The following is a 56,136-nucleotide window of genomic DNA, read 5'->3' as shown; positions in this document are numbered from 1 at the left end:
TGCAACAGTACCTGCGGGAGTATCCGGTACGGTAAACGTTACAACAGTGGGTGGTAGCGCAACTACAGCTACTACATTTGTGGTTAATGCACCTGCGGTATTTACATTAAGCGATGACGCCGAGACTATCTGTTCAGGCAACAGCACCGCCCTTGTAACTATCACAGCAGGAGCATCATCTTTTGATACGTATGTATGGTCGCCATCTACAGGTGTATCAGGTACTGCCGCTACAGGTTTTACTTTTAACCCTACAGAAACTACTACGTATACATTAACTGCCACACAATCGGCAGGGCCATGTATGGTTATGGTTGATTATACAGTTACAGTTAATCCGCTACCGGAGCCTGTAACCGTTAACCCATCAGAGTACGAAGCTTGTTTAAATGAAGTTGTAACCCTAACTGCCTCTGGTGGTGAGTCTATCATCCCTGTAGCTTATTGTTCTCCTACTGTAGGTAGCGTAGGCGCGAGCGGAGATTACCTTAACAACTTCTCTTTTGCAAACATTACAAACAACGCCTCTGGCGATACAGCGAGTGATTATACTTATTACAACGCTTTAACAGCAAACGTAACAGGTGGCTCTGCTTATACAGTTTCATTACAATCAGGTAATCCTACATGGTTACAGTATTTCCGTATATGGATAGATTATAACCATGATGGTACATTTAGCGATAGTGAAAGTGTATACAACTCTACAACTGCTGTTAACTCCTCTACAATAGTAACAGGATCGGTAACTATCCCGGCAACTGCTATTAATGGTGTTACACGCATGCGTGTATTATGTTCTTACAACACCCTTTCTTTAGTAAGCAGCGATTGCTCTTGGACAGGTTTTGGTGAGTTTGAAGACTATAACGTAAACATTACAGGTGCAACTAACGCGGTAGATTATGTATGGGCTCCGGTAGCAGGTTTATTTACCGATGCTGCTGCAACTATACCATATACTGCGGGTACATCGGCAATGGTGGTATACGCTAAACCAACAGCAGATGTTACTTACTCTGCAACAGCTTCTACAGATCTTGGATGCCCAACATCAGGAGAGTCTGTAATTACAGTTACTGTTACACCGGCTCCAACGTCTGCCGTAACAGAGGTTCTTTATACTGTTATTACAACAGTTAGTCAGCTAAATGTTACAGGTACTGCGGTACAATGGTATACAACTGCAACAGGCGGTACACCACTTGCAGGCACTACAGAGCTTGTAACAGGTACTTACTATGCATCTCAAACACTTAACGGTTGCGAAAGCCAGGTTAGGCTTGCAATAAACGTTTCAGTTATCCTTCCGGAAATGGATTGGGTTAACCTGCAATGGCCGGATGTTGTTACAACACCACAAGGCACAGCTATTACAGCTTACGCACAAGGTTATGAGCCGGGCGTTACTCCTGGCGCAGGCCCCGGTATAGGCGTACAGGCATGGATAGGTGTTAGCGCATCTAACACCAACCCTAACACATGGACTACCTGGGTACCTATGACGTTTAATACACAGGTTGGTAACAATGATGAGTTTATGGCTCAGATAGGTGGTGCTCTTGCTCCTGGTACTTACTACTATGCAAGCAGGTTTAAATTACTTGACGGACCTTACAAATATGGTGGTTACAACGCTGCCGGTGGTTCTTTCTGGGATGGTACAACTTATGTAAGCGGTGTACTTACTGTAGAGTGTGCTACTGCTGCTCCTGCGGCTATGGCTATGCAGTCTTTCTGTAACTCCGGTACAGTAGCAAACCTTATGGCTACAGGTACTGCGGTACAATGGTATGCTGCTGCTACAGGCGGTACTGCTCTTGCAGGTACAACTGCCCTTGTAGATGGTACTACGTATTATGCATCTCAAACTGTAGGCTGCGAAAGCTTAACCAGGACAGCGGTTATGGCTCATGTAAATGTAACTCCTGCTCCTACAGGTACTGCTGCACAAACTATAGATACAGCAGGATGGGTTTCAGATCTTATGGCTACAGGTACTGCGGTACAATGGTATGCTGCTGCTACAGGCGGTACTGCCCTTGCAGGTACAACTGCCCTTGTAGATGGTACAACTTACTATGCATCTCAAACTGTAGAAGGGTGCGAAAGTGCAACAAGACTTGCGGTTACAGTAACTATTACTGCTGCCCAGCTTGACTTTGTTAACCTGCAATGGCCAGGCGAGGCTACGGTTACAGAAGGTAACGCTGTAACAGTTTATGGCCAGGCTTATGAAGAAGGTGTTACTCCTGGAGCGGGCCCTGGCGCAGGTATATCTGCATGGATAGCTGTTGGATCAGAGAATACAGATCCTTCTACTTGGACAACATGGGTGCCAATGGCATTTAGCTCGCAAGCAGGTAATAATGATGAGTATATGGCTGCTATAGGCGCAGATCTTGCACCGGGCACCTATTACTATAACACACGTTTCCAAATTAACGGAGGTGCATTTACCTACGGAGGTTACAGCGCTGCCGGTGGTGGCGAGTGGAATGGTACTACAAATGTAAATGGTGTACTTACTGTACTTTGTTTTACAACTGCTCCTTATGCAGCTGCTACACAAGTATTTTGTAACAGTGCTACCGTTGCAAGCCTTACAGCTGTAGGCGATAACATACAGTGGTATGATGTTGCAACAGGCGGTATAGCACTTTCTCCGGATACTGTTGTAGAGGATGGTGCAGTTTACTACGCATCTCAATCAGATAATGGTTGCGAAAGCGGAAGGTCTCAAACTACAGCTTATGTATTTGTGGTTCCTGCTGCAACAGGCGAAGCTACACAAGAGGTATCTGTTTATCCTGGTGAAGTTGCAACTATAGAGAACATTATGGTAGTAACCCAGGGTTATGTTATATGGTATGCTTCAGAAGCTGATGCTATGGCCGGTGTTAACCCGCTTCCTGCAGGTTTCGCTATTACGGCTGGCGCTACTTATTATGCAGTAGCAGCTGTAGATGAGTGTACAAGTAACGAGGTATTTGCAGTAACAGTAAGTAGTATCACATTAGGTACAGATCATCTTGATGTGGCAGCTTTCAGCTACTATCCAAACCCTGTAAAAGATGTACTTAACATCTCTTACTCTTCAGATATTACATCGGTAACGGTATTTAATTTACTTGGCCAGCAGGTATTAGGCTTACAGCCATCTGCAACCAATGTAAAAGTTGATATGAACGCATTAGCTGATGGTACTTACGTACTTAACGTAACTGCCGGCAGTACAGTAAAAACAATCAAGGTTGTTAAAAAGCAGTAGTGTAAGTTAATTGATGACCCTTAGGGGACTAAGCCGCCAAATTTTTTTGGCGGCTTTTTTATTTTAAAGAGTAACTTTGTTAAAAAATCAGGATAATGATATTTTCCTTAATAATACCAGTGTACAACAGGCCCGATGAAATTGAAGAACTACTGCAAAGCTTAACCCTGCAGGACTATACCCAACCCTATGAGATAGTTATTATAGAAGATGGCTCTGCAATACCCTGCCACGATGTGGTTGCTAAGTTTAATGCCCAACTTAAAATATCGTATTACTTTAAGCAAAACAGCGGCCCCGGCGATTCGCGCAATTTTGGTATGCAAAGGGCACAGGGCGATTATTTTATAATATTAGATTCTGATTGTATCATTCCACCCCATTACCTGCAAAGCGTGGCAGATAACCTTAAGGCAGGTTATACTGATTGTTTTGGCGGGCCAGACGGTGCATTATCATCGTTTAGCGATGTGCAAAAGGCAATCAATTTTAGCATGACCTCTTTTCTTACCACGGGAGGGGTAAGGGGTAAGTCGGAAAAAATTGAAAAATTCCAGCCGCGTAGTTTTAATATGGGTATTTCTAAAGAAGCGTTTGTGGCTTCAGGTGGCTTTGGCAACATCCATCCCGGCGAAGACCCTGATCTTTCTATCCGTCTATGGAAGCTGGGCTACACCACAAATTTGTTTAAAGATGCTTTTGTGTATCATAAACGCCGTATAGACTGGGATAAATTTTACAAACAGGTAAACAAATTTGGCAAGGCACGCCCTATTTTAGATAAATGGCACCCGGAATATAAAAAGATAACCTTTTTATTTCCAACACTTTTTATGCTGGGCTTTGCGGCTTCTCTTATACTATTGTTAATTAATGTGTATTTCTTTATTTATATTTATACTTTGTACTTTGTAATGGTATTCGTACTTGCGGCATCTCAAAACAAAAGTATAAAAATAGGTTTGCTGGCACTTGTTGCAGTAGCTATTCAGTTTTATGGCTACGGCAGCGGTTACCTTAAAGCGTTTATTAAAATACACCTTATGAGGGTAAAGCCCACAGAGGCATTCCCCGAATTATTTTTTAAAGCATGAAAACAAAAATTATAGGCCTTACCGGCGGTATAGGGAGCGGCAAGAGTACCATTGCCCATTTCTTTGCATCGTTAGGTGTGCCTGTATATATTGCCGATGAGGAGGCTAAAAAGATTTTATACGAGCCCGAAGTAGTTGCCGAGTTACAGGCTGCATTTGGCGATGAAGTATTAACTAACGGCATGCCCGACAAAGCAAAAATTGCTGCCCTTGTGTTTAACAACGCTACAAAATTGCAATTGCTAAATGGTATCATCCACCCCAGGGTAGCAGAGCATTTTAAAGAGTGGGTAGTGCAAAACAGCAACAAGCCTTTTGTGATAAAAGAGACTGCAATACTGTTTGAAAGCGGCAGTTATAAAGACTGCGATGCCGTAATTTTAGTTACCGCACCGCAGGAAGAGCGTATAAAAAGGGTAATGCAGCGCGATAATGTAACCCGAGAGCAGGTATTAGAACGCATTGCCAACCAATGGGATGAACAAAAAAAAGCGCAATTAAGTAATTATATTATAGATAATTATGATTTAGGGCAGGCTAAACAAGAAAGTGTTAAAATCTTTAATTTTCTGAATATAATTGAAAATTGAGGGCACTTGTTAATGTTTGGTTAATAGTTTGATGCTGTAAATGTTAAAATGTTAATTTTGTAGTGATGAATAAAACAAGATTCCGCTTACTGGTGTTTTTTATGAGCTTATCGCTGATAGGCATAATACTGGTACAGCTATATTGGGTTAATTCGTCGCTTAAAAATAACGATGAGCAATTTAAGTACCACATACAGCAGGTACTTGCTAAAGTGGCCGAAAGGCTCGATAATCAGGAAGCTGACGAATTTTATAAAATATACATAAGTTATAAGGATAGTACCGGCAAAACGCCTACACGAACCGACCTGTTGCCGTTGTACGACAATTCGCCTGATAACCGCAGCGAAATGGTAGTGTACTCTGATAAGATTACGCGCGAATATGATGAAGATGATGTGTTCTTTGAAAAAAATAAGTTTGATAATGTTGTAAGAAAAAAAAATACAGCAAAAACAAACAGTAATAAAAGCAGCAATGCTGTAGAGGAAGATGAAGACCGCAGGCTGCGCTTTACCATAGAGAGCTACATGAAGGATTTTAGGGAATATAAGAGCCTTGAAAGCTGGATATCATCAGAAAAACTTAGGAGCATGCTCTCTGCAGAGTTGGTACAAAGTGGTGTTACAACTCCTTTTGAGTTTGGCATTTACAATAGCGGTATGCAAACCAAGATACATTCGGGCCGATTAAGCTACGACCCTGATAATTTTTATGAGCATACAGTTTTTGAAGATGGGCAGGGGTATACTAAGTACAGGTTGCTGGTAAGCTTCCCTGAGAAGAAAGCCTATCTGGTTTCATCTATCTTAGGCATAACATCATTATCACTGGTATTTACACTTATCATCATCATTGCTTATTTAAGTGCAATTAACCAGTTGATTAAACAAAAAAATATATCGGAAATTAAAACCGATTTTATAAATAACATGACCCATGAGTTTAAAACGCCAATAGCTACCATTAATCTGGCGCTGGATGCGATTAAAAACCCAAAAATATTTGATGATAAGGAAAAGGTACAGCGGTACCTGCAAATGATACGGGAAGAGAATAAGAGGATGCACGCACAGGTTGAGAACGTGCTGCAAATATCCAAGCTTGATAAAAAAGAGCTGGAAATTAATAAGGAGCAGGCCGATATTCATGATATTATTGAGGGTGCTATAGAGCACGTTCATTTAATAATAGAGTCGGCAAACGGTACGCTAACAAGGCACTTTAATGCCCAGCGCACAACAGCCTTGTTAAACGATGTACATTTTACGAATGTTCTTGTTAATATTTTAGACAATGCCATCAAATATTCTCCGGATGCGCCCGTTATAGATATATATACAGAGAATGTTAAAGATTTTATTTTAATAAAAATAAGTGACAAAGGTTTGGGTATGAGCAAAGTTACCCAAAAAAGGATCTTTGAGAAGTTTTACAGGGAGCACACCGGCGATATACACAATGTAAAAGGGCACGGTCTTGGATTGGCTTATGTAAAACGTATTATAGAAGATCATAATTGCCACATTTACGTAGAGAGCGAAAAAGGAAAAGGTAGTACCTTTATTATAAAAATGCCACTAATAAATTAAGAATATGGAAGAAGCAAACAAAAAGATACTCTTAGTAGAAGATGATCCCAACTTTGGGGCAGTATTAAAAGATTATCTGTTAATTAATGATTTTGATGTTACACTTGCCAAAAACGGCATGGAAGGGTTTGAGAAGTTTAAAAAAGACAACTACGACCTTTGCATACTGGATGTAATGATGCCTTATAAAGACGGTTATACCCTGGCCAGAGAAATAAGAGAGAAAAATAAAGAAGTGCCTATTATCTTCCTTACAGCAAAATCTATGAAAGAAGATGTGCTTAAAGGTTATAAAGTAGGGGCTGATGATTACCTTAATAAACCATTTGACAGTGAGGTTTTATTAATGAAAATTAAAGCTATTATCCAGAGAAAAGCATCGGAAACTAAAACTGATAACTCTAAATTTGAGTTCCAGATTGGTAAATTCCACCTTAACTCTAAACTGCGTTTCCTTACGTTTGATAACGATGAGCCTATTAAGCTGTCTCCAAAAGAGAATGAATTGCTTAAAATGCTTGCACTGCATGAAAACGACCTTATGCCAAGGGAACTTGCGTTAACCAAAATTTGGAGAGACGATAACTACTTTACATCAAGAAGTATGGACGTTTATATTGCCAAACTAAGAAAGTACCTTAAAAGTGATGAAGATGTAGAGATACTAAACATTCACGGAGAAGGCTTTAGGCTGGTAATAAAAAATAAAGTAGCAGAAGAGAAATAATAAACAGGCAGCTGTTTTTATATACTAATTCTTCCTTTCGTTATAGAATGATAAACCTGTGCGGGCTTTTCATTCGGGCGGCAGGAGGAATTTTTTTGCAAAAATTTTGCACATAAAAGTTTAAAATAAAAGCGGGTTAAACGTTAGATATCCATACGTTTACCCGCTTTTATTTTGTAAGCTCTTTTGCTATTACAACAAATAATAATGAGTGTTTACAGTTCTAACAATGCTACAAAAAGCATGCGTTTAAGGTATATTAAGTTTTTAGCCCCCAAAGCTCAACACGTGCCTTTTTGTTGCTGTCGCCGGCTGTTGAAAGTGTTTTATACTTAAATACAACCTTTTTTACATTGCGCTCACCTGTTCCGGTTAAATCTATGATGCGGCTCTCTCCGGGTGCTTTAATTTCCTTCCCAATGGCAACGCTTTGGTTTTCTCCCTTATCAAAAGAAATATTTATCGATTCAAGGTTTACGGTAGCAGTTGTTACTTTAACCTGTAACGATTTAAAGCGGTTTGCGCCAATAACAAGAATTTCATCGGTCTCGGTTTTGTAATCAACCGTAGTTTCGCCTATTTTGTGCCATCCGCTTTTGTCCGATGCAACAATTTTTGGCTTTTGTGCCCATGCTTGGGGCTGGCTCGCAACGAGCAGTAATACTAAGAGTAACTTTTTCATTTTAGTGTGAATTTAGATTTATACAATTAGGTTTTAATGTGACAATGACTTGTTACACATAATTACCCAAAGTTATTCTCACTTATCATAAAAAAAAGTAAATACGGAGTGAAACTTTTTATAATTAACTGTCTTGTAGTGTTTTGACCTTTTGGGAATTAACTATCGGCTCAATCCCGCAATAATGTTAACTGTTAGTGCTACAATTATGGTATTAAAAATAAAGGATATCAGGCTGTGTAGTAAAACATACCTGCGTATTGTTTTAGATGAAATGGTAACATCTGATACCTGAAACGTCATTCCTATCACAAAAGAAAAGTAAGCAAAGTCTATATAATCGGGTACTTCTGCATTAGGAAAGTCAAGGCCACCATCGCCATTCGCAGTTTTTATAATGCTTGCATCATGATACAGGTGTGCGTAACGTATAGTAAATATGGTGTGCAGTAATATCCACGAAGATGTAATGGCTACAAGTGTTACAATAGTGCTTAACTCTTTATTTAGCGTCGATTCATCACTACTAAACACTAGGAGCAGGCTGCCCACAAAGCTTACGCAAACTGCCGTTACAACAATGCCAAATATTACAGGTATGGCATCATCCTGTTTTTTTACAATTTCCTGCTGCTCCTTTGCTGTTGTTGTAAAAAATAGTAACCACATCATGCTTATCATGCTAATGGCAAAAACATCCCACAAAAAAATTATACGGGTAACATTGTTTACCTGCAACGGCCATATTGCCCCCAATGCACATAAAGCCAAAATTAATGACACTAATAGTTTTTGATAGCCACTGGTTTTGGCTACCCAACGGCTTAACGCATACTTTTTACTCATACCTATATTTCATTCTTTAAATGTACAACTAAAAGTAAAAGCTTTTTAATTGTCAGGGGAAATCAGAGTTCTCTTGAAGTCTGAATTTACTTCAGTTTGGAATTCTTTGACTTATTTAGTATAGGTTTCATCTGTCTGAATCAGAAAAATCTTTGCATGGCCTCAAAAAAGCGGTTTTTTGATGTGTATACTGATATTCTGGGCAGTCTGTTGTTAGTAGGGTATTAATTTTTTTTTCCGAAAAATTAGCGGTGCCATGGAAATACACCGTAATTACGTGTATTAAAAAAATTGAAACACGTCTAAAACTAAAAAAAAAGCCTGCAATCCCTTGGTTTTGCAGGCTTTTATAAGCTTTTGAAAATAAGTTCGCTGTTACGAAAACAGCTAAAAGTGACTACGATGGGATTCGAACCCATACGCCTTGCGGCACCACCCCCTCAAGATGGCAAGTCTACCAGTTTCTCCACGTAGCCCTGTTGCAATAAAAAATTGCACTAAACAAAAAAAGTTAAGCGGTTTGCTTAACTTTTTGTGACCCGACTGGGATTCGAACCCAGGACCCCATCATTAAAAGTGATGTGCTCTACCGGCTGAGCTATCGAGTCGTAGCGTTAAGGGAATGATTATGTATTTTTGTGACCCGACTGGGATTCGAACCCAGGACCCCATCATTAAAAGTGATGTGCTCTACCGGCTGAGCTATCGAGTCATTAATATCATTCCCTCAATGCGGGTGCAAATATACGTATGTATTATTAATTATTCAAAGCGATTTTGCTATAAATTTGACTTTTTTTTTAATTAATTATTCAATGCCTTTATTTATAGGGTATTATTGCATTAAATAATTGTTGCTAAATTTTTAATAAGCCTTTTATTACGCCTGTTTGCGGCAAAATGCATTACTTTATATCAAAATATATACTATCCGGTAATGACAAAAGTTATATTATGCGGCTATATGGCCTCTGGCAAAACCACAATTGCCAAATTACTATCGCAGGCAACCGAGCTGCCTTACATAGATCTTGATGAAATTATAGAAAAAGAAGAGGGTAAAAGCGTTGCACAGATATTTGCCGATGAGGGTGAAATTAAATTCCGCAAGCTGGAACATAAAATGCTTCACGGCCTGGCAGGAGTAGAGGAGAGCTTTATACTGGCCCTTGGTGGTGGTACGCCATCTTATGCCAACAACCACGAAGTGCTGCAAAGGGATGATGTTATATCAGTTTACCTTAAAACAAGCATAGACGAGATTATAAAGCGCATTACGGCTCAGGAAAACCGCAGGCCGCTTGTTGCAAACCTGCATGGTGATGCCTTACACGAATTTGTGGCCATCCATCTTTTTGAGCGCAGCTATTACTACCACAAAGCAAAGCACATTGTAGTAACCGATGGCAAAACACCCACAGACGTAGTAAACCAAATTATGAGCCTGTTTTAATTAAGGCAGGCGTAAGGCTCGTTCCCTTCTAAAACCACCTCTATGTGCTCTAACATAGATGTAGAGAGCGAGAGGCCTTTAAAATCGGCTTTAACGGGGTATTGTTTGTGGTTACGGTCTACCAGTACTGCCGTTTTAAACTTTTTAAGCGGAACTTCGAGAAAATGCTTAACACCATAAATAAGCGTAGTGCCACTGTTTAATACATCATCTACCAAAACTAAGGCCTTATTGGTATATTCTGTAGCAGGGAGCGATGTTTGTACCGGTTCCAACGGCTGCTCTTTATCTATAGTTACCTCGCAAAGGGTAATAGTAAGATCGGATATTTTTTCCAGTTCTGCTGCTATCATTTTAGTAAACAGGTAGCCGTTGCTGGCAATACCTGCAAGTACCACCTCGGTTTCATCCGGAAAAGTTTCGTATATCTGGTAAGCAATACGTCGCGTTTTATATTCTATTTCCTGTTTGGTAAGGATTATGTTTTTCATTGTGTAGTTTTTGTAAAGATAAAAAAATAGGTATTTACACTATAGTGCTATTCCGTATCGGCAACATCATCATCGTCATTAATATCATCTCCATATTCGTCCAGGTCGCGGCGGTCTTTTTTAGTGGGCCTTCCGGTACCTTGGGCGCGGTAATGTTCCTTGCTAAGGCGCAGTAGTTCCAGGTGTTCAAAAGATTCAGGCGGGGTTTCGTCCTTACGGTAAATATCTACCAGTTTAGGGCCTACACGGCTTTGGGGTACATCCAGCACAGTTAACAGGTATTTAATCTGGTCGCGGCGCACGGTTATCTTATCGGTAGGGTAAACCTCACGCGATGGCTTAGCCTGCTGCCCATTTACTGTAATGTGCCCTTTTTGGCACGCCTGTGTGGCAATACTACGGGTTTTGTAGTAGCGTGTACACCACAAATATTTGTCAATTCTCATACTAATAGTTAAAAATCGCTGTTATAAGCAGTACAAAAATAAAGTAAAATTGTATCTTGCACCCCATTAAAAAAAATTAAAATGAAGAGATATTTCGTGGCTTTTGGGCTTTTTGCACTTATAACATTTGCTGCATCGTGCAAAAAAGACGATGGAGACACTGTTGCGCCACCGCGTGATTATGCTGTGCAGTATGCATCTGAAAAAGATAGTATAGAAAAATACCTTAAAAACCACTACATTGTAAGTGTTGATGAAGATTTTAATGTGATACTCGATTCTATAGATAATCCCGGTACACAAACTTCTATCTGGGACCAAACCGAATACCCACTTCAAAGTAAAATTGTAAAGAGTACTAATACCGAAAATTTACCTGACTATACAGTTTATTATATTATGCTAAACCAGGGTGTGGGCGATGCGCCAACGCGCGGTGATAATGTTTTGATATCTTATAGAGGCAACACCCTGAGTGATGTTCAGTTTGATTATCAGCCGTTTCCGCAAACATCATTTTCTTTAGCTACTACTATAGAAGGATGGCAAAATATAATCCCACTATTTAAAGCAGGTACATATGTAGATGTACCAAGTAGCCCTGACCCTGCAAGTTATGAAAACTATGGTGCTGGTTTAATGTTTCTTCCATCAGGATTAGGCTATTACAATGCGCCAACTTCTGCCCTTATACCGTCTTACGGTAGCCTTGTGTTTAGCTTTAAACTATATGCTGTACAATACGTTGACAGCGACAATGATGGCCTGCTAAACAGGTATGAGATGGATAGCAATGGCGATCTTGTAGGTATAGATACTGATGGAGATACCATACCTAACTACCTTGATAACGATGATGATGGCGATGGTTATCTTACCAAAACAGAAATAACGATACCTAATACAAACCCGGTTCAGTATTACGAATTTGGGTCGATACCAACCTGTACTGAAGGCGGATCGCAAAGGCACCTTGATGCCAGCTGCCATTAAGATATAGCTCTAAATGATTTTATAGGAATCCCGAAGTAACATTTGCTTCGGGATTTTTATTTAAACAGGAAATTTCTTATTGGCACGCTCTTTGTGATTACGAAAATCAATAACACAAATTATTTTTAATTACTTTTGAATACTAATAAAATAACCAAATAAAACAATGAGAACAAGTACCTTAAAATCTGCTTTGGCAATAGCCCTTGGAATATCACTTTCTAACTGTTCGGCACCAAAAGTTACACGTGTGGATGATACTACAGTAACCGACCTAAGCGGCCGCTGGAACGAAACCGATTCACGCCTTACTGCTGAGGAAATTACTGCCGAACTTATGAGCCACAGCTGGTATAGCACTTATGCTGCTGAAAATGCAGGTAAAAAACCGGTTATTATCGTTGGGCTTATTACTAACAAATCGCACGAGCAAATTGCTACCGAAACATTTAGTAAAGACATAGAGAAAGCCATTATCAACTCCGGCAGGATGAAACTGGTTCAGGCCGGCAACATGCGCGAAGAGATAAGGGCAGAAAGGGCCGATCAGCAAAACAATGCATCACAATCAACCATGAAAAAATTCGGGTTAGAAAATGGTGCCGACTATATGCTACAGGGTACTATTAACTCTATTGTAGATTCTAACAAAAAAGAAAAAAGCGTTTATTACCAAATAGACCTTGAGCTTACACACATACAAACCAACGATAAGGTTTGGATAGGCGACAAGAAGATCAAAAAAATGATCGACAAGTAAAAAGTAATAATCCTCCCTTTTTTCATACAATATGAAAGCAGCCAAAAGAGCCACTGCCCTTGTTTTTAACGGGGCATGGGCACTGCTATTAATAGGCCTTCAATCCTGCGGCACCTACAATTCTAAAACCTCAGAGATTGAGAACGACCTTGTAAACGGCAATTTTGACCAGGCCATTACCAATATAGATAAAAACAAATTCCTGCTAAAAGACAGGAACAGGCTGTTGTACCTTTTTGAAAAGGGCAAAATGGAGCATCTTAAAGGCAATTATGAGGCAAGCAACACCCTTTTAGAGGATGCTTACATTATGATTGACGATCAGATAAAAACAAGCGTTGGCCAGGCGGTAGCTGCCAAGTTTACCAACCCTATGGCGGAGCCTTACAAAGGCGAGGATTTTGAAAAAGTTACCATTCACTACTACAAAGCGCTTAACTATTGGCATATGGGTATGGTTAACGAGGCACTTGTTGAGGCAAAGCGTATTAATATTAAGTTACTGGAGTTAAACGATAAGTATCCTAACAATAAGAACAAATACAGGGAGGACGCTTTTTCGCAAATACTACAGGGCATACTGTATGAAACTACCGGCGATATCAACGGAGCATTTATAGCCTACCGCAATGCCCAGGAAATTTATGAGCGCAGCAACGGCGAGTATTTTGGCGTTCCATTACCGCAACAGCTAAAGACCGACCTTTTGCGTACTACACGCCAACTTGGTTTTACACAGGAGTATAACGATTATGTAAAGAAATTTGGTACTAAAAGCGATAATACAGCAGCTACACCCGCGGGCGAAGCGGTTATTTTTTGGGAAAATGGCCTCGGCCCTGCTAAAGACCAAATTGTGATAACAGCATCGGGGGCTGGCGGTATTTTTTACGGCAGCTATATGGATGGCGATGTGGTTCAGGATATCCTTATCCCCATACCCAGCAGCCTTAATTTAGGCAGCATCAACGCAATTGCTATACCTAAATACCGCGAACGCAGTGCGTATTACACCAAAGCTTCGGTTGTGGTTGGTAGCAATGAGCAGGCTTTTGAATTGGCTCAGGATTTTTATCCTATTGCCCGCCAATGCCTTAAAGACAGGATGCTGCGCGAAACTATAGACCTCGTGGCCCGTTTTGCAACTAAAAAAGGTGCCGGTGCCTTATTGGGGGCATTAGCCGCAAGCACAACTAAAGACAATAAAGATGGGAGTAACGATTTAGGCGACCTTGTAAAATTTGGCGCCGACCTTGCCGGTGCTGCTACAGAGAAAGCCGACACACGTAACTGGCAGTCGCTGCCGGCAACCATAGGCTATGTACGCGTTCCGCTTAAAGAAGGTGTTAATAAATTTATCATTAAAAAATACGGCGCTAAAGGTATAGATGCTGATACTATAACTATCCAGTCAAGGCGCGGGTTACAGATCATTAATTATTTTGACCTTGGCCGCACACAGGTCTTCCCTGCAAATGGGGCGGTTTCAAGTACTACGATCCCTACTGCCGATGAATATCTTTCGGCAAGCAGTATTGTAAACAATTATTTTAAAGCAATTGGCGGCATGCCAAATATAAATTTAGTTAAAAGTACGTTTGCTACAAGTACCGTAAGAAGTAACGCTCAGGGTGTGGTTACCACAAAAGAGGTTACAAACAAAACAATGGCTAACAATACATCATATACTAAAACCGTTAGTAATGGTAAGAATACCGATGTGGTCATTATTGGTACTGACGGCGGCGCAACGGTTAGCAACAATGCAAAACCTGTAAAGTTGGATCAAGACGAATACCTTAGGCAAAAAAGCTTTATACAGCCCTACCAAAGCTATAATCTGCAAAGTAAAATTGCAGGGACAAGGATTTCCGGGTTTGCTACCATTAATAAAGAAAAAGCATATGCTGTAAGCTTTACAGAGCCGGTAACTAAACTTGCCGTGATAAATTATTACAGCGTGGCTACAGGGCTGCTTTTGGCCAGTAAAACAACTACAACAAAGGGTACCGAACAATATAGCATAACCAGCAATTACACTGATTACCGCGATGTTAAAGGAGTTAAATTTCCGTTTGCAATAAAAACCGTGGGCGATGATTTTACTACCGAAGAACGCATTACGCAGCTTAAAGTTAATGAAGGTGTTACCGATGCCGATTTTAAAATTAATTAGATATGAAAAATATAGTTGTAATATTTGTGCTTTTTACCGGCCTGCAACTTTTTGCCCAAACTGATAACGGCTGGGATGATTGGCAAAAAACCAGTTGTTACAGTAAAATATCCTACAGGCTTAAAGATATGGGTAAGCGCGGCGAGCAGCATGTATGGAACGTTCAGTTTATGAGCGACTATGCCGAGATCATTTCCTTCAACTACAACATTACCGATAAGCTACAGCAATATAACATAACTACGCACAGGAAAGTGCTCAATCCGAAAGAGTTAAGCAACGATGTTGAGGTGTTTACAGAAGACGAAAACATATACCTGGTGGTAGATAAGGTAAGCCTTTCGCCTTACCCTGAATCGTTTGTAGAATGCGACTAATACATAAGCCCAGATTTGGGCTTTTTTTATGTCATAAGAATACCTTTACTAATTTGGATTGTTAACATAAATATTTATATTTTTACAACAATCTAAATTTTAGATGCATGAAAATTGTAAAATATATATTTCTACTGCTTTTGCTGGCTGCTATTGCCATCACGGTTTTTATTGCCACGCAGGAGGGTAAATATAATATTAAGGAAGAAAAAGTAATAAATGTGCCTAAAGGCATATTATACAACTATATAAACGATTACAGGAACTGGGAAAACCTTGGCGTGCTTACCAATGCCGATACTACAGCCCAGTATACCTACTCTCAAAATACCGCCGGTAATGGCGCTGCCATGTCATGGATTAAAAACGGAGCTAAGGGCAGTATACAAACTTTAAATGCAGTGGCTCCCGATTCTATCAGGCAAAAGAGCATTGTAAACGACCTGGATTCTCAAATTGTATGGCATTTTAAAGATACTACAGGAGGCACAAAAGTAAGTGTGAGCGTGCAGGGACATCAAACGTTTACCGAGAAAGCGTATTCACTTATTAATGGTAACACTAATAAGGGAGTAAAATCTTCGTTGGCAAACGGGCTTGAAAACCTTAATGTATTTCTTGTAAAAGAGCTTAAAACATTTAATGTAGCCGTTAAAGGCGTTGTTTATAAAAAGAGTACGTTTTACCTGGGGCATTCGGCTACCGGGCCAATGGCTGATATTAATAAACAAGCCAGTACTGTGTTTAACAGGCTGCTTGCATTTACTAAAGAAAACAAGATAAGTGTTACGGGTGAGCCATTTATTGTTTACAAATCAATGAACAGCGAGCAAAAAACAGCATCATATACATATTGCATACCAATAAAAGACGAGATATTTACTGCGGCGGGTAGTGAGTACGAAGGTGGTAAACTACTTGCTTTCAACGCCCTTAAAACAAGCCTGAAAGGCGACTACTCGCATCTGCCAAAAGCATGGAATGCTGCATACAAACATATAACTGATAATGTACTTCAGGAAAATACATCAGGGCAATATGTAGAGGTATATTCTAAAAATATAGTTCAAAGCCGTAGGCCCTCAACCTGGGTGACCGATTTGTATGTACCTATAGGCGCACCGCAAATTTTACCGGAACAGCCCGAAGTGCTAAATCCGTACATAGCGCCACGCCCATCGGGCCAGGCAGGCTACACAACACCGCGAGCAACTGCAAGGCCGGCTACCGCCACTACACCTGCTAACAGGCCTGCAACTGCTACAGGAACAAGCACTGCTAAACCTACGGGAACAGCAGCGCCATCAACTGCTAAGCCGGCTACACAAAAGCCTGCCGGTACAGGTACAGTTAAATCGGGTACAGGTAGTGCTAAACCCGCTACAACATCAGGAACCACTAAGCCTACTACTGCAAAACCCGCAGCAGCCAAGCCTGCCACACCTAAGCCGGCAACCACACCACCTGCAAACGTAGAAACATTAGAATTGAATTAGTGATTTTTCATGAATATTGATTCTTTGGTTGATTGATTAAATTTTAAATCAATCCTATCTTTGGTTTTTATCTTAAAAGGGTATATAAAAAGCAAAAAAATACCCGGCGGGAGGATCCGGGCATTTTCATTCAATCTAAACTAAACTCAAAATAAATATTTAAGGCCTTAAAAATCATACTTTTTCTCCATACTATAGCGGAGCAATTCGCTTTTGCCCTGTAGGTTAAGTTTTTTAAGTATGTTCTTGCGGTGGGTGTCAACAGTTGTTTTACCTATAAAAAGTACATCGGCAATTTCCTGCGAAGTTTTGCCTTCGCCTACCAGCTTAACAATTTCTTTTTCGCGTTTACTCAGCGGAACATCATTCTCATTATTTTTATGGTGCTGCTTTTTTAGCGAATCATCAAAATAGGTTTCGCCTGTCATTACGCCCCTTATAGCCGAGAGTACTGTTTTAAGCGATGCATTTTTCATGATATAGCCCGATGCTCCTGCTTCCTGCATTTGCACGGCAGCCTCATCCTGTTCAAACATACTAAAAGCAAGTATTTTGCAATACGGGAATTCTTTTTTTAGCAGGCGTGCAGCCGTTATACCATCTATTTTAGGCATACGGATATCAGTGAGTATCACGTCAGGTTGTTTAGAGCGTACAATTTCTATAAGCCGTTCACCATCGTTCGCCTCGCCTACAACGGTAATATCATTTTCATATTCCAGGAATATCTTAATACCGTCTATAAGCGACTGGTGGTCTTCTGCAATTACAACTTTTATCATACCGGTAAATCTATTATAATGGTTGTGCCCTTACCGGGTGTGGCATCTATGGTAAAGGTGCCGCCCAATTGGGTAACTTTTTTTCGTATTGATGTAAGCCCCATGCCATCGGCACCGCTAAGTGTTTTTTGGTCAAAACCTACGCCATTATCTTCTATAATAATATTAATATTATCGTCGTGGTGGGTAAGATGTATGGTAGCTTCGGTTGCATGCGAGTGCTTAATAATATTTGTAGCAAGCTCCTGTACCACCCTAAAAATAGAGATCTCAATAGTATTATCTAACCTGTCTTTAAAGCCGAAGGGTATTACCTGAAGGCTTAGCTTACCAGGAATAGAAATCTTTTCGGCCAGTTTAGTAATGGCCGGAATTAATCCCTCGCTTGCAAATACCCCTGCATTTTTTGCATGGGCAATGCGGCGGACTTTTTGGTAAGCTTCCTCTATAAGCTCATCGGTACGGTCGTAAAGTTTATTTTCTTCGTTCCTTAGCTCATCTTTACGAAGCCTTAGGTTTTCAAAATTTAGCTTTAAGGTTGCAAGCATGCTGCCCAGGTTATCATGCAGGTCGTTAGCAATGCGCTGGCGCTCTTTTTCCTGGCCTTCCAGCATTATGTCTATACTGCTAAGTTCGTAATCTTTAAGGGCTTTATCAAACTTTTGCTGCTCTATTAATTTATCCTGCTCAGATATTTTTTCCCTTTTCCGGGCATTTTTTACAATTAAAAACCCCACAAAAACAGCAATAATGAGCAACGCTACAAACGAGTATATTAAGATGGCCTGCACTTTAAGGTTGTTTTTTAAAACGGTATTTTCAAGGTCCTTCTCGGTAGTTTCATATTTGGTTTGTATCTCGTTTAACGCAATGTTTTGTTGGGTAATATTAATGCTGTCAGTTATCTTTTTGGTTAAAGAGAGGTATTTATAAGCATTTTTATAATCATGCAGCGCTTCGTAATTTGCTGTCATGAGGTCGCTGTTTAAAAAATTAATTTTCATTATCGGGTCAACCGGTAATTTTTCTGCATAATTTAAAATATCAATAGATTTCTGATACTGCCCTTTACGAAAATAAGCTGCAGCCTGATTAGAATAGTTATAATACAGCGCTAAAGGCTCATTCCTATTTTTTAATTCAGGCAGGTTTTTGTTTAAATAATATAGAGCCGAATCCGGCATATCTAAATTCTCGCTATACAGCACCGCTATATTATTACTTATATTAGTCTCCTCTAATTTATCCTTTACTTTTTTATGAATAGCGAGTGCTTTTTTATAATATTTAATAGCAGTACTTATCTCTTCATTTTCAAAGTTAACCATTGCCAGGTGGCTGTAACACCTGGCGTTGAATTTAATATCTTTAGAAGTCTGTACATAGGCCAGTACTTCATCATCATATTTTTTATGTGTATTAAGGTTTTGATCCTGAGATGCAAGTAAAGAACTAATGCTCATACTCATGTTAATAGAGCTTTGCATACTATCAATTGCTATATATTCTTGCTTTGCACGTATGTAATTATCCAGCGCTGCTTCCATCTTATTTACATTTTCCAGACATTTAGCAGATAAATACAAATAAAAGGCGTGATCAGCTCCTTTAAATTCCTCTTCTTTGAGAGCATTAATTTTTGAACAGGTTGCTGCGCTGCCGTTAGTTTCCCTATAGCCTTTCTTTATTTCAAGTAGTTTGGGCGAGTATTGGCAAAATGCATTACTTGAAAATAATAAAAAGCCTAATAATACTCTTATAGATAGCGGCATTGTATGGATGATATTCTTAATTGTTATTAGCCTTAATATTTTAAAGGGAGCTAGGATATAATTTCCCGTATTTGGATTTATTAGGCCCACCGTAATTGCCTTTGTTTGCTATAGATGCATCGTTTACATTATTTTCCTGGCCTGGTATACACCTGTTAATTACCGGAGCCTTGCAGTAGGCGGCATCTTTTGCATATTGTTCGTTACAAGTGTCATCGTGCATTACAACTACATAAACTATTTTAGTATAATCCAACGGTGTGCAATTGCTGTCTACACTAATAAGATTTGTAGCGCTAATATTAAATTCTATTTCTACGCCGGGGTCTTCTGTACAACCACTTAAATCTGGGTTTGGGCCATTAACTATCTTCATAAACAAAAGCACCGTGTTAGGATATTTTTTGCAAGACATATTATAAATTTTATCAGTAATAAATTCATATTGGCCTGTAGTTATTACCGGTAAATATACCCGGTAGTCTACCTGATAAGTATGTTGGTCATAAGTTCCTGTTCCGCTGTAAATTACATTTAGCATAATTGTGTTTGTACTATAGTAGGTTGTTTGCAAAATTGCGGAACTTAAATTAAAAAAAAATCCCCATTAATGGGGATTTTTCGTAGACTATATTTAAGAAAATTTTAAGAAATATTTTTCGTGAGTATCTTTACCACAAATAGCATTGCTATAAAGGTTAAAAAGGCAAGTAATATCCAGTAGCTGCCTTTGTAATACTTTTTGTGCAGCGGTAAATCTTTACGGTAAACATATATCATGGCAATGGTAAAAATTACTATAAAAAATCCTGCAAAGTATAATTGGCCCTGGCTAAACATGTTGAAATATTTTTTGCAAAGCTACAATATTGCAGGCGTATTTTTGGCTACTTTTAGCCCATAAATTTGTAATTATCATGAAAAATCAATTGGATGCTGTTAGGCAATTTCATAGTTCTTTTGGACTGGGCATTAGTGACGTACCTAAAGCAGATCTTGGCGAAGCTGTAAACCTACTGCGCTACAACCTTATGAAGGAAGAGAATGAAGAATACCTTGGGGCGGTACAAAATAACGACCTTGTAGAAGTTGCCGATGCCTTGGGTGATATGCTGTATATTTTATGCGGAACGATTATTGAACACGGCCTGCAATATAAGATAGAGGAGGTTTTTGCCGAGATACAACGCAGCAATATGAGCAAACTTGGCGAAAACGGCCTGCCACTTTACCGTGAAGACGGCAAGGTTATGAAAGGCCCTAACTATTTTAAGCCTGATTTTACAGAAATACTTAAATAGTTTTCAGTCTATGCGTAAATAAAAGTCCCAGTTTCAGTAGCCAGTAAAACTGAAAACTAAAATCGGGACTTATCTATTAGTAGGTTTCTATCTGTAAACTGAGACTGAGACTGAAAACTGTTAAATTTTCACCGTCCACCCAAAAGTATCTTCGGCAAGTTTGTGCTGTATATTAGTAAGCTTGTCTTTAATTTGTAACGCAATAGGGTTTTCCTGCTTAGGTAGTTCGTAATAAGTATCCTGGTAAGCAAAGCCAACAATAGGGTTAATTACAGCGGCTGTACCTGCGCCAAAAATCTCTTTTAACGATCCATCATTAGCGGCTGTAAGCAGTTCTTCTACTAACACAGAGCGAACTTCAAGCTTGATGTTATCGCGCTTAACAAGTTCTAAAATACTTTTACGGGTTACACCATCAAGTATCCTTTCGCTTGTGGGAGCTGTGTATAAAGTATCATTAATTTTAAAGAATACGTTCATGGTACCGGCTTCTTCCAGTTTGGTATGGGTGGCATCATCCGTCCAGATAACCTGCTGGTAGCCTTGTTCGTTTGCAAGTCGGGTAGGGTAAAACTGAGCCGAATAGTTACCTGCGGCTTTAGCAGCCCCAATACCACCATTGGCAGCGCGGCTGTAATGCTCTGCAATGAGTACTTTAACTTCGCCCTGGTAGTACGATTTTGCCGGCGACATAATGATCATAAAACGGTACTGTGCCGATGGCGATGCAATAACACCATGACCGGTAGCTATCATAAAAGGGCGAAGGTATAAAGAGTTGCCTTTACCTTTCTTAACCCACTCTTTATCAAGGTTTATAAGCTGCTTAAGGCCTTCCATAAAAATATGTTCAGGAACCTCAGGCATAGCAAGCCTTACGGCCGATTTATTAAAACGATCCAAATTTTGGTCGGGTCTGAACAGCCAAATAGCATCCTGCTCATCTTTGTAGGCTTTCATACCTTCAAAAATGGCCTGGCCGTAATGAAACACCCTCGATGAAGGATCCATAGGCATGGGCGCATAAGGCGTAATAACCGGTGTTCCCCATTGGCCATCCGTAAAATCGCAGTACAGCATATGATCGGTAAAAACGTTGCCAAAGGCAAGGTTTTCAAAATCAACAGAGGCTATCTTAGATGTTTCGGCTTTTGTAACGGAAAAGGTGTCAGTTGGGTTTTGGCTCATTCTAATTGTGTAGTATTAAAAGTTAGTCGTGTTATTGCAAATTTAATAAAAAATCATCTTTAAGGGGCTTTTAAAATTGGAAATGTGGAAATTAAAAAAGTAAATAACTGAATTAAAGTGGTATAAATAATAAAGATGGCAGGCAGAGTTTAAAAGATTCTGCATAAATTTGTCACATTAATTTTAATTTTCGTTACAAAATGAAAAAATCGCTGATGATAGCAGCGGCATTGCTAACCCTTGCTGCCTGCCAGAAAAAAGAAACCGAAGTTAAAACTGAAAACACCGTAATTGAAGGCCAGGCCGATACTACAAGTGTTGATACCGATGCAGTTAGCGATGCACATGTTCCTGCTGCCGAACCATCTGCCGCTGAGCCTGTTGCTGCCGAGCCTAAAACAGCTGCCACAAAAGCCCCTACTATTGAAGTACAGGCTGCTAAAGAAATAAAAACCGCTTATGCATCGTTTGGAGATAAGATACTTGCCGATAACGCATTAAGCAAAGAGGCGATGCTTAAAAAATACAATACATTAAAATCTGGCGACACGGTAAACGTTAAGTTTAAAACCAAAATTAAAGACGTTTGCAAAAAGAAAGGCTGCTGGATGGCACTGCAATTGCCGGGCGAAAAAGAATCGTTCGTTAAATTTAAAGACTACGCGTTTTTTGTTCCGCTTAATGCAAGTGGGCAGGATGCTGTGGTTAGCGGTAAGGCTTTTGTAAGCGAGGTAAGCGTCGCACAGCTTAGGCACTATGCTAAAGATGGCGGCAAGAGCGAAGCTGAAATTGCAAAAATTACTGAGCCTGAAATTACCTATGGCTTTTTAGCCGATGGGGTTCTTATAAGCAAATAATGAAGCAAATTTTCATAGTTATCATTGCGGCATTGCTTGCCCTCACCGCCTGTACTAAAAAAGAGGCTGAAGTTAAGCCTGAGGCTGCTGTTAAGGTAGATTCTGCCAAGTGTGCCAAGCCTGCGGGGAAAGAGTTTGAGATGTATGAAATGAGCGAAATGGCCGCGCTTATGGAGCAAATGTATGTAGATAATTTACGTTTAAAAGAGCGCATTACAAAAGGCGATACCATAGGCACATTCCCACAGCATATATTAAAGATACACTCCAGCGCCATGACCGATGAAAGCGAGAATGATGCGTTTTTTAAACTTCAGGCGGCTAAATTTATTAAGGCACAGGAGCAAATTTATAACGACCCTAAAAATGCCAAACAACATTTTAATGATGCCGTTACTGCCTGTGTAAAATGCCACCAGGGCAAATGCGATGGCCCAATACCGCGCATTAAAAAATTATACATTAAGTAATAATGGAAGAAATTGGGTATGCTATTGTGGAAGTGATTGCTAAGTTTATCTTTAGTATTCCCGGGGCTTGTATACGCTGGCTATTTTCCGAGGAAAAGCAGGACACTTAAATCAATACTATTTGACTACGAAGACTATTACATCAATTTTTTTGTTTCAATCGTAGTAATAGCTGCAATAGTAGTTACTGTATTCCTAATAAAACGCCACCAATAATTTAATCAATTCATATTAAAAAAATCAGACTAATGAAAAATTTACTCGGCCTTTTAAGCATTCTTCTTATTGTTAGCTGCCAGTTTAACGGTACTAATTATAATGAGGAATCTGCTAAAGCAGAAGGGCAGGCCGTTACAGATGTGCTATATGATGATATTTATAAAAAAGACTTTACGCATGCCGAAACTCTTTTTAGCGACCAGTTTTTAAAGATAACTCCTAAAGAAGAGCTTCAAAAGATGTTTAATACATTAAGTGAGAAATTAGGTGCGTATAAATCCAGCAGGCTTGTTAACTGGCAAACAACAAATACGGTGGGTACCAATGCATCATCTACGTATGTGTTTGATTTTGAAGTTGATTATGATAAATATAAAGCTAACGAGAAAGTAACGCTTACTAAAGAAAATGGCGTAGTTAAAATATTGGGTTACCATGTTAACTCTGAAGCATTTTTAAACTAAGCAATTTTGAAAAGAGAGATCATTACTACCGAAGACGGATCGGTTACCATATACCTGCCGGAAATGCAGGAAACGTACCACTCTAAATTTGGCGCTATACAAGAGGCATATCACGTATTTATAAAAAATGGGCTGGACTTGGTTAAAGACCGGCCTATTTCTGTTTTAGAAATTGGCTTTGGCACCGGGCTTAATGCGTTTATTACTTTTTTAGAGGCAGCGGGCAGAAATCAGCAAATTCATTACACTACTGTGGAGGCCTACCCGGTTTCGGCTGAAGAAGCTACTCAACTAAATTACGTAAGCCAGCTTAATGCCTCGCAACATACGGATGTTTTCGCACAAATGCACAACAGCGCCTGGGGTATTGATGTTAAACTTTCCGATTCGTTTACGTTAAATAAACACCAACAGCGTTTTGAAGAGGTAAATGATGTTGATAAGTATGACCTTATTTATTTTGATGCTTTTGGCTACCCATCGCAGCCTGATTTGTGGAGTGAGGCAATTTTTAATGCTATGTATGCCGCGCTGAAAACCAATGGCATATTAGTAACATATGCGTGCAGAACAGTTATTAAAAAAGCCATGCAGCAAGCGGGCTTTACCACTAAAAAACTTGCCGGCCCACCCGGTAAACGCGAAATGTTAAGGGCTTGCAAAATATAATATTTTGTTAATTTATTGTTATATTCTAAATTTAAGGCAATAAATTATATTTAATATAACGTTGTAGTTGATAATAAAAGTTTACATTTACATATTATTTCTTATCACCTAACAATATAATTATAATATAAAAATGCCTGCATCTATGTTTGGTTACACTAAAACAGTGTTAGAAAATGTGAGTTTCGATCCGACACTTTTTTGCAAGGAGGTAGAAAAAGCCATAAAAATGCTACTGCCGTATGAGTTAGAGCAACTCGTAGACTGGCTTTATAAATTTACAAAGAGTAAGCCTGAATTGCAAGCTTGTTTATCGTATGTAGAATAACAAAAAAGAGGAGCCCGTCGGCTCCTCTTTTTGTATGTATAATTTACATAAATTATTTTCTTTGCAAAGGGCTGGTAATATCCACATTTTGAAAAGCTATTGCACCCCTTACCACACCGGCTATTGTGCTCCTTAAAGCCTCTATAATATGCAGTTTTAGTTCCTTTTTAGAGTAGATAAGGCTAACCTCGCGCGATGGCCTTGGCTCTTTAAAATGGCGTAATTTCTCGGCGTGCTTGCCAGTCATATCAAGTGTGTGCAGGTAAGGCAGCAGGGTCATCCCTAACCCTTCATCGGCAAGGCGAATCATGGTTTCAAAACTACCGCTTTCAATCTGGAAATGACTGTCAGAGGGTAACGATGTTGCTTTGCAGATATTAAGAACGTTGTTCCTAAAGCAGTGCCCGTCCTGTAAAAGGAGTATATTACTCAGGTTAATTTCCAAGTCGGCTACATCAAACTCTTTTTTCTTGTACGACGGATTATTCTCCGGCACGTAAGCCACAAAAGGCTCAAAGTACAATACAATTTCTTTTATGGTTTCCTCATTAAGAGGGGTAGCGGCAATAGCAGCATCCAGCTGGCCGTTTTTAAGCATCCTGATGATTTCTTCGGTAGTGCGCTCCTCTATAATAAGGTTAACCTTAGGGTATTTATTTATAAAATTGCTCATAAACATAGGCAGTAGGGTAGGCATAATGGTGGGTATAATACCTATTTTAAAATCGCCACCTATGTAGCCCTTTTGCTGGTCTACAATATCTTTAATACGGCCGCTCTCATTAACGATGTTCTTTGCCTGTGTTACAATCTTCTGGCCTACATCGGTAAGCTGGATGGGTTTTTTGCCACGGTCAAAAATTTGTATACCAAGTTCTTCTTCAAGCTTTTGTATTTGCATGCTCAGCGTAGGCTGTGTTACAAAGCATTTATCTGCGGCAAGGGTAAAGTTTTTATGTTCGGCCACTGCCAAAACGTAATGCAGTTGGGTAATTGTCATATATAGATATTTATGATAAAATTATAAAAATGATTGATATTACCTATCGTTTTTATAATTAAATTTACTTAAATTTATAGATGTAAAAACCTACAATAAATTAATACATAAAACACCATGAAAGCACAAGAAGAAGCATTAAATATACTTGGCCTGCCGGTTAAAGAGGCAGAAGTTATAGCAGCAGAACTAAATATACTATTATCTAATTTTCAGGTGTATTACCAAAACCTTCGCGGGATACACTGGAACATCCGCGGAAAGCGTTTTTTTCAGCTTCATGTTAAGTTTGAAGAACTTTATACAGATGCGCAGGAGAAGATTGACTTGGTAGCCGAAAGGGTACTTACACTGGGTGGCACTCCTTTGCATACTTTTGAAGATTATATTGCCAACAACAAACTTAAGGTAGGTAAAAATATCTCTAAAGATACCGATGCTGTACACCTTATAATTACATCGCTGGCCGATTTACTTGCTATAGAAAGGGTAATTCTTGATGAGACTGCCAAAATTAATGATGAAGGAACCAACGCCATGATGAGCGACTTTATTAAAGAGCAGGAAAAAACCATCTGGATGATGAAAGCCTGGAGCGAGGAAGAAATATAATACTTATTTAAAATACGTATAAATAATTTCGTTATCTTCGCGATGATGAAAGCATGCGTAAACATAGTAGTATTCTTATTTTTTATCTTTTTGGCAGCCCCTACTATCGTGAGCTTGCTACAGGATGAAGATACCGATGTATCTACCGTTTACAGCATTACCGAAGAAGAAATACAAAAAGAGATTAAGGAGGTAAAAGCCGGGCCGCAATTTATTTTTGAGCTTGTAGCTTTAGTTCCTGTTATAGAAAAATCTGCACTTATACAATCTAAATATCTCCTGAAGCATAGTAATGTTTCAGGAGATATTTTTTTACCCCCACCCGAAGTAGTATAATACCCTGCAATGCCCACAACGGGCCAACTTTAAAGCCTTGCCGGTTTTAAAGTAAAACATGTGTATTATATTTTCTTTTAGGTTATGACAAAAAAAACTGGTTTTTTAGATAGCCTCAAGGCCGATTTTCCATCGGGGCTTGTGGTGTTTTTAGTGGCTTTGCCACTGTGTTTAGGTATTGCCTTAGCATCGGGCGCGCCGCCGCTTTCGGGCATTATTGCAGGTGTAATAGGTGGTATAGTTGTGGGTTCGCTCAGCAACTCTAACATTAGTGTTTCCGGCCCAGCTGCCGGGCTTACGGCCATTGTGCTAACGGCAATAGGCACTTTTGGTTCGTTTCAATTATTCCTGCTAAGTGTATTTCTTGCAGGAGCTATGCAGCTGATACTGGGCTTTATAAAAGCAGGCAGTATATCCAATTACTTTCCGTCTAACGTTATAGAAGGCATGCTTGCCGGTATAGGTGTAATTATTATCCTGAACCAGATAGAACACGCCGTAGGCTATGATAAGGACTATGAGGGTGACGAAACCCTTTTTCACCTTGATGGGGGCAACCCGTTTAGTGATGTACCCGAAATTTTAGCCCGCATTCAACCCGGCGCATTAGTGATTGCATTACTATCGCTGGCCATACTGATATGCTGGGACAAAATAGGCGTTTTAAAAAGGCTTAAACTTGTACCGGGTGCATTGGTAGCCGTTATTACAGGGATTGTTTTAAACGAGGTATTTACACGCACCGGCAGCGTTTTAAAGTTAGAAGCAAGCCATTTGGTTACGCTTCCGGTTCCGCAGTCGTTAGCCGAATTAAAAGGAATCATTGTTACACCAGACTTTACAGGATTTGCCAATCCGCAGGTTTGGATAACAGCAGCCACCATTACTGTTGTGGCCTCCATAGAGACACTTTTATGTATTGAAGCATCTGACAGGATGGACGTTCAGAAACGTTATACCAATACCAACCGTGAACTTAAAGCACAGGGGATAGGTAATATGCTGAGCGCGCTTATTGGTGGGCTCCCTATGACATCGGTAGTGGTGCGGTCATCGGCCAATGCCAATGCGGGTGCAAAAACTAAGGCATCGGCTATTATACATGGTGTATTGCTGCTTATTTGTGTGCTGGCTATACCGGTTATATTAAACAAAATACCACTTGCCACGTTAGCTGCCGTATTGCTTATGGTGGGTTATAAACTGGCAAGCCCTGCCAAGCTGATGCATTTTTGGCACAAAGGCAAATACCAGTTTATTCCGTTTATTGCTACCCTGGTAGCGGTAGTGGCAACCGACCTTCTTAAAGGCGTGGCACTGGGCATGGTAATAAGCGTGATATTTATACTTAGAGGTAACCTTAAAAGAGCTTATAACTTTAAGAAAGAAGAATATAACGAAGGCGATATTATTCACATTGCATTGGCGCAGGAGGTATCGTTCCTTAATAAAGCAGCAATAAAAGCTACGCTAAATGATATCCCGGACGGATCGGTGGTAGTGATAGATGCCAGCGATACCGTTTATATTGCGCATGATGTACTGGATCTTATTCAGGAATTTAGGGATGTTAAGGCTTTAGAGCAAAACATTACCGTTACGCTTATGGGCTTTAAAGATGCCTATGAACTCCAGAATACAGGAGTGGGCAACTCTAACGTGTTTGTAGAACATGTTTCAAAAAAAAAACTACAGGAAGAGAAACTAAATAGCTAATACATATCTGCAAAAGCAGAATTTACACACACGAAAAATGAACCACGGACACGACGAATTTTATAAAAAGATATTAGATAACAACAAAATATGGTCGGAAACTAAAATTAATACCGATCCGGAATATTTTCAAAAGCTGGCCAGCGGACAGGCACCCCCGTTATTATGGATAGGCTGTTCTGATAGCCGCGTACCGGCTAACGAAGTTATAGGCGCAGCACCGGGAGAGGTTTTTGTACACCGCAACATTGCGAACATGGTAGTGCACAGCGATATGAACATGCTTAGCGTACTGGATTATGCCGTTAACGTGCTTAAAGTTAAACACGTAATTGTATGCGGCCATTATGGCTGTGGTGGCGTTAAGGCCGCTATGGGCAGCTCATCTATTGGTATTATAGATAACTGGATAAGGCACATTAAAGATGTTTACAGGCACAACCACCAGTACCTTAACTCTATAATAGACGATCACGCACGATTTAATGCCTTTGTAGAGATAAATGTAAAAGAGCAGGTGCATCATCTTGCTAAAACATCTATTGTACAGGGTGCATGGCGCGATGGGCAGGAACTTTGCCTGCACGGATGGGTATACGGACTTAACGACGGTATTGTAAAAGATCTTGGCGTTAACCTTTGCGATAACTCTGACCTTGATACGGTTGACCGAATATTATTTTAAGAAACGATAGTTTTATAAACAAAAGATCCCGCTTTCGCGGGATTTTTTATGCATGCTGGTGTTGGTTTTTATCCTGGTGCAGCTTAATAACATTTACCACTTTGGTTATCTGCTCGGTTAATGCAACTACCAAATCCCCTTCAGCGGCAAGCGACAGCGCGTGCCTTATCGCATCTTCTTCATCGGGTATCACATCATAGGTAATTTGTTTGCCGTCTGCTGTAAGACCATCTATAAGCAAATGGGTAATGTTTTGCTCGTTATTGCCCCTCAGGTCATGTTCCTGGCGGATTATAATATGATCGAACATTCGGGCGGCAATGGCGGCACACTGGCGGATATCCTCGTCACGCCTGTCGCCAATACCCGATATGATACCTATTTTTTTCTTTGCATGGTAGTTGTGTACGTAATCTTCTACCGCTTCATAGCCATGAGGGTTGTGGGCATAGTCTACCAACACATTAAAGTTGCCCATATCAAAATGGTTCATACGGCCGGGGGTAAGTTCGTAGCCCGGTACAAAACTTGCCAGCGAATCGTGTATTTGTTTGGCGCTAAAGCCATACAGGTGTGCAGCAAGCGTTGCGGCTAATGCATTAGCCACCATAAATTTTATCTTTCCGCCCTGTGTAAGTGGCACTTCGGTAACGTGTACAAGGTGTAATATCTTTTCATTTTGCTTTACGGTAAGGTAACCGTCTTCGCACATAGCAACCGTTTTGCCTTGGGCGTAAAGCCTGTGTATGTGCTCATTTTTATTGTCGAGGCTAAAGTAGGCCACATTACAATCCAATTCGTTGGCGATATTGCGGCAGTACTCGTCATCGGCATTTAAAATAGCCCAACCGTCTTTTTTAACACTGCGCGCCACGACGGCCTTAACGTTGCAAAGTTCTTCGAGAGTATTAATGTCATTCAACCCTAAATGGTCTTCCTTAATATTGGTTATAACGGCTAAATCGCATTCTTTAAAGCAAAGCCCATTACGCAATATACCGCCCCTGGCTGTCTCTAAAACAGCAAAGTCTACCGTTGGGTCTTTAAGGATAAACTGGCCGCTTACAGGGCCTGTGGTATCACCCTCCAGCATTAGTTTGTTGTTTATATAGATGCCATCGGTGGTGGTAAAACCGGTAGTAAGCCCTGTAGATTGCGCAATGTGGGCCAGCAATCGGGTAGTGGTGGTTTTGCCGTTAGTGCCGGTAACCGCAATTATAGGAATACGGCTTGGTACGTTTGGCGGAAACAGCATATCTACTACCGGAGCTGCAACGTTGCGCGGAGTACCCTCGGTAGGGGCAAGGTGCATCCTGAAACCCGGTGCCGCATTAACCTCTAATATTTTACCACCATTTAGCTTTATTGGTTCTGATAGGCTTGGCGCCATAATGTCGATACCGCAAATGTCGAGCCCGATGATCTGTGCAACCCTTTCTGCAAGCGCAATATTATCAGGGTGAATTTCATCGGTGGCATCTATAGCTGTACCGCCGGTACTGAGGTTAGCGGTAGATTTTAAATAAATGACCTCGCCCCTTGCCGGAATGCTGTTCAGTGCATAGCCCTGTTTGGTAAGCATGTCTTCGGTATCTGCATCTATCTTTATTTTGGTGAGTACGTTTTCATGTCCGTTACCACGCCTAACGTCAAAGTTTACAATATCTATAAGTGTGGCGATGGTTTCCATACCTGTACCCACTACGTGCGCAGGAATGCGTTTAGCGGCGGCAGCAAACTTATTGTCAATTACCAGCACCCTATAATCAAAACCAGTAACAAATTGTTCTGCAATTACGCGGCGGCCAAAGTTTTGGGCAATAGCAAGTGCTGCAACAGCCTGCTCCCAAGTTGTAATATTTATAGTAGCACCTTTGCCTTGGTTGCCATCTATCGGTTTTATAACCAATGGGTAGCCAATGCTGTTTATAACATCTTTGAGGGAAAGTTCATCGGTACATACGCCTCCTTTAGGTACAGGGATTGCCGCCGCCGAAAGCATTTTCTTAGTACGGTCTTTATTAGATGCTAATCCCGCAGCAAGGATGTTGGTTTTTGAGGTAGTAGTAGCCTGAATGCGCATTTGTCTTGACCCGTAACCCAACTGTATCATAGAGTCGGTGCCCAGGCGCAGCCAGGGTATATTGCGTTTTACGGCTTCGTCTACAATGCTTTTAGTACTTGGGCCCAGGCAGTTTTGCGCGCAAATTTCTTTTAGCTTTTTAATATCAGCATCCAGGTCGTATGGTGCATCAGTTACCAGTGCTTCGGCAAGGGCAACGGCTGCTTTTGCGGCATATAGGCCGGCTTCTTCATCGTCATAGGCAAAAACTACGTTGTAAACACCTTTGTCGTTGGTGCCGCGCGTGCGGCCATACCCGGGATTCATCCCCGCAAGGGTTTGTATCTCTAACGCAATATGCTCTACCACATGACCCATCCAGGTGCCACGCTCTACACGTAAAAAGAATCCGCCGCGAGTACCTTCGCTGCACTCGTGCTCTACAAGAGTAGGCAATACGGTTTGCAGGCGTTCCCTAAATCCGGGAATCCTGTCGGTTGGGTAGTTTTCGAGTTCGCCAATATCAAGGCGCATTTGTATAAGTTTAGTGCGGTAGTTGCTCCAGATATTTGGGCCGCGAAGTACTTGTATTTTCAGGATATCCATTTGGTTAGCTGTTATTTAGATACACCAAATTACTTAAGGCGCCTAAAATACACAATTGGATTAACTAAAGTTTGGGAAGTTTTTTGTTTTTAACTGTCTATAAATAAGAACTTAACAAAATATAAACAATAATTTTCAGATGTATTAATATACAAATAAAAAAAGGAGAGCTAACCTCTCCTTATATATACTGAATTTTATTTTTTGAGCTCGTGGCAATATTCACAAACATTGCTCACTATGCATTCGCTGTGTTTGGGGTTGGTAGGGCGGCAGGTTTCGCGCCCTAAAAAAGAGATAGCCATACCAATTTCGCCCCACATATCCTGCGGTAGTGCAGCCATGATCTCTTTCTCTATTTTATCGGCATTTTTACCTTTCGCAATACCTAATCGGGGGGCAACGCGCACCACATGCAGGTCTACCATCACACCTTCGGCCTTCACGCCGGCTTCGCGCATTATTACGTTAGCTGATTTTCGCCCAACGCCTTTAAGTGCCGTAAGCTCCTTCATGGTGGTTGGGATGTTTTTATCTTCCTTAACCGTCTCTGCAATTTCCTGCAGCCAGGCAATCTTGTTGGTATGAAAGCGAACTTCCGATAACGCCTCGGTAAGCTCTGCCGTGTTGGCTTTGGCAAGCGTTTTCATATTGGGGTATTTTTTAAAGAAATCAGGGGCGAGCTTATTAATATGCGCGTCGCTGTCCTGTGCACTAAGCACTACCATAATCAGTAGCTGGTAAATATTTTTATAATCCAGCGGGTGCTGCTCGCCCTTATATTTTGCTATGAGGGGCCTTAGCGCCTTAGGCCAGTCGGTACCTTCCATAAATAGATCCATTTTGTAGCTTTAATTATAAAATTACAGATTTATTTTAAACAAAACAGCCCCGCTTTACAAAGCAGGGCTGTTTATAATTAGTCTATTTATTCTTTAAAGTCAACCGACAGCGAATTTACACAGTAGCGCTGGCCGGTTTGGGTAGGGCCGTCGTCAAAAACGTGGCCCAGGTGGCTGCCGCAGTTAGCACATAAAATCTCTGTGCGCAGCATACCGAAAGTAGTGTCTTTAATATACTCAACTTTGCCGGGAATGGACTCATCAAACGATGGCCAGCCGCAACCCGACTCAAATTTAGAGTCGCTTTTAAAAAGTGGTTCGCCACAGGCGCCACAGCAGTAAGTGCCTTTATCAAAAGAAAGGTTGTATTTGCCGGAGTGCGGAAACTCGGTACCTTTTTGGCGTAAAATTTTGTAACGTTCAAGGCCTAATTGTTCTTTCCATTCGGCCTCTGATTTTTGCAGCGGATATTTATCTGAAGTGCTCATATACTAGTATTTTAAATTAAGCTGCCGTCTTATTTGGCAGCAGGTATAAATTTAATAGAAACAGAGTTAGTACAAAAGCGTTTTCCTGTGGTTTTTTGCGGGCCGTCATCAAAAACGTGGCCCAGGTGGCCGCCACAGTTGGCGCACATAACCTCTACACGCTGCATACCTACCGAGTTGTCTTCTTTATAAATTACGCTACCCTTAATAGCCTGGTCGAAAGACGGCCAACCGCATTCTGAGTCAAATTTAGCATCAGAGTTAAATAATGGGTTGCCGCAAGCCGCACAAACGTAAACGCCTTTTTTAAAGTTTTTGTAGTATTCACCGGTAAATGGTCTCTCGGTAGCTTTTTCACGCAGTACGGCATACTGCTCCTCAGTAAGCACTTTTTTCCATTCGGCATCTGTCTTTACCACTTTACCGTTAGGTTTTGCCGGTAACTGGTTTTCTGCTTTAGATGGTTCAGCCTTTTTATCCTGTCCCTGGCACGCGGTTAGAGAAAACAGGACTATCAATATCATTAGTTTTTTCATTGCTCTATAAAATCTATTATCTGTTTAATTACGGTTTTATCTCCTAAAATTTTGCGGTGGCCCAATCCATCGGTAACTACAAGGGTAGCATCAGCTAAATTCTCTTTAATATGATAGGCGGCACTAACGGGTACATCAGCATCATCATTATCATGAAACATCAGTACCGGGATAGTAACCTCCTTTGCTGCTATATACGCCGAATAGTTGTTAATGGTTTCGCCAAATTTCTTTTCAAATTTGTGTATCATCATGCTACCGGTTGCAATATCCATGCCTAATTTTTTAGTAAAGTCGTCCATAATATCCTTTATAATATCGCCGCTGCCTATGGTAACGGCCTTCTTAATTTTAAGTCCGCGTTTTACAGCATTCAGCACTGCCATAGCGCCAAGTGAATGCCCTATAGCATACTCAAATGGCCCGTATTTTTGTTCAAGGAGAAGTATAGATGCAATAAACTCGGTCATATCACTCGTCTTTCCGGAAGATTTACCGTGCGCGGGTGCATCAAAACTTATGGTACTGTAACCGTTTTTAATAAGTTTTGCCGCAATAGAATGCAATTGTGTACCACGGCCGCTCCAGCCGTGTACAAGTAAAACTTTTCTTTGGCTTTCGCCAAAGTGATATACGTTTATGCTTTTCCTAAGGGACGGAACCATCACAAGCTCCTGCCTGCTGTTGCGGTTCATTTCTTCCTCACGTTTGGGTATTTTGTGTTTTATTGGAGTAGTGAACAGGCGCATCATAAACTTTACTGCCAATGGCCTTGAAACCGCCTCTAATGTTTTAGCAGTTACAGTTATGAACTTTGGAATTTTAACCGATGAGTTGTGTAGTTTTTTATGCGCTGTCATACCTTATTTATTAGCTGCATAAAGGTAAAGCTAATTTTTTATAATGCATGCATACTACTTAAAGCCGATTTTTTCTTACTTATAAATTACAGGTATTTAAATATTTACAAATACTTTAACGAGTACCACGGTTTTTTCGGAAATTTTTATCATTTTAATTTGTTAATTTTGTGGAAAACATAACAACCAATTTAACTATGAAAAGAAGTGTATTAACCTTATCGGTAATCTTCGCATTGCTGATATCTGCCTGCTCAACCAATCCGTTTACAGGCAAACAGACTTTTAATATTGTATCTAACAACGAAATATTTCCAACGTCATTTCAGCAATACAACCAGTTTTTAACTGAGAATAAAGTTATCAGCGGTACATCGCAGGCTACTATGGTTACCAGTGTAGGCCAAAAAATCAAGGCAGCTGCCGAGAAATACCTTGCCTCTGTGGGGCAGTCGGCGTACCTTGAGGGCTATGCGTGGGAGTACAAACTGGTAGAGAGCAAAGATGTTAACGCATGGTGTATGCCGGGCGGTAAAATTGTAGTGTACAGCGGAATATTGCCTATTACAAAAGATGAAGCAGGGCTTGCAACCGTAATGGGGCATGAGGTGGCACACGCATTGCTTAACCACGGAGCACAACGTATGAGCCGCGATGCAGTGGCACAGTATGGTGCGGCAGGTTTAGGTGCAGCAACAGCGGGACAAAGTGCTACGGCACAGCAAATATTTCAGCAGGCGTATGGCCTTGGTGCACAATATGGCGCTATTTTGCCATTTAGCCGCAGCAATGAGAATGAGGCAGATGAGGTAGGCCTTACACTAATGGCTATTGCAGGTTACAATCCTGAAAAAGCCTTAGAATTCTGGAAAAGGATGGAAGCCAACTCAGGCGGCGGTGCACCACCGGAATTTATGAGTACCCACCCAAGTGGGGCTACAAGGATAAGCAAAATTACAAGCGAAATACCAAATGCAAAGGCACAAGCCGCTAAGTTTGGGGTTAAGTTTTAATTTAAGATTTGAGAAGTGAGAATCGAGAAGTGAGATTTGGAGTTTGGAATTTGTCATTTGGAATTTGATTTTTAAAAATATGGCTGCTTTTAGGCTAATCATGGTCGGAAGATTTTTCTTCCGACCTTTTTTTTATATGTGTATTAAAGTTATAAGAAAAGGCATTAAAATCACTTGCTGTTTTAAAGCGTATCGAGTTCAGATGATTTAGCCTGTTCAATATAATTTGTAGCTAAAAAGATTGTAGCCCTGAATTTTTGTTCCTTTTGTTTCAATACAAAAGAAAAGAATTACAATTCATCCGCTTAATTCTACAGTTGGGTAATACACTTTTTTAAGGGTTGTAAAATGTGTGCACCTTTGCTCTATCAAAATACAACAACCAATTTAAACCTTAAAGTTATGATACGCATTATTACCCTTATTATCTTATTTGTTTTCAACTGTGTTAGCGCACAATCGCAATATGAAACCGGTATGCAAAAAGCATTCGCACTATGGGGCGAGAACAAAACTACCGAAGCATCGGCTCTTTTTGAAAGGATAGCCGGGGCAGAGAAAACCAACTGGCTGCCATCTTACTACGTTGCACTTGTAAACACTACCGAGGCTTTTCAGATAAAAGACAAAGAAAAAATAAGTGCATTATTGCTAAAAGCACAAACGGCACAGGACAATGCCACGGCACTATCGCCTAACAATGCCGAGCTGTTGGTTATGCAGGCTTTAATACACACCGCGTGGATTGTATACGACCCTATGAATAACGGAATGAAGTTATCGGGCAAGGTGAATGAAATTTACACAAAAGCTTTAGTGTTAGCGCCTAACAACCCCAGGGTTGTGTTTAGCAAAGCCGAGTTTGAGATTGGATCGGCGGCTTATTTTGGTAATGATACTGCCCCTATGTGTAAGGAAATAGAACGAGCTGTTGCACTTTTTGCTACCTTTAAGCCGGAAACGCCTTTTAGCCCTAAGTGGGGTAAAGAAAGGGCAGAAGAAGCACTTAAAAAGTGTAAAGAGTAAGAGAATTTAGCAATAGGCAATTAGCAATTAGGCTAAAGGCAATAAGCAACGTAAGCGCATACTATGAAATTAAGAACTGTATTCAGAGAATTTTTAAAGGCCCTGGGGCTTGGGGTTATAATTTTTATAGTGCTTTACCTTATTGCACTTGCGGGAGGCACCCCTTTTGGATGGAATCCCAATCTTATACGCCAGTTCTTTTTCATAATGCTGTATACCGTTATGCTGCACATGGGCAATATGGTGGTATTTATCGTGATGGATAAGATCTTTCACGGGGTGCGCATGTCGGCTAAAAGGCTGCTAACCGGGTTTTTAAGTTCCTTTATAGTATCGGTCTTAATTGTACTGCTGCTGCGAATTTTTGAAGATGTTTACATACAGGATAAAACACTGCCGCAATTTTTTACCGAGGAGCATATTAGCAATTACTACGTTCCTATGATCATTACCCTTGTTTTTACCTTTTCGCTGCACCTGTTTTACTTTTACAAACAATACCAGGAAAACAGGGTAAAGCAGCAAAAGATAATTGCAGGTACGGCATCGGCAAAATTTGAAACACTTAAAAACCAGATCGATCCGCATTTTCTTTTTAACAGCCTTAATGTACTGAGTTCGCTTATTGAAGAAAACCCCGATGCGGCCCAAAAATTTACCACATCTTTATCTAAGGTGTACCGCTACGTGCTGGAACAAAAGGATAAGGAGTTAGTAAGTGTAGAGGAGGAGCTTTCATTCGCCAAAACATACATGAACCTGCTTAAAATGAGGTTTGAGAATAGTGTGTTTTATGAGCTGCCCATAAAAGTATCAAGCCTTGATGCGCGGGTGGTACCCTTATCGTTACAACTGCTGTTAGAAAATACGGTAAAGCACAATATTGTAAGCGAGCAGAAACCGCTGCATATAAGGATTTTTGAAGAAGACGGCTACCTGGTGGTACAAAACGATTTCCAAAAGAAAGAAGTACTACAGGACCGTAAAGGTGTTGGGCTACAGAATATTGTAAGCCGCTATGCAATTATTACCGCAAGACGCGTAAAGATAGAGCAGACAGAAAAACATTTTGCGGTAAAACTACCGGTATTAACCAAACAAGTAACAATTATGGAAACTACATACAATACGCAAAGCGATGAGCAAAGCAATTATTATAAAGCACAGAAAAAGGTAGAAGAGATTAAAGGTTTTTACGGCAACTTATTTTCTTATATTGTTGTTATTACAGGGCTTGCCATCTTAAACCTTTACACAGGGGCAGAGCATTTATGGTTTTTTTACCCGGCAATGGGCTGGGGCTTAGGGGTAGCCATACATGCCATGAGTGTATTTAACTTTATGCCCTTTTTAGGATCAGGCTGGGAAGAAAGAAAGATCAAAGAGTTACTGGAGCGAGAACGCAACAATAAGTGGAAATAACTAAACACAGGAGTTTAATCATCAATCATCAAAAAAAATAGTATTATGGAAAATACAGATACAGAAGTTTACAAAAGCGTTAGCAAGCGCGTAAAACATATTAAAGGTTTTTACTTTCACCTTTTTTGCTATGCAGTTGTAATTATTACGCTGTTGATAATTAACCTCGCCACATCCCCATACTATCTTTGGTTTTTGTGGCCGGCTTTGGGTTGGGGTATAGGTGTTGCACTACACGGTATTGGTGTTTTTAACGTGCTGCCGTTTTTTGGGCACGATTGGGAACAGCGTAAAATACAGGAACTGGTAGAAAAAGAAAACGGTAAACAGTGGCGGTAATTCTAATCTCAGATCAAGGACTATAAAATTGATGTCGGATAATTTTAAAATATGATCGTTATGGAAGAATATGATGACATTGCTTATAAAAAAGCAAAAGATAAAGTAAAAGAAATAAAAGGATTTGGTTATAACCTGTTGTCCTACTGCATTATGATCCCGGTCCTTATTGTTATTAACCTTAAATTTTCGCCGGAATTTCATTGGTTCTGGTTCTCAATACTGGGTTGGGGTACAGGCCTTTTATTTCAGGGCATGAGTGCCTTTGGGTACATCCCGTTCCTGGGCCGCGACTGGGAAGACCGTAAGCTTAAGGAGCTGATGGATAAAGAGGAAAAGAAAAGTAAGTTTATGTAACCTAAACCTTAAAACAGGCATTATGAAAGACTTTTTTAATTATAAAGAACAGGATTTTGAAGCTTTAAACAGGCTAAAGGATATTAAAAGCTTTTACACCCACCTGGGCTCCTACACTACCCTTAATATTGGGTTGTTGATTTTTAAACTTGCCGAAGTGGTAAAGCTGCCCGAAACATTTTGGCATACTACGTTTGTAATCACTGCGGGTTTGGGTGCGTTAGGCTTACTGGCGCACTGGGCAACGGTTTGGGGTTATAAACTACTGCTGCCCAAACACTGGGAAGAGCGCAAGCTGAAGCAGTTAATTGATAAAGAAAATAATAAGCAATACTAAATTACACAACCGATTTTAATAATTTGTGTCATGGAAAATTCTTTTGAAGAACAAAAGCGGGTAGAAAAAGCCCGCAAAAAAGTAAAGGCGATTAAAGGCTGGTACAAGCACTTTGCTGCTTACCTTATAGTTAATGCAGTGCTGATAATTATGCATTGGGCCGATATGGAGCCCGGTGAGCATTTTTTTGAGTGGAAAACCTTCTCAACAGCATTTTTTTGGGGTATAGGCCTTGCCATTCATGCCTTTGGGGTTTTTGGGACCGACCTGTTTTTTGGCGCCGACTGGGAGGAGCGTAAAATTCGCGAATACATGGACAGGAATACCGAGAAAAAAGATAAGTGGGAGTAAAGGAGATTTAAGATTTTAGAATTCAGATTTTAGATTTAAAAATTACGAATTACGAATTACGAATTACGAATTACGAATTACGAATTACGAATTACGAATTTCCCCCGCTAACAACCGACAACCAACAACTGACAACCAAAAAATGAATGTTATAATTATAGAAGACGAAAAGCCTGCGGCACGCCTGCTGCAACGCAAACTGCAAAAACTGGGTATAGAGGCCGGCACCATGCTGCACTCGGTAGAAGAATCATTAGCGTGGTTTGCCAATAATGAGCACCCCGACCTGATCTTTCTTGACATCCAGCTATCGGACGGGCTTTCGTTTGAGATTTTTGATGTCCAAACCATTAACAGCGCTGTCATTTTTACAACAGCCTATGATGAGTATGCCCTCAGAGCCTTTAAGCTGAACAGTATTGATTACCTGTTGAAGCCCATTGACGAAGATGATCTGGAAGCTGCGGTGAATAAATTCCGCGAGCGCCAGCCTAAGGCGCAACCACTGGCTCTGGATTTCGACCAGATAAAACGAATGCTCTCAAACCCTGCCGAAAAGACGTATAAGAAGCGTTTTACCATTAAAATGGGGCAGCACCTTAAGATGATCAATATTGAGGACGCTGAATGCTTTTACAGCGAAAATAAGGGTACTTACATTCATACTACAGATAATCGCGATTACCTGCTGGAGTGCACCCTGGAGCAACTGGAAGCCGAGCTGGACCCAAAGCAGTTTTTCCGCGTAAGCCGAAAATTTATTGTGAGCATCACTGCCATTAAAGACATCGTGGTATATACCAACAGCCGCCTAAAAGTTATCCCGCCCACCTATAAAGAAGATGAGGTTATTGTGAGCCGCGAGCGCGTAAACGACTTTAGGGAGTGGCTGGGATGAGAAAGTTTTCAGTTTTCAGTTGACGGTTGACAGATTGCCACGGTTGCTTTGTAACCGCTAAGGTGTATTGCCCCCGGCTTCAGCCGGGGGGAGAGAAGAATGGCTATTTGATGGCTTCAGCCAAAATTAAGGGGATTGCTAAGATGTGTTGCCCCCGGCTTCAGCCGGGGGATGAGAAATATAGCTATTTGATGGCTTCAGCCAAATCTAAAATCTATACCTATAAAATCCTGCTATGGGCTTTACTACCCTTATTTAAAGCCCCACCACCAAACAGCGCCCAACCCATAAGCACCGGCTGAAAGAACAGCCGCGCCAGGCGTTTGTTATCGGTGTCCAGCCCAAAGCCATCGCGATGGTTCCTGTATTGGGCTATATTACCCGGAAACACCGCTGCAAAAAAGCTTGCTGCTACAATGCCAGTTGTAACCCGCTCCTTTTTCAAACCCGCAATAGCTGCGCCTAAGAGTATCTCTGCCACTCCCGATAGTAAAACGGTTGTATCTTTATCTACAGGAACCCAGTCGGGCACCTGCGCCTGAAATTCTTTACGTGAAAAGGTAAGGTGGCCTATACCTGCCGTAACCAGCATGGCACCTAATGCTATCCTCGAAAAATTTTGTGTTTTTGTATAACGTGGTTTGGTTTCCATAATGTGGCTTTTTATATAAAGTTAGCTACGGCATTTTTAAAAACATTTTTTTTAAATCAATTTTATGATTAGGGGAAAAAATTAGAAGCACCAAATTTTTTAAATTTCAAATCACAAATTTCAAATCACAAATCACAAATTTCAAAATTAACTTTGGGATCCCTATGATGAATTTCTAAAAATCTAACTAGCCAAAAATCCAAAAATCTATTTTGACAAACTCAAAGTCCAAAAGTGAAATATTAAGCTATTTGTAAGTTTAAAGCTATATAAATTGAATAAAAACAGATGTTTTTTATGCATCTTAAAATCCAAAAGTGAAATATTAAGCACTTTTTTAGTGTTTTTGGGTGGTGTAAGGATATAAAAAAACTGTTCGGCAAACAAAATTTGTTTACAGAACAGTTTCGGAATATGTGGTAAGTTTCCTGAAGGAAAATATGGACTATTGGAATAAAGAAAGAATTTCTTTTTTCGCTTTGCCTATTTTCTGTTCAAGACGTCCCCACATTTCATCGTCTTTGCCTTCCTCATATTTCAGATCATCGTCTGTAAGTTCGGCATATTTTTGTTTAAGTTTTCCTTTAAATTCGTCCCAGTTTCCTTGTAATTCAGTTGAATTTGGCATGATGTATTGTATTTTGATTACATAGTAAAATTACATCTTGTTTTGCCAAATTAGTGGTAAAGGAATTATAAAGCTATGCTAAATGTTGGTAGTGCTAACGTTTACACGCCTGCTTTCCAATATCATGTAAAACTGGATTCCGAACAAAATAGAGGCTGTTACCACGTGTATGCTTTGCGATGCAAACGGAAAATCAAAGTTGTACATGGCTATGCCTGAGGCCACTTCAAGTAAAATAAGGCACAACACCCAAGATGTTTTGGCAAAGCCAAGTCCTTTTTGTTTGTTCATAATAAACAGCCAGATGTTCATGGCCAAAACCAAGATAGAGAACGACCTGTGTATGTAGAAGTTAATGATGGGTTCATCCATTACCAGGGCAAGGTTCTCATACCCGAGCATTTTAATGCGCTCATCTACAAACTGGCGAACTTCGGTACCTAAAACTACCTGTATAAGTGTGAGTATCAGCGAAAGCCAGAGCAGTATTTTAAAGAATCTATCGTATTTAAAAACAGGCTGTTGCAGGGTCAGGTCTTTGGCTTTATCTAAAATGTAGAGTATCAGTGCAACTATAACCAGCGCCGCTACCATATGTATGGTAATCTTTACAGGGTTTAAGACGCTGTAAACCACTGTTGCTCCTAACCATGCCTGAAATCCCATTAATATGACAGCAAGCCATGATAGCCCTATAATGCCCGGTTTTGTTTTCCTTAAGCTGAATGATGCTATTGCCATTGCCAGTACTGCAAGGCCTGCAAGGGCTCCTATCAGTCGGTTAACGTATTCAACCCAAGTGTGTAAAGGGTTAAACTCGGCATAATCGTGTTTGGTGTAGGCATCCCAGTTGGATGCATTGTATTCGGCACCGGTAGTAAAGGTTTCTTTGGCAACCCAAAGCTTTTCGTCTTTAATAATAACCTGCCCCGACTTAAATTCGCGGTTAGGTGCCCACATAAGTTCCTTAATATCAGTAGGTGGTATATAGTACCCAAAGCACCTTGGCCAATCCGGGCAGCCCATGCCGGAGCCCGTCATGCGTACCAATGCACCGGCAACAATTACAAGGTAAACGAGAATTAGGGCTGTTTTTGTTATTTTTGGAAACAGCTGTTTCATTTTATGTATATTTAATTTATCGTAAGATATTAATTCCGTTGCAGTTGTAAAATGATAAAAGTCATTTTATAAGTACTCTGATTGCATTGAATTATGAGATTGCCGCGCTTCGTTGCACTTCGCTCGCAATGACTGTACGTTGCAAATTGTCTATTGCAAATTGCCTATTGTTAGCCCCAACTTCTTAGCCCTTTCCATCATGTAATCATGTGCGGCCTGGTATTCGTTAGGGATTTCGCCTTCTAAAATAGCCTCTTTAATGGCTTCCTTTAAGATGCCGATTTCCTTACCTGGCTTGATGTTAAAGATCTCCATGATCTCTTCTCCCGATATAGGTGGCTGAAAATTACGTACATGGTCGCGTTCTTCTACCTCTACTATCTTTTGGCGTACTATCTTAAAGTTATTATGGTACTTCTTAAACTTATTAGGGTTTTTGGTGGTAATATCGGCTTCACAAAGCGTCATCAGGCTTTCTACATCTTCACCGGCATCAAATACCAAACGGCGAACAGCGCTGTCTGTTACGATATCCTGCGCCAAAACAATAGGTCGGGAGCTGAGCATCACCATTTTAGAAACAAATTTCATTTTGTGGTTAAGCGGCATGTGCAGGCGCTCAAACAGTTTTTTAACCATTTTACCACCAACAAACTCATGGCCGTGAAACGTCCACCCCACTTTTTTGCTGAATTTTTTTGTAGGAGCCTTGCCAATATCGTGCAACAGCGCAGCCCAGCGCAGCCAGACATCATCGGTGTTTTGGGCAATGTTATCTACCACCTCAAGGGTGTGGAAAAAATTATCCTTGTGTGTTTGGCCTTCAACTTCTTCAACACCCTGCAGGTTGGTAAGTTCAGGCATTATGATGTGTAGCAGCCCGGTTTGGTGCAACAGCTTAAACCCGACTGACGGCACGGCGGCCGAGAGTATCTTATTCAGCTCATCTACAATACGTTCGCCGGTAATAATTTTAATACGCTCTTTGTTGCGCTCTATTGCAGTAAGTGATCCGGCCTCAATAGTAAAGCCCAATTGTGTTGCGAAACGTATAGCGCGCATCATGCGTAACGGATCATCGCTGTATGTGATGTCCGGATCCAGCGGCGTGCGGATGATCTTGTTCTTAAGGTCTTCTATTCCGTTAAACGGATCTACCAGTGTACCGTAATCGGCTTCGTCAAGCGATAAAGCCAGGGCATTAATGGTAAAATCGCGGCGGTTTTGGTCGTCTTCCAGCGTGCCGGTTTCAACCACAGGGTTGCGGCTATCGGCATTATAAGACTCTTTACGTGCGCCAACAAACTCAATATCAATATCTTCAAAGCGAAGCATAGCAGTGCCATAGGTTTTAAAAACCTGCACTTTTGGTTTTTTAGGCAATAGGGAAGATACCGTTTGGGCCAGCTCTATACCGCTGCCCACAGCCACAATATCTATATCTTTTTTAAAGTCGCGCTGCAACAAAAAATCCCTTACAAACCCGCCAATTACGTAACTTTTTACGTTGAGTTGGGCAGCAGCCTGAGAAGTTATTTTAAAAATGCCGTTATGCAGCGCCTCTTTATAGGTGTTCTTTTTCATTAAGGTCGTATCACTTTCACCGTCAAATCGTTACCAAGTTTAATAATGGTAGATGGTTTTGCGGCAATTTTATCGTGGTGCAAATTTACAATATAGTCTACGCCGTCCAAAATATGATGGTCGATTTCTTTAAAAGAATTAGGGGTAGGCCTGCCGCTAATGTTTGCCGATGTACTAACCAATGGCTTTTTCATGCGCTCCATAAGTTTAAAACAAAACGGGTCTTTAACCAGCCGAACGCCCAGTGTTTTATCCGAGGCTATCAGGTTAGGCGCTACATTGCGCGGGTTATCCAGTACAAGCGTGGTGGGCTTTTCAGAAAGATCGATTAACTGCCACGCCACTTCCGGAATTTCCTTAAAAACATTGTGCATCATGCGGTCGCTGTTCATAAGTACGATCATGCTTTTGCTTTCAACACGCTGTTTAAGGTCGTATATTTTTTGTACTGCCTCAGGGTTTGAAGAATCGCAGCCAATACCCCAAACGGTATCGGTAGGGTAAAGGATAATACCGCCGTTTTTTATGGCCTCAAAGGCATTGTGTACTTCTGTATTTATATCGGGTGTGCTCATTAGTAAGTGTTTAGGGTGTCTACAATTTTCTTAACCTCCTCATTAGTTAAAACCGGACTCATAGGCAGGCTCAGTACCTCGCGGTGAATTTGCTCGGTAATTGGCAAAGATAAGGTACTTAACTCAGGATATGCCTCCTGTTTGTGCATAGGGATAGGATAATGTATAAGCGTTTGTATATCAGCGGCAGCTAAAAAGCGTTGCAGCCTGTCGCGTTCTTTGGTACGTACTACAAACACATGCCAGGTATGTGCCAGCTCCTCTGTGGGGCGTTGCGGCAGCTTTATTTTAGGGTTGGTAATGTTAATAAGGTAATAATCAGCTATCTCGCGGCGGCGCTGGTTCTCGGTATCCAAGTACTTCAGTTTAACATCGAGCACCGCGGCCTGAATTTCATCCAGCCTCGAATTCAATCCCCGGTATTTGTTGATGTATTTGGTTTCGGATCCGTAATTTGCCAGTGCGCGGATGGTTTTTGCTAAGGCATCATCGTTAGTGGTAACGGCTCCGGCATCGCCCAAAGCACCTAAATTCTTGCCGGGATAAAAGCTGAAGCCGGCTGCATCGCCAAGGTTACCTGTCTGCACGCCATTATATTGCGCTCCAATGGCCTGTGCGTTGTCTTCTATTATTTTAAGGTTGTGCCTGTTGGCCAACTCTATCAATTCTTCCGAAAAAACTACCTGCCCGTACAAATGCACTATCATAATTGCCTTTGTTTTAGGGGTTATCTTTTCCTCTATTTTGGCAATGTCTATATTATACGTTTCGATAATAGGCTCTACAAAAACAGGGACTAAATTATTATCGGTAACCGCCAGCACCGATGCTATGTAGGTATTTGCAGGAACAATAACCTCATCGCCTTCCTGTATAAAACCAAGCTCTATATACGCTTTAAGGATAAGCCGCAGGGCATCAAGCCCGTTAGCCACACCAATGGCGTGTTTACAGCCTATGTAAGCCGATAGGTTCTTCTCAAAAGCCTTTACTTCTTCGCCTAAAAGGTACCAGCCACTCCTGAATGTTTTTAGCAGGCGGGCTTCTATTTCCTGTCCGTGCAGCAGGTTTATTTTTTGCAGGTCGAGAAATTTTATCATGCTGCTGTAATTTTTACCAAAATTAGTACACAGCACTTACATTTTGGTAATAAAGTGTATAAAAGGTATTATTTTAGTAAGGAATGGTATACGTCTAAATATTGCTTTGCGGCATCATCCCAGTTAAAAGATAATGCCCTTTGGGTAAGCTTTTCTTCGTAAAAAGGTACGTTATTCTTATAAATGTCAAAACCTCTATAAAATTCTGATGCCATGTGTTCCGGGTCAAATTCATCCCAGTAAAAGGCATGCTCGCCACCAATTTCGGGCAACGAGGCCCTGTTAGCTAAAAAAACCGGCTTACCAAATCGCATGGCCTCAATAGGCGGCAGGCCAAAACCTTCGCCAATAGACGGAAACAAAAAGGCGGCGCAATTTTTAAGGTAAAACTGTTTACCGGCATCGCTTACCTTGCCTGTAAGGAAAACGCGATCCTGGAGTTTCAGTTCCGTTATGGCCTCGCGTATCTTATCTCCGGCAGGTTTGTTATTGTTACCCGATAAGATCAAATTAAAGTCGGGTACAAACTGCATCATCCTTACGATTGATTCAAAGTTTTTTTTCTCTAAAAAGTCGCCAATAGTGTATAAGAACGGTTTATCAACCGGAAATTCAGGTGTATAATTCGTAGTATCAGTAAGTGCCGTAATGGGATTGCCATTGTAGATAACATATTCCGGCACGTTAGGCACATCAAAGTACTGGTGGGTGTGCTGCTTTGCAAATTCTGATATATACGTAATGGCATGGCATCTTTCAAGCTTGCCGTAAAACAACTTACCTCTTTTAGATGAGGTATCTTTTATAGTTGCCTGGTCTGCAAAGTTTACATCATGAACGGTAAGCAGGTATTTACTAACCTTAGAAGGCTCAAACTTGGTGTTTTGATTTACAGAATGCCATAAATCGTGTTTTGTAGAAACGCTGAAAGCTTTATACCTGTTAAAAGAATATACCTTTTTGTACTTAAAGGTGTCTTTAAACTCGTCCTTAAGTGTTTGGGGCTTGTAGGCAGATAAAGTTATTTCTAAGTTGCTAAGGTCTTGGTTGCTAAGGCCTTTTATGAGTCCGTAATTAAAGGTGCCCAGGCCTGTTGCCGGATTTTTTATATTGTGCGTTTCTAAAAAAACTTTTTTCATTTTTTCAATTTGATGTAAAAATATAAAAAGCATCTGTTAGTTTGCCACTCGCACAATTATTTAGGAGCTTTTTACCATTTTTTTACTATTTGATGATAATGGTAACATGGCAAATTTAAAAATGGTTATTTTTGTGCAAAATTGCACCAGCACATGAATAAAGTTATAGCGCCAAAATTTCTTAGCCAACAGAAGGAGATTACCGGTATTATAGAAAATTTTGAAACTACGGGCACTTTATTTGTGAATGGTAAGAGGAACAAGATAAAAACCTTTAACCTTAACGGAATTACCGCTAATGTAAAATCGTTTAGGGTACCTAATTTACTTAACAAGATAGTATACCGTTTTTTTAGGAAATCTAAGGCTAAACGTTCTTATGAGTTTGCCAATATTTTGCTGGAGAAGGGTATAGGTACACCGCAGCCGATTGCCTATTTTGAAAATTACAATGCCCTGGCTTTTTTAGATAGCTATTATATAAGCGAGCAGCTGGTGGCCGACCTTACTTTTAGGGAACTGGTTGAAATACCTGATTTTCCTGACCATGAAAATATTTTGAGGCAATTTACCCACTTTAGTTTTTTACTACATGAAAAAGGAGTTGAATTTACAGATCATTCTCCCGGTAATACGTTGATTAAAAATTTAGGGAGTGGGCAGTACGCCTTTTTTCTGGTAGACCTTAACCGTATGAATTTTCATGACCATATGGATTTTGAACTCCGCATGGAAAACCTTAAACGGCTTACACCTAAACAGGAAATGGTTGCCGTAATGAGTAATGAATATGCTAAGCTGTATAACAGGCCGGAAAATGAGATATTTGAGGTGCTTTGGAAAAAAACAGCCGATTTTCAGGCAAAATTCTGGAGAAAAAGGGCAATTAAGAAAAAACTAAATTTCTTAAAAAAATAATGGCATAAATTTGCTGCCAAACAACTGTATACAATGAAAGCGTCAGTTATAATGAGTACTTATAATGCCGAAGCATGGCTTGAAAAAGTTATATGGGGCTTTAGTGTACAAACTGAAAAGGATTTTGAAATTATAATTGCCGATGACGGCAGCGGCCCGGCCACAAAAACCCTTCTTGAAAGGCTGGCTCAGGAAATATCTATGCCCATTGTACATGTATGGCAGGAAGATAATGGTTTTCAGAAAACAATGATACTTAATAAGGCCATAATGGCTGCTCAAAGCGATTACCTTATTTTTACCGATGGCGATTGTATACCCCGTGCCGACTTTGTAGCAACGCATCTGTCACACAGGCAAGCAGGTTACTTTTTATCGGGAGGGTATTTTAAGTTGCCTATGCAAACGTCAGATGCAATTACACGTGAGGATATTGTAAACCAAAATTGTTTTGATGTGCACTGGCTTAAGCAAAATGGTTTAGGCGCTAAAAAAACCGGCAAGCTTACTGCTAACGGTTTTATGGCGAAGCTGCTTAATTTTATTACGCCTACTAAAGCATCATGGAACGGGCATAATGCATCGGCTTATAAAAAAGACCTTATAGATGTAAATGGTTTTAATACCCAGATGCAATATGGCGGCGAAGACCGCGAACTTGGTGAAAGATTATTTAACAAAGGGCTTAAGAGCAAGCAAATTCGGTATAGCGCCATTTGTATACACTTGGACCACGCACGCGGTTATGTTGACGATGCTACCTGGAAAAAAAATAACGATATCCGCGAGTACACCCGTAAAAATAAAGTGGTTCGCACCCTAACAGGCATCTCTACTGATTAATTAGCCGCAATATATTCTTTTAAAAGAGGTACAATTAGGTCAGGGGTAAATTCCTCGTACAATCTAAGCGCCTGAGGCTTCATCTCTTTTGGAGAGTTATCGCCATAAAGCTCCGGTTTGTAATCTTTTAAATGTACGGACACGATAGATTTCCCATTCTCAAATGAGTTCCAGGCCTCTTTCTTGATCCATGTAGAAAATATGGTAAACGACGGAATATCTATAGCCTTAGCCATATTTACCGCCCCTCCTTCATTACCTATAATGGCATCGCATTGCGAGAGTATAGAAAGAAATTCCCTCACACCACCTGGTACGATATCCATGCGTATTTTCTGCTTAGTGAAGTCACTGCAAAGATTGTATATAGCTTCTGCTTCCTTTTTTTGTACCGGTATGTAGTTAAACAAAAGGCATACATTAGGCTTTTGTCCGATAACATCTAACAATTGTGCCATATAGGCATAAGGATATGTTTTTGTTTTAGAGCTTCCTAAAACACCTATCATATAAACCGTAGTGCCGGGAGTAATGCCATGCTGTAAAAGCACTTCCTTGCCGTGTTCACGCTCTTCGCCCGACATAAAAATTTTAGGCTTGCGGTCTAACTCAATAGTAAGGTTTAAAGCGCTAAGCAGTTCCAGCCTGTTGTTTATGGCCAGGCCTGCATTATCTACAGGTTGTTTAATTTCATTAACCGTATGGGTGTAAATATAGCTGGTATATGGCTTGTAGAAGCCTATTTTTTTATCAGCACGCGAAAAAGCAACAATAAGATTGCTCTCTAACTTGCCATATGCATCAATTACAATATCATACTTTTCTTTGCGGGTTTGTAAAAGAAATTTAAAGAATTTCCATTTACTATCCCTGTATTCACTTTCAAAAAGAATTATTTTATCAATATTGGGATTACCTTCTACCACAGGTTTTGTAAAAGGGTATATCAGGTAATGAATTTCTGACTTTGGATACGCCTTTTTAAGGTTATTGCATAAAATGGTGCTAACCAGCACATCGCCAATCATTTTTTGCTGAATGACAAGTATCTTTTTTGCAGCCTGCCCGCCATCTTTAGCCTCCTGCATTTCCTGCAGGTATATGTAGCGCATGTACTCATCGTGCTGTAATATACGGGCAATACCATAACCACGGCTTCCGTTAAGGAAACCAAGTTTAAGGATGTAATACTTAAAAAACCTGAATTTAGGGCGTATGCTAAGGTGATAGTAAGTTGGTGTTATGTGCTTATCTAACAGCTCCTTTGCCTTAAGCTGGGAGTATTGCAGCCTTTTATTTAAAAACTCTTCTTTAGTTTTAAAGGTATAGTGGTCTATAGCAACTTTTAGCTCGCCGGTTTTACCGTGTATATCCAGCTTTTCGTGAACCAGTTTTTTCGTATACCTGCATTTAGATCGTCTAAAGATTCTCTCGATTTTATCGGCGTTAAAAATATTGTTTATCAGCGGCCTGCCCTCGTAAAAAAACACACGTTTTACCACATAAGCTACTTCTTCAGGCTCGCTGTCTATTGTCTTAATGATCTCTGCAATCCCTTTTTTAGAAACCCTTTCATCGGCATCAAAAAAAGTTACCCAATCATAAGAAGCAAGATCTAACGTATAATTTCTTTGCGAAGAGAAATCGTCAAATACCCGCTGGTAAAACTTTACATGCGGGTATTCTTCAATAACAATTTTCGGGGTAGCATCGGTACTGTAAGAGTCTACAATTATAATCTCGTCGGCAAACGACATATTATCAAGGTATTCCCTTATGTTGTGCTCCTCGTTATAAATAATGGCAAGTGCCGAAATCTTAGTTTTTTTAACGCTCATTTTTAGTCGTTATACCGCTACGTCGTATTCCCTTAAGGCATTATTTAGCGAAGTTTTTAAATCGGTAGACGGTTTACGCTTGCCAATAATAAGGGCGCACGGCACCTGAAATTCGCCTGCGGCAAACTTTTTAGTATAGCTGCCCGGTATTACTACGCTGCGTGCGGGTACAACACCCTTCATTTCTACAGGTTCGTCTCCGGTAACATCTATAATTTTAGTAGATGCAGTAAGGCATACGTTAGCACCAAGAACCGCCTCGGCCTCTACACGAACACCCTCTACAACAATACAGCGCGAGCCAATAAATGCTCCGTCTTCTATAATAACAGGTGCGGCCTGCAGGGGCTCTAAAACACCGCCTATGCCCACACCACCGCTAAGGTGAACGTTTTTGCCTATCTGTGCACAGCTGCCCACAGTAGCCCAGGTATCAACCATAGTGCCTTCATCTACATAAGCGCCTATGTTTACATAACTTGGCATTAATATAACGCCCGATGATATATAAGCACCATAGCGTGCTACAGCGTTTGGTACTACGCGAATGCCTTTTTCGGCATAGTTGCGTTTAAGCAGCATCTTGTCGTGGTATTCAAATATACCAGCTTCCAGGGTTTCCATTTTTTGTATCGGGAAATACATTACTACGGCTTTTTTAACCCATTCGTTAACCTGCCACCCGCCTTCAAGAGGTTCGGCTACACGCAGTTTGCCTGTATCAAGCAGTTCTATAACTTCGCGAATGGCGCTAATAGTGGTTTCTTCCTGTAGTAAGGCGCGGTTATCCCACGCGTTTTCAATAATGGGTTGTAGTGTATTCATGGCTATTGTTAGGTGGGGCAAAGATACAACTCCGTATTAAATTATATTTACGTAAATGCTAAAATCACAAGTATAATGTCAAAAGTTAAAACACTATTTCCTAATACATTTTTTATCTTTACGTAAATACGATTTTAATGAAAGATAATTTTTCTACCCAGGCAAAAGCCTACGCGCAATACCGCCCGTATTACCCGCCCGAAATGATAGCTTACATAGCTTCTTTAGTATCTGACAAAGATGCTGCGCTGGATGTGGCAACCGGTAACGGACAAGTAGCGGCCCAGCTTGCCAAATACTTTAAAGAAGTTTATGGCACCGACATTAGTGAGAAACAACTGCATAATGCCACTCAGGCTCCTAACATAAGCTATAAGGTAGTGCGTGCAGAGGAAACACATTTCGGCGAAAGCCGGTTCGACCTTATTACTGTTGCGCAGGCAATACACTGGTTTGATTTTGATGCGTTCTATAAAGAGGTGTACCGTATTTTAAAGCCCGATGGGATTTTTGCCGTACTGGGTTACGGCCTTTTTAGTACCAATGCCGATACCGATAAAATACTCCATAAGTTTTATTATGATATTGTGGGCCCCTACTGGGATGCCGAACGCCGCTACCTCGACGAGAATTACACCACCATTCCTTTTCCTTTTAATGAGGTTGAAACGCAAAAATTTACCAACCATTTTACATGGACGCTGGAACAGCTGATTGGCTATTTAGAAACGTGGAGCGCCACCCAGCATTACATCAAAAAGAACGGCAGCAACCCAATTGATATCATTAGGGTCGAGCTGCAACAATCGTGGGAGAAAAGCGATAAGAGTGTAACTTTTCCGTTACTTTTGCGGATAGGGAGAAAAGTTTAAGGTTTCAGGTTTCAAGTTATTTGACCGTTTGTATATAGTGGTTAGTAGCAATTTTGGTAACCTGAAATTTTAAACCTGAAACTTTAAACTAAAAGTTATGAGAATACTTGCTATAGATTACGGCGAAAAACGTACCGGCATTGCGGTTACTGATGAAATGCAGCTGATAGCTTCGGGCTTAACTACGATACCATCGGGCACGGCGCTGGCTTTTTTAACGGACTATTTTGCTAAAGAAAAGGTAGAGAAAGTGCTTATTGGCGAGCCAAAACAAATGAACGGGTTGCCCTCACAAAGCGCAGGCCTAATAGATGCTTTTACCGCAAAATTTACTAATCAATTTCCTGATATGCAGGTGGTACGGGTAGATGAACGTTTTACGAGTAAAATGGCCTTCCAGACCATGATAAATAGTGGCCTAAAAAAGAAACAACGGCAAGATAAGGGGTTAATTGATGAGATTTCTGCAACAATTTTGCTTCAGGATTATTTAATTCAAAAAAATAAATAAATTTTATTTTAGTTTCCGTAAAAATGGTTATTGGTAAAATCTACCGTTGTAATTGTGATAATTTTTACACAGTTTCAAAGTAAATTTGCATTTTCAAACTCATATAATGTCCACAAACATACAACAGGAGCCAGAGGTGGTTCTTATAGGCGCCGGTATAATGAGCGCTACATTAGGCATGTTTCTTAAGGAGCTTATGCCTACGGTAAAAATTACTATTTACGAAAGGCTTGATATGGCTGCCGCCGAAAGTTCTGATGCATGGAACAATGCCGGTACAGGGCACTCTGCTTTTTGTGAGCTAAACTATACCCCGCAAAAGCCAGATGGTAGCATAGATGCCTCTAAAGCGGTTAAAATAGCCGAGTGGTTTGAGGTTTCCAAGCAGTTTTGGGCGCACCTTGTAGAGCGTGGGCTTATAAATAACCCGCAGGATTTTGTGCGCAGCATACCGCATATGAGCTTTGTATGGGGCGAGGAAAATGTTGATTACCTTAAAAAAAGGTATGAAGCATTACAGCAGTACCCATTGTTTAAAGGTATGGAGTTTAGCGAAGACCCTAAAACCATAACCGAATGGATGCCTCTTGTAATGAAAGGACGCGATGGTAATACTCCCATTGCTGCTACGAATATGCCAATAGGTACCGATGTGAATTTTGGCGAACTTACCCGCGATATGTTTGCATGGCTTGCCGAGCAGCCTAACGTAACCATACATTTTGGACATGAAATAACCAGCATGCGCCGCTCTTTGAGCGGAAGCAATAAATGGAAATTTAAAATAAAGGACCTTAAAACGGGAGATAAAACCCGTGCCTATGCCGATTTTGTATTTATTGGCGCCGGTGGCGGATCGTTACATTTGCTTGAAAAAGCCGATATCCCGGAAGGGAAAGGTTTTGGCGGTTTCCCGGTAAGTGGGCAATGGCTTAAATGTATTAACGAAGAAGTTATAGAAAAACACAATGCTAAAGTATACGGTAAAGCTTCTGTTGGGGCGCCGCCTATGTCAGTTCCTCACGTAGATACCCGTATGATAAACGGCAAAAAAGAGTTGCTATTTGGTCCGTATGCCGGATTTAGTACCAAGTTCTTAAAACAGGGATCTTATATGGACCTTATCACGTCTATACGTGCCAATAACATAGGCCCGATGCTGGCGGCGGGATATCATAACATACCACTGACTAAGTATTTAATTCAGCAGGTTACGCAATCTAAAGAAGACAGGCTTGATGCGTTAAGGGAATACATCCCTGATGCTAAAATGCAGGACTGGGTGCTGGAAGCAGCAGGGCAGCGTGTACAGGTAATTAAAAAAGATGAAGAAGAAGGTGGTAAATTAGAGTTTGGTACAGAGGTTATTAACAGTGCCGATGGTACACTTGCGGTATTGCTTGGCGCTTCGCCGGGTGCAAGTACGGCGGTATCTATCATGGTTGATATGTTAGCACGTTGTTTCCCTAATAAGATAAACACACCGGAATGGCAGGAGAAGCTTAAGGCTATGATACCATCATATGGTATAGAGCTTAACACAAACCCTGAGCTGCTTGCTAAAGTAAGAGAACATTCCAGCAAAGTGCTTGGCCTTACAACTTTAGAGGCTAAAGCATAATATACAATAAAATAGTTATATATTTAAATCCTTAAAACCCTGAGTGTTTTAAGGATTTTTTATTTTAAACCGTCAATTACCTATGTCCGATAATCTTACTACGTTCAAAAAATTTACCGATGGCGTTGCTGCAAAAGAGCTGGAGCAACTGCTTATAGACAATAACATACAATGCCTTTTGGTAGATAACTCGTCCAGATTAGGGTCGGCATTTTCAGGCGATCTTGAGAAGGAGTATGAGATACAGATACAGCAGGAAGATTTTGAAAGGGCACAGCACTTGCTGGAAGTTCGGGCGGCAAGCCTGATAGACGAGGTGCCGGAGGATTATTACCTGCTGACTTTTACCGATGACGAGTTACAGGATTTGATAGTAAAACGAGACGAATGGGGCGAATTTGATTACATGCTTGCCAAGCATTTACTGGAACAGCGCGGCAAAGCGGTAGATGAAAACCATATACAAAAGCTACAGCAGGAAAGGCTGGCAGAACTTGCTAAGCCCGAGAAAAACCATACCGGGCTTATTATAGCAGGCTATGTTTGTGCTCTTTTAGGAGGGTTGTTTGGTATTACCACAGGTTATGTACTTATGACATCGCAAAAGACGTTGCCTGATGGCACACGGGTACCTACCTATACAAAAGATGACAGGGCACACGGCAGGTTTATATTAATACTCGGGGTTATAGTATTAGTTGTTTTGGTGCTTATTAAATTCAGTAATTCTTTAATGAGAAGTTTGTTGTAGCGTTGCAGTAATTTCCCAAATTTTACCCTGAAAATACTATTGGGCTTTGCTTTTGCGTTAATGAGATATATACCAATAATATATCCCATTATAAACGTATGAAAAGCATTAAATCCTGCATTATTATCGCAGCATTATGCTGCATTGTGCCGGCAATGGCACAACAAAGTTTTGGTTTGGCAAAATACACAGCCATGTGCAGCTATTATGGCGAAACCATAAGTGGCACTGTAGATGCCTACGAAAGCGGCCCTACAGCCGAGAAAGTGGTAAAGAACATTATGTCGGTCATTGGCTTAAAGCCAAATTTTGAATTGCGTGCCAGCAATGTGCCCAATGCTGCTGCGGTTATGATAAAAAGCAAGAGGTATATTTTGTACAATCCTGCTTTTATGGATAAGATAAACAATGCCAGCGGCACCAACTGGGCTGCCATTAGCATATTGGCACACGAAATAGGGCACCACCTAAATGGGCATACGTTAGACAACGTAGGCAGCCGTCCGCAAACCGAACTGGATGCCGATGAATTCTCTGGCTTTGTGCTGCGTAAAATGGGGGCTACCTTAACCGATGCCCAGGCTGTAATGAGCATTATTGCATCGCCTAACGGATCTAAAAGCCACC

Annotated in this window: 60 protein-coding genes and 3 tRNA genes (2 of these 63 cut by a window edge); 36 read left to right on the top strand and 27 right to left on the bottom strand. The window is 40.6% G+C overall.

What is annotated here, in order from left to right; translation table 11 throughout:
- The 5 genes from FMM05_RS15515 to FMM05_RS15495 form a co-directional block, all read left to right on the top strand.
- Positions 1-3,271, top strand: partial view of a GEVED domain-containing protein gene (locus FMM05_RS15515; RefSeq protein ID WP_143374309.1) — the 3' portion only. The gene continues 1,538 nt to the left of window position 1, outside the view; the window shows 3,271 of its 4,809 coding nt (coding positions 1,539-4,809); its start codon lies beyond the left edge, outside the window; it ends in the stop codon at positions 3,269-3,271.
- 95 nt (positions 3,272-3,366) lie between these two features.
- Entirely contained in the window at positions 3,367-4,365 is a 999-nt protein-coding gene (locus FMM05_RS15510) for a glycosyltransferase (protein ID WP_143374308.1), read from the top strand.
- Positions 4,362-4,955 carry a dephospho-CoA kinase gene (coaE, locus tag FMM05_RS15505; protein WP_143374307.1) on the top strand — a complete coding sequence of 198 codons (594 nt, stop codon included), beginning with the start codon at positions 4,362-4,364 and terminating at the stop codon, positions 4,953-4,955. The genes FMM05_RS15510 and coaE overlap by 4 nt, the downstream gene beginning before the upstream one ends.
- 65 nt (positions 4,956-5,020) lie before the next feature.
- Positions 5,021-6,547 (top strand): sensor histidine kinase, encoded by a 1,527-nt coding sequence (locus tag FMM05_RS15500; protein WP_143374306.1) that lies wholly within the window; start codon positions 5,021-5,023, stop codon positions 6,545-6,547.
- 4 nt (positions 6,548-6,551) lie between these two features.
- Positions 6,552-7,274 (top strand): response regulator transcription factor, encoded by a 723-nt coding sequence (locus FMM05_RS15495; protein ID WP_026991525.1) that lies wholly within the window; start codon positions 6,552-6,554, stop codon positions 7,272-7,274.
- A gap of 259 nt (positions 7,275-7,533) precedes the next feature.
- On the opposite strand, the gene FMM05_RS15490 is transcribed toward FMM05_RS15495, so the two are convergent.
- The 5 genes from FMM05_RS15490 to FMM05_RS15470 all read right to left on the bottom strand — a co-directional run bounded on the left by FMM05_RS15490 (position 7,534) and on the right by FMM05_RS15470 (position 9,514).
- Positions 7,534-7,956: a hypothetical protein gene (locus FMM05_RS15490; RefSeq protein ID WP_143374305.1), complete on the bottom strand. Its 423-nt coding sequence runs from the start codon at positions 7,954-7,956 to the stop codon at positions 7,534-7,536.
- A gap of 162 nt (positions 7,957-8,118) precedes the next feature.
- Positions 8,119-8,802, bottom strand: a complete 684-nt coding sequence (locus FMM05_RS15485) for a DUF1345 domain-containing protein (protein ID WP_143374304.1) — start codon at positions 8,800-8,802, stop codon at positions 8,119-8,121.
- A gap of 394 nt (positions 8,803-9,196) precedes the next feature.
- Positions 9,197-9,278 (bottom strand) — tRNA-Leu (locus FMM05_RS15480).
- Between the two features lie 59 nt (positions 9,279-9,337).
- Positions 9,338-9,410 (bottom strand) — tRNA-Lys (locus tag FMM05_RS15475).
- A 31-nt stretch (positions 9,411-9,441) separates the two neighbouring features.
- Positions 9,442-9,514 (bottom strand) — tRNA-Lys (locus FMM05_RS15470).
- 225 nt (positions 9,515-9,739) lie between these two features.
- Between FMM05_RS15470 and FMM05_RS15465 the strand changes: the two genes are divergently transcribed.
- Positions 9,740-10,255 (top strand): shikimate kinase, encoded by a 516-nt coding sequence (locus FMM05_RS15465; protein WP_143374303.1) that lies wholly within the window; start codon positions 9,740-9,742, stop codon positions 10,253-10,255.
- Here the strand turns inward: FMM05_RS15465 and FMM05_RS15460 are convergent.
- On the bottom strand, positions 10,252-10,746 hold the full coding sequence (locus FMM05_RS15460) for a phosphoribosyltransferase family protein (protein WP_143374302.1): 495 nt from the start codon (positions 10,744-10,746) through the stop codon (positions 10,252-10,254). The genes FMM05_RS15465 and FMM05_RS15460 overlap by 4 nt on opposite strands.
- Before the next feature lie 47 nt (positions 10,747-10,793).
- Entirely contained in the window at positions 10,794-11,192 is a 399-nt protein-coding gene (locus tag FMM05_RS15455) for an RNA-binding S4 domain-containing protein (RefSeq protein ID WP_143374301.1), read from the bottom strand.
- Positions 11,193-11,273: 81 nt separating this feature from the next.
- Here FMM05_RS15455 and FMM05_RS15450 point away from each other — a divergent pair, with 81 nt between their 5' ends.
- The 5 genes from FMM05_RS15450 (at position 11,274) to FMM05_RS15430 (ending at position 16,994) form a co-directional block, all read left to right on the top strand.
- Positions 11,274-12,185: an FKBP-type peptidyl-prolyl cis-trans isomerase gene (locus tag FMM05_RS15450; RefSeq protein WP_143374300.1), complete on the top strand. Its 912-nt coding sequence runs from the start codon at positions 11,274-11,276 to the stop codon at positions 12,183-12,185.
- 166 nt (positions 12,186-12,351) lie between these two features.
- Positions 12,352-12,945 carry a penicillin-binding protein activator LpoB gene (locus FMM05_RS15445; RefSeq protein WP_143374299.1) on the top strand — a complete coding sequence of 198 codons (594 nt, stop codon included), beginning with the start codon at positions 12,352-12,354 and terminating at the stop codon, positions 12,943-12,945.
- A 31-nt stretch (positions 12,946-12,976) separates the two neighbouring features.
- Entirely contained in the window at positions 12,977-15,121 is a 2,145-nt protein-coding gene (locus FMM05_RS15440) for a COG3014 family protein (RefSeq protein WP_143374298.1), read from the top strand.
- A gap of 2 nt (positions 15,122-15,123) precedes the next feature.
- The gene (locus FMM05_RS15435) at positions 15,124-15,498 is read left to right on the top strand and encodes a hypothetical protein (RefSeq protein ID WP_143374297.1); all 375 of its coding nucleotides are present in this window, start codon (positions 15,124-15,126) and stop codon (positions 15,496-15,498) included.
- A 107-nt stretch (positions 15,499-15,605) separates the two neighbouring features.
- Complete coding sequence (locus tag FMM05_RS15430) at positions 15,606-16,994, top strand: GyrI-like domain-containing protein (protein WP_143374296.1); 1,389 nt, start codon at positions 15,606-15,608, stop codon at positions 16,992-16,994.
- A gap of 167 nt (positions 16,995-17,161) precedes the next feature.
- Here the strand turns inward: FMM05_RS15430 and FMM05_RS15425 are convergent, their stop codons facing one another.
- From FMM05_RS15425 to FMM05_RS15410, 4 genes are all read right to left on the bottom strand, one after another.
- Positions 17,162-17,776: a response regulator gene (locus FMM05_RS15425; RefSeq protein WP_143374295.1), complete on the bottom strand. Its 615-nt coding sequence runs from the start codon at positions 17,774-17,776 to the stop codon at positions 17,162-17,164.
- The gene (locus tag FMM05_RS15420) at positions 17,773-19,323 is read right to left on the bottom strand and encodes a tetratricopeptide repeat-containing sensor histidine kinase (protein WP_185965605.1); all 1,551 of its coding nucleotides are present in this window, start codon (positions 19,321-19,323) and stop codon (positions 17,773-17,775) included. The genes FMM05_RS15425 and FMM05_RS15420 overlap by 4 nt, the downstream gene beginning before the upstream one ends.
- Positions 19,324-19,588: 265 nt before the next feature.
- A complete protein-coding gene (locus FMM05_RS15415; protein ID WP_143374293.1) occupies positions 19,589-20,089 on the bottom strand; it encodes a hypothetical protein in 501 nt (166 codons plus the stop codon).
- A 104-nt stretch (positions 20,090-20,193) separates the two neighbouring features.
- The gene (locus tag FMM05_RS15410) at positions 20,194-20,388 is read right to left on the bottom strand and encodes a hypothetical protein (RefSeq protein ID WP_143374292.1); all 195 of its coding nucleotides are present in this window, start codon (positions 20,386-20,388) and stop codon (positions 20,194-20,196) included.
- Positions 20,389-20,465: 77 nt separating this feature from the next.
- Here FMM05_RS15410 and FMM05_RS15405 point away from each other — a divergent pair, with 77 nt between their 5' ends.
- A complete protein-coding gene (locus FMM05_RS15405) occupies positions 20,466-20,849 on the top strand; it encodes a pyrophosphohydrolase domain-containing protein (protein WP_143374291.1) in 384 nt (127 codons plus the stop codon).
- A gap of 120 nt (positions 20,850-20,969) precedes the next feature.
- Here the strand turns inward: FMM05_RS15405 and FMM05_RS15400 are convergent, their stop codons facing one another.
- On the bottom strand, positions 20,970-22,037 hold the full coding sequence (locus FMM05_RS15400) for a branched-chain amino acid aminotransferase (RefSeq protein ID WP_143374290.1): 1,068 nt from the start codon (positions 22,035-22,037) through the stop codon (positions 20,970-20,972).
- 200 nt (positions 22,038-22,237) lie between these two features.
- Here FMM05_RS15400 and FMM05_RS21190 point away from each other — a divergent pair, with 200 nt between their 5' ends.
- The 5 genes from FMM05_RS21190 (at position 22,238) to FMM05_RS21185 (ending at position 25,044) form a co-directional block, all read left to right on the top strand.
- On the top strand, positions 22,238-22,894 hold the full coding sequence (locus tag FMM05_RS21190) for a DUF4920 domain-containing protein (protein ID WP_235894420.1): 657 nt from the start codon (positions 22,238-22,240) through the stop codon (positions 22,892-22,894).
- Positions 22,894-23,364 carry a hypothetical protein gene (locus FMM05_RS15390; protein WP_143374289.1) on the top strand — a complete coding sequence of 157 codons (471 nt, stop codon included), beginning with the start codon at positions 22,894-22,896 and terminating at the stop codon, positions 23,362-23,364. Before FMM05_RS21190 ends, FMM05_RS15390 begins: the two co-directional genes overlap by 1 nt.
- Before the next feature lie 248 nt (positions 23,365-23,612).
- Positions 23,613-24,047: a hypothetical protein gene (locus FMM05_RS15385; protein ID WP_143374288.1), complete on the top strand. Its 435-nt coding sequence runs from the start codon at positions 23,613-23,615 to the stop codon at positions 24,045-24,047.
- 6 nt (positions 24,048-24,053) lie between these two features.
- Positions 24,054-24,716, top strand: coding sequence for a tRNA (5-methylaminomethyl-2-thiouridine)(34)-methyltransferase MnmD (mnmD, locus tag FMM05_RS15380; RefSeq protein ID WP_143374287.1), 663 nt, complete (start codon positions 24,054-24,056; stop codon positions 24,714-24,716).
- Between the two features lie 133 nt (positions 24,717-24,849).
- Complete coding sequence (locus tag FMM05_RS21185) at positions 24,850-25,044, top strand: hypothetical protein (RefSeq protein WP_143374286.1); 195 nt, start codon at positions 24,850-24,852, stop codon at positions 25,042-25,044.
- Between the two features lie 52 nt (positions 25,045-25,096).
- On the opposite strand, the gene FMM05_RS15370 is transcribed toward FMM05_RS21185, so the two are convergent.
- A complete protein-coding gene (locus tag FMM05_RS15370; RefSeq protein ID WP_143374285.1) occupies positions 25,097-26,044 on the bottom strand; it encodes a LysR substrate-binding domain-containing protein in 948 nt (315 codons plus the stop codon).
- A 117-nt stretch (positions 26,045-26,161) separates the two neighbouring features.
- Here FMM05_RS15370 and FMM05_RS15365 point away from each other — a divergent pair, with 117 nt between their 5' ends.
- The 4 genes from FMM05_RS15365 (at position 26,162) to can (ending at position 29,393) form a co-directional block, all read left to right on the top strand.
- Positions 26,162-26,656, top strand: a complete 495-nt coding sequence (locus FMM05_RS15365; RefSeq protein ID WP_143374284.1) for a Dps family protein — start codon at positions 26,162-26,164, stop codon at positions 26,654-26,656.
- A 42-nt stretch (positions 26,657-26,698) separates the two neighbouring features.
- Positions 26,699-26,992 (top strand): hypothetical protein, encoded by a 294-nt coding sequence (locus tag FMM05_RS15360; RefSeq protein ID WP_185965604.1) that lies wholly within the window; start codon positions 26,699-26,701, stop codon positions 26,990-26,992.
- Positions 26,993-27,076: 84 nt separating this feature from the next.
- Entirely contained in the window at positions 27,077-28,708 is a 1,632-nt protein-coding gene (locus FMM05_RS15355) for a SulP family inorganic anion transporter (protein ID WP_143374282.1), read from the top strand.
- Positions 28,709-28,745: 37 nt separating this feature from the next.
- Positions 28,746-29,393 carry a carbonate dehydratase gene (gene can, locus FMM05_RS15350; RefSeq protein ID WP_143374281.1) on the top strand — a complete coding sequence of 216 codons (648 nt, stop codon included), beginning with the start codon at positions 28,746-28,748 and terminating at the stop codon, positions 29,391-29,393.
- Positions 29,394-29,439: 46 nt separating this feature from the next.
- Here the strand turns inward: can and cphA are convergent, their stop codons facing one another.
- The 5 genes from cphA to FMM05_RS15325 form a co-directional block, all read right to left on the bottom strand.
- Positions 29,440-32,061 carry a cyanophycin synthetase gene (gene cphA, locus FMM05_RS15345; RefSeq protein WP_143374280.1) on the bottom strand — a complete coding sequence of 874 codons (2,622 nt, stop codon included), beginning with the start codon at positions 32,059-32,061 and terminating at the stop codon, positions 29,440-29,442.
- A 197-nt stretch (positions 32,062-32,258) separates the two neighbouring features.
- Complete coding sequence (locus tag FMM05_RS15340) at positions 32,259-32,903, bottom strand: endonuclease III domain-containing protein (protein ID WP_143374279.1); 645 nt, start codon at positions 32,901-32,903, stop codon at positions 32,259-32,261.
- Positions 32,904-32,989: 86 nt separating this feature from the next.
- Entirely contained in the window at positions 32,990-33,391 is a 402-nt protein-coding gene (msrB, locus tag FMM05_RS15335) for a peptide-methionine (R)-S-oxide reductase MsrB (protein ID WP_143374278.1), read from the bottom strand.
- 29 nt (positions 33,392-33,420) lie between these two features.
- Complete coding sequence (gene msrB, locus FMM05_RS15330; RefSeq protein WP_143374277.1) at positions 33,421-33,927, bottom strand: peptide-methionine (R)-S-oxide reductase MsrB; 507 nt, start codon at positions 33,925-33,927, stop codon at positions 33,421-33,423.
- A complete protein-coding gene (locus FMM05_RS15325; protein WP_143374276.1) occupies positions 33,924-34,787 on the bottom strand; it encodes an alpha/beta hydrolase in 864 nt (287 codons plus the stop codon). Before FMM05_RS15325 ends, msrB (FMM05_RS15330) begins: the two co-directional genes overlap by 4 nt.
- 197 nt (positions 34,788-34,984) lie before the next feature.
- Here FMM05_RS15325 and FMM05_RS15320 point away from each other — a divergent pair, with 197 nt between their 5' ends.
- From FMM05_RS15320 to FMM05_RS15285, 8 genes are all read left to right on the top strand, one after another.
- Positions 34,985-35,800, top strand: coding sequence for a M48 family metallopeptidase (locus tag FMM05_RS15320; RefSeq protein ID WP_143374275.1), 816 nt, complete (start codon positions 34,985-34,987; stop codon positions 35,798-35,800).
- Between the two features lie 402 nt (positions 35,801-36,202).
- Positions 36,203-36,826 carry a tetratricopeptide repeat protein gene (locus tag FMM05_RS15315; protein WP_143374274.1) on the top strand — a complete coding sequence of 208 codons (624 nt, stop codon included), beginning with the start codon at positions 36,203-36,205 and terminating at the stop codon, positions 36,824-36,826.
- Between the two features lie 63 nt (positions 36,827-36,889).
- The gene (locus FMM05_RS15310; RefSeq protein ID WP_143374273.1) at positions 36,890-38,248 is read left to right on the top strand and encodes a 2TM domain-containing protein; all 1,359 of its coding nucleotides are present in this window, start codon (positions 36,890-36,892) and stop codon (positions 38,246-38,248) included.
- A 45-nt stretch (positions 38,249-38,293) separates the two neighbouring features.
- Complete coding sequence (locus tag FMM05_RS15305; RefSeq protein ID WP_143374272.1) at positions 38,294-38,587, top strand: 2TM domain-containing protein; 294 nt, start codon at positions 38,294-38,296, stop codon at positions 38,585-38,587.
- A 60-nt stretch (positions 38,588-38,647) separates the two neighbouring features.
- Positions 38,648-38,944: a 2TM domain-containing protein gene (locus FMM05_RS15300; RefSeq protein ID WP_143374271.1), complete on the top strand. Its 297-nt coding sequence runs from the start codon at positions 38,648-38,650 to the stop codon at positions 38,942-38,944.
- A 22-nt stretch (positions 38,945-38,966) separates the two neighbouring features.
- Positions 38,967-39,281, top strand: a complete 315-nt coding sequence (locus FMM05_RS15295) for a 2TM domain-containing protein (RefSeq protein WP_143374270.1) — start codon at positions 38,967-38,969, stop codon at positions 39,279-39,281.
- Positions 39,282-39,311: 30 nt separating this feature from the next.
- Positions 39,312-39,632 (top strand): 2TM domain-containing protein, encoded by a 321-nt coding sequence (locus FMM05_RS15290; protein WP_143374269.1) that lies wholly within the window; start codon positions 39,312-39,314, stop codon positions 39,630-39,632.
- A 142-nt stretch (positions 39,633-39,774) separates the two neighbouring features.
- Positions 39,775-40,530 carry a LytR/AlgR family response regulator transcription factor gene (locus FMM05_RS15285; protein ID WP_143374268.1) on the top strand — a complete coding sequence of 252 codons (756 nt, stop codon included), beginning with the start codon at positions 39,775-39,777 and terminating at the stop codon, positions 40,528-40,530.
- A gap of 220 nt (positions 40,531-40,750) precedes the next feature.
- On the opposite strand, the gene FMM05_RS15280 is transcribed toward FMM05_RS15285, so the two are convergent.
- The 7 genes from FMM05_RS15280 to FMM05_RS15250 all read right to left on the bottom strand — a co-directional run bounded on the left by FMM05_RS15280 (position 40,751) and on the right by FMM05_RS15250 (position 47,330).
- Positions 40,751-41,182 carry a DoxX family protein gene (locus FMM05_RS15280; protein ID WP_143374267.1) on the bottom strand — a complete coding sequence of 144 codons (432 nt, stop codon included), beginning with the start codon at positions 41,180-41,182 and terminating at the stop codon, positions 40,751-40,753.
- 445 nt (positions 41,183-41,627) lie between these two features.
- On the bottom strand, positions 41,628-41,810 hold the full coding sequence (locus tag FMM05_RS15275; protein WP_143374266.1) for a CsbD family protein: 183 nt from the start codon (positions 41,808-41,810) through the stop codon (positions 41,628-41,630).
- Between the two features lie 78 nt (positions 41,811-41,888).
- Positions 41,889-42,932, bottom strand: a complete 1,044-nt coding sequence (locus FMM05_RS15270; RefSeq protein ID WP_143374265.1) for a COX15/CtaA family protein — start codon at positions 42,930-42,932, stop codon at positions 41,889-41,891.
- A 150-nt stretch (positions 42,933-43,082) separates the two neighbouring features.
- Entirely contained in the window at positions 43,083-44,516 is a 1,434-nt protein-coding gene (locus tag FMM05_RS15265) for a CCA tRNA nucleotidyltransferase (RefSeq protein ID WP_143374264.1), read from the bottom strand.
- Entirely contained in the window at positions 44,516-45,091 is a 576-nt protein-coding gene (locus FMM05_RS15260) for an L-threonylcarbamoyladenylate synthase (protein WP_143374263.1), read from the bottom strand. The genes FMM05_RS15265 and FMM05_RS15260 overlap by 1 nt, the downstream gene beginning before the upstream one ends.
- Positions 45,091-46,191: a DegT/DnrJ/EryC1/StrS family aminotransferase gene (locus FMM05_RS15255; protein WP_143374262.1), complete on the bottom strand. Its 1,101-nt coding sequence runs from the start codon at positions 46,189-46,191 to the stop codon at positions 45,091-45,093. The genes FMM05_RS15260 and FMM05_RS15255 overlap by 1 nt, the downstream gene beginning before the upstream one ends.
- 68 nt (positions 46,192-46,259) lie before the next feature.
- Complete coding sequence (locus FMM05_RS15250) at positions 46,260-47,330, bottom strand: glycosyltransferase family 4 protein (RefSeq protein WP_143374261.1); 1,071 nt, start codon at positions 47,328-47,330, stop codon at positions 46,260-46,262.
- Between the two features lie 153 nt (positions 47,331-47,483).
- On the opposite strand from FMM05_RS15250, the gene FMM05_RS15245 reads away from it, so the two are divergent.
- Positions 47,484-48,248, top strand: coding sequence for a Kdo domain containing protein (locus tag FMM05_RS15245; protein WP_143374260.1), 765 nt, complete (start codon positions 47,484-47,486; stop codon positions 48,246-48,248).
- Between the two features lie 33 nt (positions 48,249-48,281).
- Positions 48,282-49,091, top strand: coding sequence for a glycosyltransferase family 2 protein (locus tag FMM05_RS15240; RefSeq protein ID WP_143374259.1), 810 nt, complete (start codon positions 48,282-48,284; stop codon positions 49,089-49,091).
- On the opposite strand, the gene FMM05_RS15235 is transcribed toward FMM05_RS15240, so the two are convergent.
- Together FMM05_RS15235 and FMM05_RS15230 are read right to left on the bottom strand one after the other, a co-directional pair.
- Positions 49,088-50,929 carry a glycosyltransferase gene (locus FMM05_RS15235; protein WP_143374258.1) on the bottom strand — a complete coding sequence of 614 codons (1,842 nt, stop codon included), beginning with the start codon at positions 50,927-50,929 and terminating at the stop codon, positions 49,088-49,090. The two genes, FMM05_RS15240 and FMM05_RS15235, sit on opposite strands and share 4 nt — an antisense overlap.
- A 9-nt stretch (positions 50,930-50,938) precedes the next feature.
- Positions 50,939-51,754 carry a 2,3,4,5-tetrahydropyridine-2,6-dicarboxylate N-succinyltransferase gene (locus FMM05_RS15230; RefSeq protein ID WP_143374257.1) on the bottom strand — a complete coding sequence of 272 codons (816 nt, stop codon included), beginning with the start codon at positions 51,752-51,754 and terminating at the stop codon, positions 50,939-50,941.
- A gap of 137 nt (positions 51,755-51,891) precedes the next feature.
- On the opposite strand from FMM05_RS15230, the gene FMM05_RS15225 reads away from it, so the two are divergent.
- The 5 genes from FMM05_RS15225 to FMM05_RS15205 all read left to right on the top strand — a co-directional run.
- Positions 51,892-52,626 (top strand): class I SAM-dependent methyltransferase, encoded by a 735-nt coding sequence (locus tag FMM05_RS15225; protein ID WP_143374256.1) that lies wholly within the window; start codon positions 51,892-51,894, stop codon positions 52,624-52,626.
- Between the two features lie 97 nt (positions 52,627-52,723).
- On the top strand, positions 52,724-53,137 hold the full coding sequence (gene ruvX / locus FMM05_RS15220; protein WP_143374255.1) for a Holliday junction resolvase RuvX: 414 nt from the start codon (positions 52,724-52,726) through the stop codon (positions 53,135-53,137).
- Between the two features lie 106 nt (positions 53,138-53,243).
- Positions 53,244-54,758 carry a malate:quinone oxidoreductase gene (locus tag FMM05_RS15215; protein WP_143374254.1) on the top strand — a complete coding sequence of 505 codons (1,515 nt, stop codon included), beginning with the start codon at positions 53,244-53,246 and terminating at the stop codon, positions 54,756-54,758.
- A gap of 82 nt (positions 54,759-54,840) precedes the next feature.
- Complete coding sequence (locus FMM05_RS15210) at positions 54,841-55,509, top strand: putative signal transducing protein (RefSeq protein WP_143374253.1); 669 nt, start codon at positions 54,841-54,843, stop codon at positions 55,507-55,509.
- 98 nt (positions 55,510-55,607) lie between these two features.
- Positions 55,608-56,136 carry the 5' end (the start) of a M48 family metalloprotease gene (locus FMM05_RS15205; protein WP_143374252.1) on the top strand. 554 nt of this gene lie beyond the right edge of the window, so 529 of the gene's 1,083 nt are visible here — the first part of the coding sequence; the start codon lies at positions 55,608-55,610; its stop codon lies beyond the right edge, outside the window.

The organism is Flavobacterium zepuense (genome assembly GCF_007097145.1).
Classification (GTDB): domain Bacteria; phylum Bacteroidota; class Bacteroidia; order Flavobacteriales; family Flavobacteriaceae; genus Flavobacterium; species Flavobacterium zepuense.
The sequence above is the reverse complement of the archived record's forward strand: the minus strand, read 5'-3'. Positions and strand labels throughout refer to the sequence as shown.

What these genes read in the sequence shown, in the direction of transcription:
- coaE (WP_143374307.1), top strand. Translation starts at nt 4,362, where the DNA reads ATGAAAACAAAAATTATAGGCCTTACCGGCGGTATAGGGAGCGGCAAG.
- FMM05_RS15275 (WP_143374266.1), bottom strand. Translation starts at nt 41,810, where the DNA reads ATGCCAAATTCAACTGAATTACAAGGAAACTGGGACGAATTTAAAGGA.
- FMM05_RS15400 (WP_143374290.1), bottom strand. Translation starts at nt 22,037, where the DNA reads ATGAGCCAAAACCCAACTGACACCTTTTCCGTTACAAAAGCCGAAACA.
- FMM05_RS15250 (WP_143374261.1), bottom strand. Translation starts at nt 47,330, where the DNA reads ATGAAAAAAGTTTTTTTAGAAACGCACAATATAAAAAATCCGGCAACA.
- FMM05_RS15445 (WP_143374299.1), top strand. Translation starts at nt 12,352, where the DNA reads ATGAGAACAAGTACCTTAAAATCTGCTTTGGCAATAGCCCTTGGAATA.
- FMM05_RS15255 (WP_143374262.1), bottom strand. Translation starts at nt 46,191, where the DNA reads ATGATAAAATTTCTCGACCTGCAAAAAATAAACCTGCTGCACGGACAG.
- msrB (WP_143374278.1), bottom strand. Translation starts at nt 33,391, where the DNA reads ATGAGCACTTCAGATAAATATCCGCTGCAAAAATCAGAGGCCGAATGG.
- FMM05_RS15490 (WP_143374305.1), bottom strand. Translation starts at nt 7,956, where the DNA reads ATGAAAAAGTTACTCTTAGTATTACTGCTCGTTGCGAGCCAGCCCCAA.
- FMM05_RS15210 (WP_143374253.1), top strand. Translation starts at nt 54,841, where the DNA reads ATGTCCGATAATCTTACTACGTTCAAAAAATTTACCGATGGCGTTGCT.
- FMM05_RS21185 (WP_143374286.1), top strand. Translation starts at nt 24,850, where the DNA reads ATGCCTGCATCTATGTTTGGTTACACTAAAACAGTGTTAGAAAATGTG.
- FMM05_RS15230 (WP_143374257.1), bottom strand. Translation starts at nt 51,754, where the DNA reads ATGAATACACTACAACCCATTATTGAAAACGCGTGGGATAACCGCGCC.
- FMM05_RS15410 (WP_143374292.1), bottom strand. Translation starts at nt 20,388, where the DNA reads ATGTTTAGCCAGGGCCAATTATACTTTGCAGGATTTTTTATAGTAATT.
- FMM05_RS15465 (WP_143374303.1), top strand. Translation starts at nt 9,740, where the DNA reads ATGACAAAAGTTATATTATGCGGCTATATGGCCTCTGGCAAAACCACA.
- FMM05_RS15390 (WP_143374289.1), top strand. Translation starts at nt 22,894, where the DNA reads ATGAAGCAAATTTTCATAGTTATCATTGCGGCATTGCTTGCCCTCACC.
- FMM05_RS15495 (WP_026991525.1), top strand. Translation starts at nt 6,552, where the DNA reads ATGGAAGAAGCAAACAAAAAGATACTCTTAGTAGAAGATGATCCCAAC.
- FMM05_RS15500 (WP_143374306.1), top strand. Translation starts at nt 5,021, where the DNA reads ATGAATAAAACAAGATTCCGCTTACTGGTGTTTTTTATGAGCTTATCG.
- can (WP_143374281.1), top strand. Translation starts at nt 28,746, where the DNA reads ATGAACCACGGACACGACGAATTTTATAAAAAGATATTAGATAACAAC.
- FMM05_RS15265 (WP_143374264.1), bottom strand. Translation starts at nt 44,516, where the DNA reads ATGAAAAAGAACACCTATAAAGAGGCGCTGCATAACGGCATTTTTAAA.
- FMM05_RS15240 (WP_143374259.1), top strand. Translation starts at nt 48,282, where the DNA reads ATGAAAGCGTCAGTTATAATGAGTACTTATAATGCCGAAGCATGGCTT.
- FMM05_RS15315 (WP_143374274.1), top strand. Translation starts at nt 36,203, where the DNA reads ATGATACGCATTATTACCCTTATTATCTTATTTGTTTTCAACTGTGTT.
- cphA (WP_143374280.1), bottom strand. Translation starts at nt 32,061, where the DNA reads ATGGATATCCTGAAAATACAAGTACTTCGCGGCCCAAATATCTGGAGC.
- FMM05_RS15415 (WP_143374293.1), bottom strand. Translation starts at nt 20,089, where the DNA reads ATGCTAAATGTAATTTACAGCGGAACAGGAACTTATGACCAACATACT.
- FMM05_RS15405 (WP_143374291.1), top strand. Translation starts at nt 20,466, where the DNA reads ATGAAAAATCAATTGGATGCTGTTAGGCAATTTCATAGTTCTTTTGGA.
- FMM05_RS15325 (WP_143374276.1), bottom strand. Translation starts at nt 34,787, where the DNA reads ATGACAGCGCATAAAAAACTACACAACTCATCGGTTAAAATTCCAAAG.
- FMM05_RS15420 (WP_185965605.1), bottom strand. Translation starts at nt 19,323, where the DNA reads ATGGAAGCAGCGCTGGATAATTACATACGTGCAAAGCAAGAATATATA.
- FMM05_RS15320 (WP_143374275.1), top strand. Translation starts at nt 34,985, where the DNA reads ATGAAAAGAAGTGTATTAACCTTATCGGTAATCTTCGCATTGCTGATA.
- FMM05_RS15270 (WP_143374265.1), bottom strand. Translation starts at nt 42,932, where the DNA reads ATGAAACAGCTGTTTCCAAAAATAACAAAAACAGCCCTAATTCTCGTT.
- FMM05_RS15340 (WP_143374279.1), bottom strand. Translation starts at nt 32,903, where the DNA reads ATGGATCTATTTATGGAAGGTACCGACTGGCCTAAGGCGCTAAGGCCC.
- FMM05_RS15485 (WP_143374304.1), bottom strand. Translation starts at nt 8,802, where the DNA reads ATGAGTAAAAAGTATGCGTTAAGCCGTTGGGTAGCCAAAACCAGTGGC.
- FMM05_RS15225 (WP_143374256.1), top strand. Translation starts at nt 51,892, where the DNA reads ATGAAAGATAATTTTTCTACCCAGGCAAAAGCCTACGCGCAATACCGC.
- FMM05_RS15305 (WP_143374272.1), top strand. Translation starts at nt 38,294, where the DNA reads ATGGAAAATACAGATACAGAAGTTTACAAAAGCGTTAGCAAGCGCGTA.
- FMM05_RS15435 (WP_143374297.1), top strand. Translation starts at nt 15,124, where the DNA reads ATGAAAAATATAGTTGTAATATTTGTGCTTTTTACCGGCCTGCAACTT.
- FMM05_RS15280 (WP_143374267.1), bottom strand. Translation starts at nt 41,182, where the DNA reads ATGGAAACCAAACCACGTTATACAAAAACACAAAATTTTTCGAGGATA.
- FMM05_RS15245 (WP_143374260.1), top strand. Translation starts at nt 47,484, where the DNA reads ATGAATAAAGTTATAGCGCCAAAATTTCTTAGCCAACAGAAGGAGATT.
- FMM05_RS15260 (WP_143374263.1), bottom strand. Translation starts at nt 45,091, where the DNA reads ATGAGCACACCCGATATAAATACAGAAGTACACAATGCCTTTGAGGCC.
- FMM05_RS15215 (WP_143374254.1), top strand. Translation starts at nt 53,244, where the DNA reads ATGTCCACAAACATACAACAGGAGCCAGAGGTGGTTCTTATAGGCGCC.
- FMM05_RS15285 (WP_143374268.1), top strand. Translation starts at nt 39,775, where the DNA reads ATGAATGTTATAATTATAGAAGACGAAAAGCCTGCGGCACGCCTGCTG.
- FMM05_RS15370 (WP_143374285.1), bottom strand. Translation starts at nt 26,044, where the DNA reads ATGACAATTACCCAACTGCATTACGTTTTGGCAGTGGCCGAACATAAA.
- FMM05_RS21190 (WP_235894420.1), top strand. Translation starts at nt 22,238, where the DNA reads ATGAAAAAATCGCTGATGATAGCAGCGGCATTGCTAACCCTTGCTGCC.
- FMM05_RS15355 (WP_143374282.1), top strand. Translation starts at nt 27,077, where the DNA reads ATGACAAAAAAAACTGGTTTTTTAGATAGCCTCAAGGCCGATTTTCCA.
- FMM05_RS15295 (WP_143374270.1), top strand. Translation starts at nt 38,967, where the DNA reads ATGAAAGACTTTTTTAATTATAAAGAACAGGATTTTGAAGCTTTAAAC.
- FMM05_RS15460 (WP_143374302.1), bottom strand. Translation starts at nt 10,746, where the DNA reads ATGAAAAACATAATCCTTACCAAACAGGAAATAGAATATAAAACGCGA.
- FMM05_RS15310 (WP_143374273.1), top strand. Translation starts at nt 36,890, where the DNA reads ATGAAATTAAGAACTGTATTCAGAGAATTTTTAAAGGCCCTGGGGCTT.
- msrB (WP_143374277.1), bottom strand. Translation starts at nt 33,927, where the DNA reads ATGAAAAAACTAATGATATTGATAGTCCTGTTTTCTCTAACCGCGTGC.
- FMM05_RS15430 (WP_143374296.1), top strand. Translation starts at nt 15,606, where the DNA reads ATGAAAATTGTAAAATATATATTTCTACTGCTTTTGCTGGCTGCTATT.
- FMM05_RS15290 (WP_143374269.1), top strand. Translation starts at nt 39,312, where the DNA reads ATGGAAAATTCTTTTGAAGAACAAAAGCGGGTAGAAAAAGCCCGCAAA.
- FMM05_RS15235 (WP_143374258.1), bottom strand. Translation starts at nt 50,929, where the DNA reads ATGAGCGTTAAAAAAACTAAGATTTCGGCACTTGCCATTATTTATAAC.
- ruvX (WP_143374255.1), top strand. Translation starts at nt 52,724, where the DNA reads ATGAGAATACTTGCTATAGATTACGGCGAAAAACGTACCGGCATTGCG.
- FMM05_RS15365 (WP_143374284.1), top strand. Translation starts at nt 26,162, where the DNA reads ATGAAAGCACAAGAAGAAGCATTAAATATACTTGGCCTGCCGGTTAAA.
- FMM05_RS15360 (WP_185965604.1), top strand. Translation starts at nt 26,699, where the DNA reads ATGATGAAAGCATGCGTAAACATAGTAGTATTCTTATTTTTTATCTTT.
- FMM05_RS15450 (WP_143374300.1), top strand. Translation starts at nt 11,274, where the DNA reads ATGAAGAGATATTTCGTGGCTTTTGGGCTTTTTGCACTTATAACATTT.
- FMM05_RS15455 (WP_143374301.1), bottom strand. Translation starts at nt 11,192, where the DNA reads ATGAGAATTGACAAATATTTGTGGTGTACACGCTACTACAAAACCCGT.
- FMM05_RS15440 (WP_143374298.1), top strand. Translation starts at nt 12,977, where the DNA reads ATGAAAGCAGCCAAAAGAGCCACTGCCCTTGTTTTTAACGGGGCATGG.
- FMM05_RS15510 (WP_143374308.1), top strand. Translation starts at nt 3,367, where the DNA reads ATGATATTTTCCTTAATAATACCAGTGTACAACAGGCCCGATGAAATT.
- FMM05_RS15300 (WP_143374271.1), top strand. Translation starts at nt 38,648, where the DNA reads ATGGAAGAATATGATGACATTGCTTATAAAAAAGCAAAAGATAAAGTA.
- FMM05_RS15425 (WP_143374295.1), bottom strand. Translation starts at nt 17,776, where the DNA reads ATGATAAAAGTTGTAATTGCAGAAGACCACCAGTCGCTTATAGACGGT.
- FMM05_RS15385 (WP_143374288.1), top strand. Translation starts at nt 23,613, where the DNA reads ATGAAAAATTTACTCGGCCTTTTAAGCATTCTTCTTATTGTTAGCTGC.